Annotated in this window: 52 protein-coding genes (1 of these 52 only partly in view); 28 read left to right on the top strand and 24 right to left on the bottom strand. The window is 67.6% G+C overall.

Features of this window, described 5'->3' with window-relative positions; genetic code table 11:
- The 7 genes from kynU to asnS all read right to left on the bottom strand — a co-directional run.
- On the bottom strand, positions 1-490 hold the beginning of the coding sequence (kynU, locus tag ACVOME_RS12085) for a kynureninase (RefSeq protein ID WP_053515435.1). The gene continues 785 nt to the left of window position 1, outside the view; only the first 490 of its 1,275 coding nucleotides appear in the window; its start codon is at positions 488-490; the stop codon falls past the left edge of the window.
- Positions 491-799: 309 nt separating this feature from the next.
- On the bottom strand, positions 800-1,321 hold the full coding sequence (locus tag ACVOME_RS12080) for a 3-hydroxyanthranilate 3,4-dioxygenase (protein ID WP_128987771.1): 522 nt from the start codon (positions 1,319-1,321) through the stop codon (positions 800-802).
- A 19-nt stretch (positions 1,322-1,340) separates the two neighbouring features.
- Positions 1,341-2,003 carry a carbonate dehydratase gene (gene can / locus ACVOME_RS12075; RefSeq protein ID WP_053515439.1) on the bottom strand — a complete coding sequence of 221 codons (663 nt, stop codon included), beginning with the start codon at positions 2,001-2,003 and terminating at the stop codon, positions 1,341-1,343.
- A gap of 70 nt (positions 2,004-2,073) precedes the next feature.
- Positions 2,074-2,712, bottom strand: coding sequence for an FMN-binding negative transcriptional regulator (locus tag ACVOME_RS12070; RefSeq protein ID WP_262100320.1), 639 nt, complete (start codon positions 2,710-2,712; stop codon positions 2,074-2,076).
- Positions 2,713-2,722: 10 nt separating this feature from the next.
- Positions 2,723-3,037 carry a hypothetical protein gene (locus ACVOME_RS12065; RefSeq protein WP_053515443.1) on the bottom strand — a complete coding sequence of 105 codons (315 nt, stop codon included), beginning with the start codon at positions 3,035-3,037 and terminating at the stop codon, positions 2,723-2,725.
- Between the two features lie 7 nt (positions 3,038-3,044).
- Positions 3,045-3,344, bottom strand: coding sequence for a hypothetical protein (locus ACVOME_RS12060; protein WP_053515445.1), 300 nt, complete (start codon positions 3,342-3,344; stop codon positions 3,045-3,047).
- Positions 3,345-3,376: 32 nt separating this feature from the next.
- A complete protein-coding gene (gene asnS / locus ACVOME_RS12055) occupies positions 3,377-4,771 on the bottom strand; it encodes an asparagine--tRNA ligase (RefSeq protein WP_197601038.1) in 1,395 nt (464 codons plus the stop codon).
- Positions 4,772-4,898: 127 nt separating this feature from the next.
- Here asnS and ACVOME_RS12050 point away from each other — a divergent pair, with 127 nt between their 5' ends.
- The 6 genes from ACVOME_RS12050 (at position 4,899) to zipA (ending at position 11,202) form a co-directional block, all read left to right on the top strand.
- Positions 4,899-5,237, top strand: a complete 339-nt coding sequence (locus ACVOME_RS12050) for a HesB/IscA family protein (RefSeq protein ID WP_053515449.1) — start codon at positions 4,899-4,901, stop codon at positions 5,235-5,237.
- A 205-nt stretch (positions 5,238-5,442) separates the two neighbouring features.
- Positions 5,443-5,880 (top strand): 30S ribosomal protein S6, encoded by a 438-nt coding sequence (gene rpsF, locus ACVOME_RS12045; protein ID WP_053515451.1) that lies wholly within the window; start codon positions 5,443-5,445, stop codon positions 5,878-5,880.
- A gap of 11 nt (positions 5,881-5,891) precedes the next feature.
- Positions 5,892-6,122, top strand: a complete 231-nt coding sequence (gene rpsR, locus ACVOME_RS12040; protein ID WP_002804494.1) for a 30S ribosomal protein S18 — start codon at positions 5,892-5,894, stop codon at positions 6,120-6,122.
- A gap of 104 nt (positions 6,123-6,226) precedes the next feature.
- On the top strand, positions 6,227-6,676 hold the full coding sequence (rplI, locus tag ACVOME_RS12035) for a 50S ribosomal protein L9 (protein ID WP_053515452.1): 450 nt from the start codon (positions 6,227-6,229) through the stop codon (positions 6,674-6,676).
- 235 nt (positions 6,677-6,911) lie between these two features.
- Complete coding sequence (smc, locus tag ACVOME_RS12030; protein WP_481505127.1) at positions 6,912-10,415, top strand: chromosome segregation protein SMC; 3,504 nt, start codon at positions 6,912-6,914, stop codon at positions 10,413-10,415.
- Positions 10,416-10,461: 46 nt separating this feature from the next.
- Complete coding sequence (gene zipA, locus ACVOME_RS12025; protein ID WP_111186144.1) at positions 10,462-11,202, top strand: cell division protein ZipA; 741 nt, start codon at positions 10,462-10,464, stop codon at positions 11,200-11,202.
- Between the two features lie 76 nt (positions 11,203-11,278).
- Here the strand turns inward: zipA and ACVOME_RS12020 are convergent, their stop codons facing one another.
- Positions 11,279-12,409, bottom strand: a complete 1,131-nt coding sequence (locus ACVOME_RS12020) for a pyridoxal phosphate-dependent aminotransferase (RefSeq protein WP_065182900.1) — start codon at positions 12,407-12,409, stop codon at positions 11,279-11,281.
- A 158-nt stretch (positions 12,410-12,567) separates the two neighbouring features.
- Between ACVOME_RS12020 and ligA the strand changes: the two genes are divergently transcribed.
- The 8 genes from ligA (at position 12,568) to ACVOME_RS11980 (ending at position 24,713) form a co-directional block, all read left to right on the top strand.
- Positions 12,568-15,039: an NAD-dependent DNA ligase LigA gene (ligA, locus tag ACVOME_RS12015; RefSeq protein ID WP_481505128.1), complete on the top strand. Its 2,472-nt coding sequence runs from the start codon at positions 12,568-12,570 to the stop codon at positions 15,037-15,039.
- Between the two features lie 52 nt (positions 15,040-15,091).
- Positions 15,092-15,577, top strand: coding sequence for a GNAT family N-acetyltransferase (locus ACVOME_RS12010; RefSeq protein WP_053515463.1), 486 nt, complete (start codon positions 15,092-15,094; stop codon positions 15,575-15,577).
- A complete protein-coding gene (gene epmA / locus ACVOME_RS12005) occupies positions 15,574-16,530 on the top strand; it encodes an EF-P lysine aminoacylase EpmA (RefSeq protein WP_263174980.1) in 957 nt (318 codons plus the stop codon). Before ACVOME_RS12010 ends, epmA begins: the two co-directional genes overlap by 4 nt.
- A 139-nt stretch (positions 16,531-16,669) precedes the next feature.
- The gene (locus ACVOME_RS12000) at positions 16,670-17,398 is read left to right on the top strand and encodes a DUF3011 domain-containing protein (protein ID WP_080375199.1); all 729 of its coding nucleotides are present in this window, start codon (positions 16,670-16,672) and stop codon (positions 17,396-17,398) included.
- A 47-nt stretch (positions 17,399-17,445) separates the two neighbouring features.
- Positions 17,446-18,510: an S-methyl-5-thioribose-1-phosphate isomerase gene (gene mtnA / locus ACVOME_RS11995; RefSeq protein WP_065176042.1), complete on the top strand. Its 1,065-nt coding sequence runs from the start codon at positions 17,446-17,448 to the stop codon at positions 18,508-18,510.
- 247 nt (positions 18,511-18,757) lie between these two features.
- A complete protein-coding gene (gene gyrA / locus ACVOME_RS11990; protein ID WP_481505126.1) occupies positions 18,758-21,472 on the top strand; it encodes a DNA gyrase subunit A in 2,715 nt (904 codons plus the stop codon).
- Positions 21,473-21,604: 132 nt separating this feature from the next.
- Positions 21,605-24,130 (top strand): membrane-bound PQQ-dependent dehydrogenase, glucose/quinate/shikimate family, encoded by a 2,526-nt coding sequence (locus tag ACVOME_RS11985; RefSeq protein ID WP_065176041.1) that lies wholly within the window; start codon positions 21,605-21,607, stop codon positions 24,128-24,130.
- Between the two features lie 112 nt (positions 24,131-24,242).
- Complete coding sequence (locus ACVOME_RS11980; protein WP_459062167.1) at positions 24,243-24,713, top strand: REP-associated tyrosine transposase; 471 nt, start codon at positions 24,243-24,245, stop codon at positions 24,711-24,713.
- 15 nt (positions 24,714-24,728) lie between these two features.
- Here ACVOME_RS11980 and ACVOME_RS11975 read toward each other — a convergent pair whose 3' ends face one another.
- Positions 24,729-25,121 (bottom strand): DUF3037 domain-containing protein, encoded by a 393-nt coding sequence (locus ACVOME_RS11975; protein ID WP_481505125.1) that lies wholly within the window; start codon positions 25,119-25,121, stop codon positions 24,729-24,731.
- Positions 25,099-25,875: a HipA family kinase gene (locus ACVOME_RS11970; RefSeq protein WP_053515477.1), complete on the bottom strand. Its 777-nt coding sequence runs from the start codon at positions 25,873-25,875 to the stop codon at positions 25,099-25,101. The genes ACVOME_RS11975 and ACVOME_RS11970 overlap by 23 nt, the downstream gene beginning before the upstream one ends.
- A gap of 221 nt (positions 25,876-26,096) precedes the next feature.
- On the opposite strand from ACVOME_RS11970, the gene ACVOME_RS11965 reads away from it, so the two are divergent.
- From ACVOME_RS11965 to ACVOME_RS11955, 3 genes are all read left to right on the top strand, one after another.
- Positions 26,097-26,426 (top strand): hypothetical protein, encoded by a 330-nt coding sequence (locus tag ACVOME_RS11965; protein WP_053515479.1) that lies wholly within the window; start codon positions 26,097-26,099, stop codon positions 26,424-26,426.
- A gap of 125 nt (positions 26,427-26,551) precedes the next feature.
- Positions 26,552-29,014 (top strand): prolyl oligopeptidase family serine peptidase, encoded by a 2,463-nt coding sequence (locus ACVOME_RS11960; RefSeq protein ID WP_197571576.1) that lies wholly within the window; start codon positions 26,552-26,554, stop codon positions 29,012-29,014.
- Between the two features lie 102 nt (positions 29,015-29,116).
- The gene (locus ACVOME_RS11955; RefSeq protein WP_481505124.1) at positions 29,117-29,872 is read left to right on the top strand and encodes a hypothetical protein; all 756 of its coding nucleotides are present in this window, start codon (positions 29,117-29,119) and stop codon (positions 29,870-29,872) included.
- 123 nt (positions 29,873-29,995) lie between these two features.
- On the opposite strand, the gene ACVOME_RS11950 is transcribed toward ACVOME_RS11955, so the two are convergent.
- Entirely contained in the window at positions 29,996-30,979 is a 984-nt protein-coding gene (locus ACVOME_RS11950) for a hypothetical protein (RefSeq protein WP_065182916.1), read from the bottom strand.
- A 138-nt stretch (positions 30,980-31,117) separates the two neighbouring features.
- Here ACVOME_RS11950 and ACVOME_RS11945 point away from each other — a divergent pair, with 138 nt between their 5' ends.
- Together ACVOME_RS11945 and ACVOME_RS11940 are read left to right on the top strand one after the other, a co-directional pair.
- Entirely contained in the window at positions 31,118-32,080 is a 963-nt protein-coding gene (locus ACVOME_RS11945; RefSeq protein ID WP_053515484.1) for a DUF2268 domain-containing putative Zn-dependent protease, read from the top strand.
- A gap of 30 nt (positions 32,081-32,110) precedes the next feature.
- The gene (locus ACVOME_RS11940; RefSeq protein ID WP_481505123.1) at positions 32,111-32,902 is read left to right on the top strand and encodes an SGNH/GDSL hydrolase family protein; all 792 of its coding nucleotides are present in this window, start codon (positions 32,111-32,113) and stop codon (positions 32,900-32,902) included.
- Between the two features lie 45 nt (positions 32,903-32,947).
- Here the strand turns inward: ACVOME_RS11940 and ACVOME_RS11935 are convergent, their stop codons facing one another.
- Positions 32,948-33,493 carry a thioesterase family protein gene (locus tag ACVOME_RS11935; RefSeq protein WP_065176034.1) on the bottom strand — a complete coding sequence of 182 codons (546 nt, stop codon included), beginning with the start codon at positions 33,491-33,493 and terminating at the stop codon, positions 32,948-32,950.
- 68 nt (positions 33,494-33,561) lie between these two features.
- On the opposite strand from ACVOME_RS11935, the gene ACVOME_RS11930 reads away from it, so the two are divergent.
- Positions 33,562-34,143: a TetR/AcrR family transcriptional regulator gene (locus ACVOME_RS11930; RefSeq protein WP_053515489.1), complete on the top strand. Its 582-nt coding sequence runs from the start codon at positions 33,562-33,564 to the stop codon at positions 34,141-34,143.
- A 44-nt stretch (positions 34,144-34,187) separates the two neighbouring features.
- A complete protein-coding gene (locus ACVOME_RS11925) occupies positions 34,188-34,568 on the top strand; it encodes a VOC family protein (RefSeq protein WP_065182888.1) in 381 nt (126 codons plus the stop codon).
- Positions 34,569-34,722: 154 nt separating this feature from the next.
- Here ACVOME_RS11925 and ACVOME_RS11920 read toward each other — a convergent pair whose 3' ends face one another.
- The 6 genes from ACVOME_RS11920 to hutI form a co-directional block, all read right to left on the bottom strand.
- Positions 34,723-36,831 carry a TonB-dependent receptor family protein gene (locus ACVOME_RS11920; protein ID WP_481505122.1) on the bottom strand — a complete coding sequence of 703 codons (2,109 nt, stop codon included), beginning with the start codon at positions 36,829-36,831 and terminating at the stop codon, positions 34,723-34,725.
- A gap of 149 nt (positions 36,832-36,980) precedes the next feature.
- Entirely contained in the window at positions 36,981-38,414 is a 1,434-nt protein-coding gene (locus ACVOME_RS11915) for a serine hydrolase domain-containing protein (protein WP_481505121.1), read from the bottom strand.
- A gap of 139 nt (positions 38,415-38,553) precedes the next feature.
- Positions 38,554-40,221, bottom strand: a complete 1,668-nt coding sequence (gene hutU, locus ACVOME_RS11910; RefSeq protein ID WP_481505120.1) for a urocanate hydratase — start codon at positions 40,219-40,221, stop codon at positions 38,554-38,556.
- Complete coding sequence (gene hutG / locus ACVOME_RS11905; protein ID WP_197571568.1) at positions 40,218-41,072, bottom strand: N-formylglutamate deformylase; 855 nt, start codon at positions 41,070-41,072, stop codon at positions 40,218-40,220. Before hutG ends, hutU begins: the two co-directional genes overlap by 4 nt.
- On the bottom strand, positions 41,069-42,610 hold the full coding sequence (hutH, locus tag ACVOME_RS11900; RefSeq protein WP_481505119.1) for a histidine ammonia-lyase: 1,542 nt from the start codon (positions 42,608-42,610) through the stop codon (positions 41,069-41,071). Before hutH ends, hutG begins: the two co-directional genes overlap by 4 nt.
- Complete coding sequence (gene hutI / locus ACVOME_RS11895) at positions 42,607-43,830, bottom strand: imidazolonepropionase (RefSeq protein ID WP_481505118.1); 1,224 nt, start codon at positions 43,828-43,830, stop codon at positions 42,607-42,609. The genes hutH and hutI overlap by 4 nt, the downstream gene beginning before the upstream one ends.
- 67 nt (positions 43,831-43,897) lie before the next feature.
- Between hutI and ACVOME_RS11890 the strand changes: the two genes are divergently transcribed.
- Entirely contained in the window at positions 43,898-45,268 is a 1,371-nt protein-coding gene (locus ACVOME_RS11890) for a formimidoylglutamate deiminase (protein WP_481505117.1), read from the top strand.
- Positions 45,269-45,295: 27 nt separating this feature from the next.
- A complete protein-coding gene (hutC, locus tag ACVOME_RS11885; protein WP_053515504.1) occupies positions 45,296-46,024 on the top strand; it encodes a histidine utilization repressor in 729 nt (242 codons plus the stop codon).
- 24 nt (positions 46,025-46,048) lie between these two features.
- Here hutC and ACVOME_RS11880 read toward each other — a convergent pair whose 3' ends face one another.
- From ACVOME_RS11880 to ACVOME_RS11870, 3 genes are all read right to left on the bottom strand, one after another.
- Positions 46,049-47,053, bottom strand: coding sequence for a restriction endonuclease (locus tag ACVOME_RS11880; RefSeq protein ID WP_053515506.1), 1,005 nt, complete (start codon positions 47,051-47,053; stop codon positions 46,049-46,051).
- A gap of 237 nt (positions 47,054-47,290) precedes the next feature.
- On the bottom strand, positions 47,291-47,782 hold the full coding sequence (locus ACVOME_RS11875; protein ID WP_481505116.1) for a phasin family protein: 492 nt from the start codon (positions 47,780-47,782) through the stop codon (positions 47,291-47,293).
- A gap of 80 nt (positions 47,783-47,862) precedes the next feature.
- Positions 47,863-48,138 carry a polyhydroxyalkanoic acid system family protein gene (locus ACVOME_RS11870; protein ID WP_053515509.1) on the bottom strand — a complete coding sequence of 92 codons (276 nt, stop codon included), beginning with the start codon at positions 48,136-48,138 and terminating at the stop codon, positions 47,863-47,865.
- A 124-nt stretch (positions 48,139-48,262) separates the two neighbouring features.
- On the opposite strand from ACVOME_RS11870, the gene ACVOME_RS11865 reads away from it, so the two are divergent.
- The 4 genes from ACVOME_RS11865 to aroA all read left to right on the top strand — a co-directional run bounded on the left by ACVOME_RS11865 (position 48,263) and on the right by aroA (position 52,955).
- The gene (locus ACVOME_RS11865; RefSeq protein WP_065176024.1) at positions 48,263-49,066 is read left to right on the top strand and encodes an FHA domain-containing protein; all 804 of its coding nucleotides are present in this window, start codon (positions 48,263-48,265) and stop codon (positions 49,064-49,066) included.
- A 162-nt stretch (positions 49,067-49,228) separates the two neighbouring features.
- A complete protein-coding gene (gene serC / locus ACVOME_RS11860) occupies positions 49,229-50,314 on the top strand; it encodes a 3-phosphoserine/phosphohydroxythreonine transaminase (RefSeq protein WP_053515512.1) in 1,086 nt (361 codons plus the stop codon).
- A gap of 52 nt (positions 50,315-50,366) precedes the next feature.
- Positions 50,367-51,563 (top strand): prephenate dehydratase, encoded by a 1,197-nt coding sequence (pheA, locus tag ACVOME_RS11855; RefSeq protein WP_053515513.1) that lies wholly within the window; start codon positions 50,367-50,369, stop codon positions 51,561-51,563.
- Between the two features lie 75 nt (positions 51,564-51,638).
- On the top strand, positions 51,639-52,955 hold the full coding sequence (aroA, locus tag ACVOME_RS11850; protein ID WP_481505115.1) for a 3-phosphoshikimate 1-carboxyvinyltransferase: 1,317 nt from the start codon (positions 51,639-51,641) through the stop codon (positions 52,953-52,955).
- Positions 52,956-53,049: 94 nt separating this feature from the next.
- Here aroA and ACVOME_RS11845 read toward each other — a convergent pair whose 3' ends face one another.
- Both ACVOME_RS11845 and ACVOME_RS11840 read right to left on the bottom strand, forming a co-directional pair.
- Positions 53,050-53,619, bottom strand: a complete 570-nt coding sequence (locus ACVOME_RS11845) for an energy transducer TonB (protein ID WP_053515518.1) — start codon at positions 53,617-53,619, stop codon at positions 53,050-53,052.
- 119 nt (positions 53,620-53,738) lie between these two features.
- Positions 53,739-54,377 (bottom strand): energy transducer TonB, encoded by a 639-nt coding sequence (locus ACVOME_RS11840; RefSeq protein ID WP_180876858.1) that lies wholly within the window; start codon positions 54,375-54,377, stop codon positions 53,739-53,741.
- A 113-nt stretch (positions 54,378-54,490) separates the two neighbouring features.
- On the opposite strand from ACVOME_RS11840, the gene serS reads away from it, so the two are divergent.
- On the top strand, positions 54,491-55,771 hold the full coding sequence (serS, locus tag ACVOME_RS11835; RefSeq protein ID WP_481505114.1) for a serine--tRNA ligase: 1,281 nt from the start codon (positions 54,491-54,493) through the stop codon (positions 55,769-55,771).
- A gap of 103 nt (positions 55,772-55,874) precedes the next feature.
- Here serS and ACVOME_RS11830 read toward each other — a convergent pair whose 3' ends face one another.
- Entirely contained in the window at positions 55,875-56,225 is a 351-nt protein-coding gene (locus ACVOME_RS11830) for a ligand-binding protein SH3 (RefSeq protein ID WP_283219159.1), read from the bottom strand.
- Between the last annotated feature and the right edge of the window lie 157 nt (positions 56,226-56,382).

The raw sequence follows: 56,382 nt of genomic DNA, 5'->3' as shown, positions 1-56,382 counted from the left end.
TGGCTTCGTCCGGCTGCACCTCCACCAGGCAGTCGGCCGGGTCGAAGCCATGGAAACGGATCTGCGCTTCCACCGCGTGACGGTCCGTCGGGAAGGCGCCGGCTTCCATCAGGATCACCGGTCGTTCCCGGGTCGGCCGGTAGAAGCTGACCATCATCAGGTGCAGGTTCACGCTCAGCGTGTTCATCGCCACCACTTCGCTGGGCAGCGCACCGACCACCCGCGCCAGCTGCGTGCTGACCAGACGGTGGTAGGACAGCCATTGGGTGGGGCCGGTGAAGTGGCCTTCCACTGCCAGTTCAGCCCACTGCTTCATCACTTCCTGCACCGCCGCCTGTGCGCCGCGCGGCTGCAGTCCCAGCGAGTTGCCCACGAAGTAGGTCTGCTCGCCACCGCCGTGGCGCGGAATCAGGAATTCACTGCGCAGCGGCCGCAACGGATCCGCGGCGTCGAGAGCGATGGCATGGGTGCGGTTCAGCAGGTCGGACATGGTCGGGCAACAGGCTGCAACGGGGCTGCCAGTGTAGCGCCTGGGGCCTGCGTGATGCCGCGCAGTACGCTCGCGGGGGGGGGGGGCCGCCGGGCCCCCGCGGAAGCGCGCGCGGCCCACCCGCCCGGCCCCCCCCGGCGGGGGCCCGCCACACCACACCCCCACGGGCCCGCCGCGGGCCCCGCCCGCCCACCCCCCCCCCCCCCCCCCGGGGGCCCCCGCCGGGGGGGGCCCAACACCACCCCCCCCCCGGCCCCCCCGGCCCCCCCCCCGGCGGATGCATCAGCAATCGCCATGCCCGGCGATCGATCAGTCCGCCGCCGGTGCCGGCAATGGGTCGATGTGGCCGCATTTGCCGCAGGTACGCAGTTCCAGGCTGGCGTGGTAACGCGCGAAGACCTTGGGCAGGTCGGTTTCGATGTTCTGCAGCGCGAAGAACTCCTCATGCAGCTTGTGGTTGCAGCGCTCGCAATGCCAGATCACACCGTCCATCTCGTGCGGCAGCCGCCTGCGCTCCACGACCAGCCCGACGCCGCCCGGTGGCCGGCGCGGCGAGTGCGGCACCTTCGCCGGCAGCAGGAAGATCTCGCCGGCACGGATCGGGATGTCGCGGACCGCGCCATCCTCCTGGACCTTCAGCACCATCTCGCCTTCGAGCTGGTAGAACCACTCGGGCCCTTCGTCGTAGTGATAATCGGTCCGCGAGTTCGGCCCGCCGACCACCATGACGATGAAGTCGCCGTTGTCGATCATCTTGTTGCCCACCGGCGGTTTCAGCAGGTGACGATGTTCTTCGATCCAGGCGTGCAGGTTGATCGGTGAGGCGAGCATGGTCGGGCTCCGTGGGGGATCAGTCGCGCTTGCCCTTGCGGGGGACATAGGAAAGCGCTTTCTCGTAAGCCGGCTGCAGATCTTCCGGCGAGCCGACATCGATGCCCATTTCGCGCACGCGGCCATCCTTCAGGCTGTAGACCCAGCCATGCACCATCAGCTTCTGGCCGCGTGCCCAGGCGTCCTGCACGATGGTCGAGCGGCACAGGTTGGCGACCTGCTCGATGACATTCAGCTCGCACAGGCGGGCATGACGCAGCTCGTCGGTCTCCAGCGCATCGATGATCGCCGCGTGCTTCTGCATCACGTCGCCGACGTGGCGCAGCCAGTTGTCCGCCAGGCCGACGCGGGTGTTGTGCAGGCAGGCATGCACGCCGCCGCAACCGTAGTGGCCCACGATGAGGATGTGCTTCACCTTCAGCTGGTCTACCGCGTACTGCACCACGCTCAGGCAGTTCAGGTCGGTGTGGGCGACCACGTTGGCGACGTTGCGATGCACGAACACTTCGCCCGGTGCCATGCCGATGATCTGGTTGGCCGGCACGCGCGAATCGGAGCAGCCGATCCACAGGTATTCCGGGTGCTGCTGCTTGGCCAGCTGATGGAAGAACTCGGGATCTTCCTTCTCGATGCGGTCGGCCCAGTCGCGGTTGTTCTGCAGCAGCTTGTGGATGTCTTTCATGTTCGGGTCCCTGACCTCGGTGGGGGCAAGTCGCGGCTGTCCGGCCGCGTCGTCGCGGGAGTCGGTGCGTTCAGCCGCTGCTGGCGGCCTCATCGCGGAACCAGCGCATCCACTGCGCCAGTTCGGTGGAAGGTGGGGCGTGCAGGCGATCCAACGCGTCGATCACCGCCTGCTGGTTGGCATCGGGATGGTTCTGGCTGAGCTTCAGTTTCAGCTGTACCTGTTCGACGTGGAAGTGAAACCCGACGATGGCGCGCAGCTCCGGGCCGTGCTCGGGACGATCAGCCTCGAACCGCCACTGCTGGCCGACGCTGGCTTCAAAGCGGTCGCTGATGTCGCCGACCAGCTGGGCCAGCGCATCGGTGCCGTCGAACGGCTGCAGCTGTCCGCGCAGCTCGGCAGCGGCATAGTTCCAGGTCGGAACGCGTGCCGCCGGTTCCTTGTCCGGATACCAGCTGGCCGAGACGTAGCCATGCGGGCCGTCGACCAGCACCTTGGCGGTGCCTTGGCAACGCGACTGCGGGTTGGCCCGCGCCCAGTGGCCGCGCAGTTCGATGCGCTGGCCATCACGCCGGTACAGCACCGGCACGCGGGTCAGCTCGGGCAGGCCGTCGTCACCGGTGGTGAGCACGGTGACGAACGGATCGCGCGCCAGCAGGCGGTCCAGCCAGATCAGATCGGTCTCGGCGAAGGCGCGCGGAGTGAACATCGGCCTGGGCTCAGGCGCGCCCGCCCAGCGATTGCACCATGCGGCCACGCAGGCCCTCGTCGCTGTCGGCGTGCGGTGGCTGCACCTCGTGCAGGCTGAAGCCGCGCACCAGCGCATCTTCTTCGTCCAGGCCGTCGAATTCGACGAAATCGGCGTCGAACAGCTGCGCGCGGGCAGTGTCCTCGCTGTCGTAGCTGAGGGTGTTGCCATCACTGTCGAGCACTTCGGCCGTGCCGGCCGGGCGCACGCGCAGGCGGGCCCAGATCAGGGTGTTGCCGAGGCTGGCCAGCCACCAGCTGTCGTGCGGGGCGGAGAGATCGTTCATGTATGCGTTACCAGAGCGAAGCCAGCCAGAGCAGGGCGGCCATGCCCAGTCCGGCCAGCAGGGTCAGCAGCGAAACCCAGGCCGGCGTGGCCAAACCGGACAGCGAGCGATCGGGCTGCTGCCGGTAGTCGCGGCGCAGCAGCCAGGCCAGGGCATCGGGCTTGAGGAAGGCGCCGCTGCCGAAGCGCTGTGCCAGCGCCGGATGGCGGTCACGCACGTGCACCAGGGTCAGCGGCCAGAAGATCACGAAGGCACTGAACCCGGCCACTGCGACGCCGACAAAGCAGAGGGCGAAGAACAGGGTCATGGGGGCAGTACCTCCGTGGTCGGTGGTGGGGCTTAGAAGTCCGCGCTGCCGGGAGCGCGCGGGTAAGGAATCGCATCGCGGATGTTGGACAGGCCGCAGACGTACACCACCAGGCGCTCGAAGCCCAGGCCGAAGCCGGCGTGCGGCACCGAGCCGTAGCGACGGAAATCGCGGTACCAGCTGTAATGCTCACGGTCCAGGCCGAACTGGGCCATGCGCGCGTCCAGCACGTCCAGGCGCTCTTCGCGCTGGCTGCCACCGATGATCTCGCCGATGCCCGGCGCCAGCACGTCCATCGCGGCGACCGTCTTGCCGTCGTCGTTCAGGCGCATGTAGAACGCCTTGATGTGCTCGGGGTAGTTGGTCACCACCACCGGGCGGCCGACGTGTTCCTCGGTCAGCCAGCGCTCGTGTTCGGTCTGCAGGTCCAGGCCCCATTCGACCGGGAAGTCGAACTTCCGGCCAGACTTCTGCAGCAGGCTGACTGCATCGGTGTAGTCGACGCGCTCGAACGGCGCGTTGATGAAGTCTTCCAGCTTGGTGATCGCGTTCTTGTCCACGCGTTCGGCGATGAAGGCCAGATCATCGCTGCGCTCGTTCAGCACCGCGCGGAACAGGTACTTGAGGAACTCCTCGGCCAGGCGCGCATCTTCGGCCAGGTCGGCGAAGGCGATCTCCGGCTCGATCATCCAGAACTCCGCCAGATGGCGGGTGGTGTGGCTGTTCTCGGCGCGGAAGGTCGGGCCGAAGGTATACACCTTGCTCAGGGCCAGGCAGTAGGCCTCGACGTTCAGCTGGCCGGACACGGTCAGGAACGTCTCCTTGCCGAAGAAGTCGCGGCTGAAATCGATCGCGCCCTTCTCATCGCGCGGCAGGTTCACCATGTCCAGCGTGGACACGCGGAACATCTGGCCGGCGCCTTCGGCGTCGGAGGTGGTGATGATCGGGGTGCTGATCCAGTTGAAGCCGTTCTCATGGAAGAAGCGGTGCACGGCCTGGGCCAGGCAGTTGCGGATGCGGGTGACCGCGCCGAACAGGTTGGTGCGCGGGCGCAGGTGCGCCACTTCACGCAGGAACTCCGGCGTCATCGGCTTGGGCTGGATCGGGTAGGTGAGCGGGTCTTCGACCCAGCCGACCACTTCGACCGCACTGGCCTGGATCTCGAACGACTGGCCCTTGCCCTGCGATTTCACCAGGATGCCGGTGGCCACCAGCGAGCAGCCGGTGGTGAGGCGCTTGATCTCGTCGAAGTTGACCAGGGTGTCGTTGGCTACGACCTGGATCGGGGCGAAGCAGGAGCCGTCGGTCACATTCACGAAGGCCAGATTCGCTGAACCGCGCACCGTGCGCACCCATCCGCGTACCGTGACTTCGCCGCCTTCCGGGATCTTCCCGGCAAGCGCATGTTCAACGCTGACCACCGTCATGACTTGAATCCTCTGCTGATCGACTCGATCTGTGAACACGGGAGTTTACCGGTTGCAGCGTTCTGCTTGCGAGGCATTTCTGCGGCCCAACCTCCCTATAATGTCCCTGTTCCTCTGGAGTAGTCCCATGGCTGTCAGCCTGACCCCCATTGCCTTCGAGCGCGTGCAGCGCTTCGTCGCCCAGACCCCGGGCGCGCTGGGCCTGCGCTTCGGCGTGACCAAGACCGGCTGCTCCGGCTGGGGCCACGTGACCGACCTGGCCCGTGACGAGCGCGAGGGCGATACGGTGTTCGACCAGGACGGCGTGAAGATCTACGTCGATGCACAGAGCCTGGCCCTGGTCGACGGCACCGTGATCGACTTCGGCAAGCACGGCCTGAGCGAGACCTTCACGTTCAGCAACCCGAACGCGACCGCCGAGTGCGGCTGCGGCGAGAGCTTCACCACCGACGCCGACAAGGCCTGAGGGCCGCTTCCCCGGGGTCGTGCCGGCCGGTCCTCGAGCAGGTCCCGGTGCTGCCGGGTTCAGGTTCGGCCACGGTTGCCCGGTTGCCCCATCTGCGCCATAATGCGCGGCTTCCTGCCTTCCTGGCGGGAACCCTTGCCCCACCGCGGTCTCAACGGCGGGGGGCTGTCCGGCCGCAAGGCCACATCCGAAAGGTAGAAAAAACATGAGTCGTCATTACGAAATCGTGTTCATGGTCCACCCGGACCAGAGCGAGCAGGTCCCGGCCATGATCGAGCGCTACAAGTCGCTGGTCGAGAACGGCAACGGCACCATCCACCGTCTGGAAGACTGGGGCCGCCGCCAGCTGGCGTACCCGATCCAGAACCTGGTGAAGGCGCACTACGTGCTGCTGAACATCGAAGCCGACCAGGCCGTGCTGAACGAGCTGACCGAGAGCTTCCGCTTCAACGACGCCGTGCTGCGCAACCTGGTCATCAAGCGTGACGAGGCTGACACCGAGCAGTCGCTGATCATGAAGAGCAAGGACGAGAAGGGTGACAAGCCGGAGCGCGGTGAGCGCCGTCGTCGTGACGACGAAGAAGGCGAGTCCACCACCACCGCTGACAACGAAGCCGGCGAAGACGCCGCTTCCGCCGCCTAAGGAGCCTTCCCATGTCCAAGTTCTTCCGTCGCCGCAAGTTCTGCAAGTTCACGGCTGAAGGTGTCAAGGAGATCGACTACAAGGATCTCAACACCCTGCGCCAGTACCTGACCGAGAACGGCAAGATCGTGCCGAGCCGCGTCACCGGTACCAAGTCGAAGTACCAGCGTCAGCTGGCGACCGCCGTCAAGCGCGCTCGCTTCCTGGCCCTGATTCCGTACACCGACAACCACGACGTCTGATGCCCGGCGGGGTGGCCGCGTGCCGCCCCGTTGTGCCAGCTATTCGGACAGCCTTTGTTGCGGGGCATCGCCTCGCTAACGAATAACTTATCTGGAGTAAAACCATGCAGCTGATCCTCCTGCAGAAGGTCACCAACCTCGGCAACCTGGGTGACCTGGTCACCGTCAAGCCGGGCTACGGCCGCAACTTCCTCGTGCCGCAGGGCAAGGCCGTGCCGGCCACCGAGAGCAACAAGGCAGAGTTCGAAGCCAAGCGCGCCGAGTACGAAGCCAAGGCCCAGTCCATCCACGCCGAGGCTGAAGCCCGCAAGGCGAAGCTGGAAGGCGCGAGCGTCACCATCGCCGCCAATGCTTCGACCGAAGGCAAGCTGTACGGCTCGGTCGGCCCGCGCGACATCGCCGAGGCCTTCACCGCCGCCGGCCTGCCGCTGGAAAAGAGCGAAGTCATCCTGGGCGAAGGCGCGTTCCGCAACATCGGCGAGTACGACGTGCTGATCCACCTGCACGCCGACGTCGAGACCACCGTCAAGGTCGTCGTCGAAGCCGAAGCCTGATCCCACGCCGCAAGGCCTGGCATCACCGCAGAACGGGCGCCCGCGAGGGTGCCCGTTTTGTTTTGTCGGCCCGCCCGGCGGGCGCGCGGGCCCCGATGTTCCACGCCCATTCGTAGAACACGGCCACATCGGTATACTCAGGGCGTCACACCCGTTCCACGGTCGGCGATCCCAGCAGGATCAATGACTTGGAGGGTAAACGCAGGCCGCTTGCCGGCCCCAGTCCGGAACCCCTATGCGTCTTTCCACGATCAAGCTGTCCGGCTTCAAGTCTTTCGTCGATCCGACCACCCTGCATCTGCCGACCAACATGACCGGCGTGGTGGGGCCCAATGGCTGCGGCAAGTCGAACATCATCGACGCCGTGCGCTGGGTCATGGGCGAAAGTTCGGCCAGCCGCCTGCGCGGCGACTCGCTGACCGACGTGATCTTCTCCGGTTCCAACGCCCGCAAGCCCGTCTCGCAGGCCACGGTCGAGCTGATCTTCGACAACTCCGACCACACCATCTCCGGCGAATACGCCTCGTTCAACGAGATCTCGGTCAAGCGCACGGTCAGCCGCGACGGCACCAGCAACTACTACCTCAACGGCACCAAGTGCCGCCGCCGCGACATCACCGATCTTTTCCTGGGGACCGGCCTGGGCCCGCGCAGCTACTCGATCATCGAACAGGGCATGATCAGCCAGATCATCGAGGCGCGTCCCGAGGATCTGCGCATCTACCTGGAAGAGGCGGCCGGAATCTCCAAGTACAAGGAGCGGCGCAAGGAAACCGAAACCCGCATCCGCCACACCCGCGAGAACCTTGATCGCCTGGGCGACCTGCGTGAGGAGATCAGCAAGCAGCTCGAGCACCTCAAGCGCCAGGCCCGGCAGGCGGAGCAGTACCAGGCGTTGCAGGAAGAGCGCAGGGTCAAGGATGCCGAGTGGAAGGCGCTGGAGTTCCGAGGCCTCGATGGGCGCCTGTCGAAGCTTCGCGAGGGCCTGTCGCAGGAAGAAACCCGGCTTCAGCAGCTGATCGCGGACCAGCGCGACGCCGAGGCCCGCATCGAGACCTCGCGCATGCGCCGCGAGGAAGCGGCCGACGCACTCAATACCGCGCAGGCCGCGGTCTACCAGGTCGGTAGTACCTTGGCCCGACTGGAGCAGCAGATCCAGCACCAGCGCGAGCTGTCGCAGCGCCTGCACAAGGCCCGCGACGAGACGCGGCAGGCATTGGCCGAGCTGGGCCAGCACATCAGTGGCGACGAGGCCAAGCTGATGGTGCTGCGCGAGGCGGTGGACGCCGCGACCCCGCAGCTGGAGGCGCTGCAGGAAGAGAACGAGATCAAGCAGGAAAGCCTGCGCGAGGCCGAAGCCCGCCTGGCCGACTGGCAGCACCGCTGGGAACAGCACACCTCACAGAGTTCCGAGGCCTCGCGCGCCGGCGATGTCGAGCGCACCCGCGTGGACTACCTGGACCGGCAGATCCTCGATGCCGACCGGCGTCGCGAGGCGCTGGCCGCCGAGCGTGCCGGGCTGGACGTGGACGCGCTGGAAGAAGCCTTCGAGCAGCTGCACCTGCAGCACGACACGCAGAAGACCGCACTGGACGAGCTGAGCGAACAGGTCGAGCAGCGCAAGCAGGGCGTGGCCACCGTGCAGGAACAGCAGCGCAACGGTCAGAACGAACTGGCCGAGCTGCGCAAGCAGGTCAATGGCCTGCGCGGTCGCCTGGCATCGCTGGAAACCCTGCAGCAGGCCGCACTCGGCCAGGAGCAGGGCGCCGCGGTTGCCTGGTTGAAGGCGCGCGGGCTGGATTCGGCCGCGCGCGTGGGCGAGCGCCTGGATGTCGATGCCGGTTGGGAAAATGCGGTGGAAAGCGCCCTCGGCCAGCTGATCGAAGGCGTGCTGGTGGACGACCCGGCAGGCCTGGTCGATGCGCTGGGCGAACTGGGCGAAGGCCGCATCGCACTGGTGTCTGACGATGCCAGCGATCTGGACGTCGCCGCGACATCGCTGGCCGCGCGCGTGCGCGGACCGACGGCGATCCGACGCCTGCTGGCGCATTTGCATGGCGCGCGGGATCTGGACGAGGCCCGTGCCCTGCAGGCCCGGCTGCCCGCCGGTGATTCGATCATCACCCAGAGCGGTGAGCGTCTCGGCCAGGGCTGGGTGCGCGTGTCGCGCTCCGGTGCGGCCAAGCAGGGTGCGCTGCTGCGCGAGCGCGAGATCAATGAGCTGCGCGAGCAGATCGAACAGCTGCAGAACCGTGAGGTCGAGCTGGAAGATCAGCTGTCCGGCTTCCGCGAGCAGCTGCTGGCCGCCGAACAGCAACGCGAAGATGCGCAACGGGCGCTGTACCTCGCGCATCGTGCGGTATCCGAGCTGGCGGGTCAGCTTCAGGGCCAGCAGGGAAAGGTGGAGGCCGCACGCACGCGCATCGATCGCATCGAAGGCGAGCTGAGCCAACTGCTGGAGACCCTCGAGGTCAACCGCGAGCAGGCGCGCGAGGCACGTTCGCGGCTGGAGAGTGCCGTCAGCAGCATGGGCGACCTGGAATCGACCCGGCAGGCCCTGGAAAGCGAACGCCGGCAGCTGGCCGAAGCACGCGACCTCGCCCGCGAAGCCGCACGGGCGGTGCGCGAACGCGCGCATTCGCTGGCACTGACCCTGGAATCGCAGCGCGCACAGGTGGCATCGCTGAGCCAGGCGCTGGAGCGCATGAGCACCCAGCGCGGGCAGCTGGATTCGCGCTTGGGCGAACTGCATTCGCAGCTGGACGAGGGTGATTCGCCGGTCGAATCGCTGCAGGCCGAGCACCAGAATGCGCTGGAAGAGCGCGTGCGTGCCGACCGTGTGCTGGCCGAAGCGCGGACTCTGCTTGATGGCATCGACGCCGAGCTGCGCAATTTCGAACAGACGCGCCACCAGCGTGATGAGCAGGCGCTGGCGCAGCGCGAGCGTATTTCCCAGCGGAAGCTGGACCAGCAGGCCCTGGTGCTCAGTGCTGACACCCTGCAGGCTGCGGTGGAGAAGGCCGGCTTCGTGATGGCCGACCTGCTCAACGCATTGCCCGAGGACGCCCGCCTGGGGGACTGGGAGCAGGCCGTGCACCAGATCGACGGTCGCATGCGCCGGCTGGAGCCGGTCAACCTGGCGGCGATCCACGAGTATGGCGAGGCATCGCAGCGGTCGGAGTATCTCGATTCGCAGCATGTGGACCTGACCACGGCGCTGGAGACCCTGGAAGACGCCATCCGCAAGATCGACCGCGAAACCCGCGGCCGATTCAAGGATACGTTCGACCGGGTCAACGCCGGTGTGCAGGCCCTCTATCCGCGCCTGTTCGGCGGTGGCCATGCCTATCTGGAACTGACCGGTGAAGATCTGCTCGACACCGGCGTGACCATCATGGCGCGTCCGCCGGGCAAGCGCGTATCCAGCATCTCGCTGCTGTCCGGCGGCGAGAAGGCGATGACCGCGGTGGCGCTGGTGTTCGCGATCTTCCAGCTCAATCCGGCGCCGTTCTGCCTGCTGGACGAAGTGGACGCACCGCTGGACGAGGCCAACGTGGGCCGCCTGGCCAACATGGTCAAGGAAATGAGCGAGAAGGTGCAGTTCCTGTTCGTCAGCCACAACAAGGCGACGATGGAAGCTGCGCAGCAGCTGTCGGGCGTGACCATGCGCGAGCCGGGCGTCAGCCGCCTGGTCAGCGTGGACCTGGAAGAGGCCGCGCGATTGGCGGGCGCGGCCTGACGTGCCATCCTAGTTACCTGAATGAACTAGCCGGAGAACCTATCGAATGTCCGACACGGCACTGTTGCGCATCGGCATCCTGGCCGCCGGCCTGCTGTTGATCGCCGCGATCTTCCTGTTTGGCCGTCCGAAGAAGAAGCCCCAGGGCCGCCGCGTGGAAGGCACCGAACCGACCAGCAGCGAGCGCCGCGAACCGGTCCTGGGCGAGGACGGCGTACCGTTGGCCGATACCCGCCTCGATCCGGCACTGGGCGAAGAGGGTCAACAGGCCGAACTGGGCCTGGCCGACACCGACGCCGGCGCGGCCAGCGACCTGGGCAAGCGCGCCACCCAGGATTTCGACAAGATCGTCTCGCTGTTCGTGGCCGCACGGGCCGGCGAGCAGCTGCGGGGCGAGGACATCGTCGTGGCGGCCGAGAAAACCGGTCTGGTGTTCGGCCACATGAACGTGTTCCATCGTCTGGTGGAGGGGCATCCGGAACGGGGGCCGATCTTCTCGATGGCCAGCATCATGAAGCCGGGCAGTTTCGACATGGCCAACATCCGTGCCATGGAGACGCCGGCCATCGCCTTCTTCCTGACCCTGCCGGCGCCGCTGACCGCGCTCGATGCCTGGGAGAAGATGCTGCCGACCGTGCAGCGCATGGCCGAGCTGCTCGATGGCGTGGTGCTGGACGACAGCCGCAACGCGCTCGGCCGCCAGCGCATCGCCCACATCCGTGACGAGCTGCGTGCCTATGACCGCCAGCACCAGGCGCCGCCCCTGACCAAGACCCCGCGCTGGTAAGCGCGGTCATCCCGGGTATGCCGACCCACGGTCGGCACCCACCACCACAGCAGATCCATCGCCTGCGTGGATGAAGTCAGGAAGGCACCCCGGCGACCTGGGCGAACGCGGCGCGGAACGCTGCCATCTCCTCCTCGGTGCCAACGGTCACACGGACGCGCTGCGGCCAGATCGGCCAGCTGCGACCGATCACCACACCCTGTGCGGCCATCGCCCTGGCAAAGGCGGCACCGTCGCGCTGGACGTCCACCACGAAACAGTTCGCTTCCGACGGCAGGCAGCTGAAGCCACGCTTGCCCAGCCAGGCGATGGTCGCCTGCCGGATCTTCGCGTTCTGCAGACGGCGCTGCGGAACCAGCTGCGGATCGTGCAGGCTGGCCAGAGCGGCGGCCAGCGCCGGCACCGGCAACGGGTTGTCGCCGAGGCTGCCCAGCTCGCGCAGGCGATCGGGATGGGCCGCTGCCGCGCCCAGGCGCAGTCCGGCCATGCCATACAGCTTGGAGAAGGTGCGCAGCACGATCAGGTCATCGCGCTCCGCCACCTGCGCGATCAGGCTCGGCTGGTCGCTGTACTGCAGGTACGCTTCGTCCACCAGCACCCGGGTTCCGGCGGGCTTGCTGGCCAGCAGCCAGGCGAGCTCGGCGGGCGGGCTGATCGAACCCGTGGGGTTGTTGGGGTTGCACACATACATCAGCCCGGTCGGGCGCGCGTGCGCGGCAGCCACCATCGCGCGCACATCGTGCGCGCCGTCGCTGCGCAGAGGCACTCGGCTGACGTGTGCGCCCCGCGCGGCGGCCACGTCGCCAATCGCCTCGAAGGTCGGATCAGCCACGACCAGGCCCTGCTGCGGGCCGGTCCAGATTGCGGCGGCACGGTTCAGGGGCTCGCTGGAGCCCGGGTACAGGCGCAGGTGATCGGCACTGACGCCGCTGTGTTCGACGAATGCATCACGGACCTGTGCCGCCAGCTCGAAGCGGTAGCGGCCGCAGCGCGCGATGCTGTCGCGAGCGGCCGATTGCGCAGCGGCGGAAGGCCCATACGGGCATTCATTGAAGTTCAGCAGCACCGGCCCATCGGCGCGCGGCGACGCGGGAGCCGCAGCCGGGGCGGTTTGCGCGTATCCCAGGCCCGGCAGGCCACTGCCGGCGACGGCGAGGCCGGCACCGGCCAGCTGCAGGAAGCGACGACGGGAGGCGGGCAGGGTCATGGGCAGGATTCCGGAGGGCGGCCGACGCACGCTAGCGCTGCCGGTGGAGGGCGGCAAGCCCGTCTTTCGTGGAGCGGGGCCCGGCGCTGCCGGGGCGGGGACCTTACAGGGCATGACGGCCGGGCGCGGTAGAATCCCCAGCCGCCCCAGAATCACCGATCACGATGAGCCCCAGCCCCGCCGAACGCGTCGATGAACTCCGCCGGCAGATCGCCCAGGCCAACCGCGCCTATCACGAGCTGGATGCGCCGGAGATCCCCGACGTCGATTACGACCGGCTGGTGCGCGAGCTGGAAGCACTGGAACGTGCGCACCCCGAACTGGCCCGCGCGGACAGCCCGACCCAGCAGGTCGGCGCGCGTCCCTCCGGGCGTTTCGCTGAAGTCCGCCACGCGGTGCCGATGCTGTCGTTGTCCAATGCCTTCAGCGATGAGGAGGTGACCGACTTCGTGCGCCGCATCGACGAACGCCTGCGACGCGGTGCCGCGCGCTTTTCGGCGGAGCCGAAGATGGACGGGCTGGCGATCAGCCTGCGCTACGAGGATGGACATTTCGTTCTGGGTGCGACCCGCGGCGATGGCACGACCGGCGAAGACGTCACGGCCAACCTGCGCGAGATCGGCGACATCCCCCGGCGTCTGCACGGCAAGGGCTGGCCGGACGTGCTGGAAGTGCGCGGTGAGGTCTACATGGCCCGTGCCGACTTTGAAGCCTACAACGATCGCGCGCGACTGCATGGCGGCAAGGTACTGGCCAACCCGCGCAATGCGGCGGCCGGGTCGCTGCGCCAGCTCGACCCGAAGATCAGCGCACAGCGCAAGCTCAGCTTCTTCGCCTACGGCACCGGAGAAGTGCAGGGCGGCGAACTGCCCGATACCCACTCGGGCACGCTCGCGCAGCTGGGTGCCTGGGGCTTCCCGGTCAGCGATCTGTGCAGGGTGGTGGAAGGCGCCGATGGATTGCTGGCCTACTACCGCGATATCGGCGCACGCCGCGATGGCCTGCCCTTCGACATCGATGGCGTGGTCTACAAGCTGGACGACCGCGCTGGCCAGCAGGCGATGGGTTTCGTCTCGCGCGCACCGCGCTGGGCCATCGCGCACAAGTTCCCGGCGCAGGAACAGAGCACCACGCTGGAAGCGATCGAGATCCAGATCGGCCGCACCGGCGCTGCCACTCCGGTCGCGCGCCTGGCGCCGGTCGCCGTGGCCGGCGTGATCGTCTCCAACGCAACCCTGCACAATGCGGACCAGATCGAGCGCCTGGACGTGCGGGTGGGTGACAGCGTGATCGTGCGCCGTGCCGGCGACGTGATTCCCGAAGTGGTCAGCGTCATCCTCGACCGCCGGCCGCCGGGCACCACGCCGTGGCAGATGCCCACGCGCTGCCCGGTCTGTGGCTCGGAGATCGTGCGCGAAGAGGGCGCGGCCGCGTGGCGCTGCTCCGGTGAGTTGTCGTGCCCGGCGCAGCGCAAGGAGGCCATCGCCCATTTCGCTTCACGTCGCGCGATGGATATCGATGGCCTGGGTGACAAGTACATCGAAACCCTGGTGGATGCCGGCATCGTCAAGGGCGTGGCGGACCTGTACCGGCTCACCCGCGACCAGCTGCTGCACCTGAAGCTGGTGCTCGACGCGGAAGATCCGTCCGCGCTGGCCGCCAGCCTGGCGCCGCACCTGCCGGCCGAAGGCAGCGGCACCGTGCTCAATGCCGTGCTCAGGCTCGATGGCAACGATGTGGCCTGGCGCGCGAAGGCACTGGCGCAGCCGGCCAGCTTCGAGTGGAACACGAAGAAGATCGCGACCCGCTGGGCCGACAACCTGATCGCCGCGATCGACACCAGTCGTGCCACCACGCTGGAACGGCTGTTGTTCGCGCTGGGCATCGAACATGTCGGCGAAAGCACGGCCAAGGCGTTGGCGCAGTGGTTCGGTGATCTGGCCTTGATCCGACGGCTGCCCTGGCCACTGTTCAAGCGCGTGCCGGACATCGGTGGCGAAGTGGCACGTTCGCTCGGTCACTTCTTCGAGCAGCAGGGCAACCAGCAGGCCATCGACGATCTGCTGCAGGTCGGCCAGGTGCGCATCAGCGACGTGCATCCGCCCAGTGCGAAGCTGCGTGAGGGGCTGGACCTGGCTCAGCTGCTGGTGGAATCGGAGATCCCCGGCATCACCCGCCTGCGCGCGGAAAAGCTGGTGGCGTTGCTGCCCAGCGCGCAGGCCGTGCTCGATGCCGAGCATGGCCAGTTCGTCAATGCCGGATTGCCCGAGGACACCGCGCGCGGCCTTGCCCAGTGGCTGGAAGCGGACAGCCATGGCGTGATGCTGCTGGCTGCCGAGGAGGCGATGCAGCAGATCCTGGCCAAGGCGCCCGCGCTGACCGAAATCGTCGCCGGTCCGCTCGACGGGCAGACCGTGGTCCTGACCGGCACCCTGGCCCAGCTCACCCGCGATGTGGCCAAGGAGCGACTGGAGGCGCTGGGAGCCAAGGTGTCCGGCAGCGTGTCGAAGAAGACCCACTTCGTGGTGGCGGGTACCGAAGCCGGCTCCAAGCTGGACAAGGCGCTGGCCCTGGGAGTGCCGGTGTGGGACGAAGCGCGTCTGCTGACCTTCCTCGCCAACCACGAATGATGACCCCGCCGGGCGTGACATGCGCCCGGCCCGAAACAGCAAAGGATTCCCGATGCAGACTGCCCCGCTGGACTTCCGCCTGGCCACCCGCGCCGACGAGGAACTGCTGATCTCGCTGATGCGCGCGTTCTACGCCGAGGACAGGATCGAGTTCGACGACGTGCGCGTGCGCCGCGGTGTCGATGCACTGCTGGCCGATCCGCGCAACGGCGAAGTACTGCTGTGGCTGGACGAAGCCGGTCAGGTGGTCGGCTATGCGGTGATCGCGATGGGCTTCAGCCTGGAGCAGGGCGGGCATTTCATGCTGCTTGACGAGCTCTATCTGGGGCCGCGGGCGCGCGGCCGTGGCCGGGGCAAGCAGGCGCTGGCCATCTGCGAACAGCGTGCGCGCGGACGCGGGGTCAGCCGCCTGCGCCTGGAGGTGAACCACCACAACGAACTGGCGCGTCGGCTGTACCTGGCCAGTGGCTACATCGATGACACCCGCGACCTGCTGACCCTGCCGCTGGATCACCCGCGCCCGGAGGGCATCCTGTGAGCGACGCCCTGCGGCGCAAACTGCAGCAGCGTGCCGCGCTGAACGCGCTGGTGCGCCGCTTCTTCGCAGAGCGTGACGTGCTGGAGGTGGAGACACCGATCCTGTCGGTGGCCGGTAATACCGAGCCCAACATCGACAGCTTCCATACCGACTTCAGCGGCCATGTCGACGCCGGCGGCCGCCGTCGCTGGCTGCGTACGTCGCCGGAGTACCCGCTCAAGCGGCTGCTCGCTGCCGGTGTCGGCGACTGCTACGAACTGGGGCGGGTGTTCCGCAACGGCGAGGCCGGCGGGCGCCATAACCCGGAGTTCACCCTGCTGGAGTGGTACCGGGTTGGCTGGGACCATCACCGGCTGGTGCAGGAAACCGCGGAGCTGGTCCGCCTGGCTCTGGGCCTGGTTGGACGCAGCGCCAGCCTGCGTGTGCTGAGCTACCGCGAGCTGTTCCAGCAGCAGGTGGGCGTGGATCCGTTCCAGACCGATGAGGCCGGGCTGCGCGCTGCGCTGGGTGACGTGCATATCGACCCGGTCGGGCTGACCCGCGACGACTGGCTGGATCTGCTGATGACCCATCGCATCCAACCGCATTTCGATGACGCAGTCATGACCGTTGTCCACGACTGGCCGGCGAGCCAGGCAGCACTGGCCCGCATCCGCCCTGGTACGCCGCCGCTGGCCGAGCGGTTCGAGCTGTACCTGGGGGCCGTGGAGCTGGCCAACGGCTATCACGAACTGAACGATGCCGACGAACAACGGGCGCGTTTCCAGCACGACCTGCAGCGCCGCCATGCGCGCGGGCAGGTGCAGCCGGCGCTGGACGAGGCACTGCTGGCGGCGCTGCCCGCGATGCCTGCGTGTGCGGGAGTTGCGGTCGGCATCGATCGCCTGTTGATGGCGATGAACCGCACGCCCCGCATCGCCGACGTGCTGGCCTTCGATTTCGCCGGCGCCTGAGCGCACGCGGCTTTCTGAACCAGACAGACTGAACGGATTGCCGCGTCCGCGCGCTTGATTCAGCAAGCACGATGATGCTCTCATCACTCCCGATGCCAGACACTGGCATGGCAGTTCGTCCAGTCCTATGGGGAAGGCTTTGGTCAAGTGGTTTGCGGTTGTGGCGGCACCGGTCTACTCCATTGCGATGTGGGGAGTGCTGACGCCGTTGCCGGCATCGGCGCAGCAGGCCGGCTATGACGGCGAAGTCGTCACCTGCGAGTCACGCGACATGGCCTGGGTGCACTGCGATATCGATGTCAGCAACGGCGTCGATCTGGTTCGCCAGTTGTCCAGCAACAGCTGTATCCGTGGCAGCGAATGGGGCACCGACCGCAGCGGCGTGTGGGTCACGCTCGGCTGCCGTGCCGAGTTCCGGGCGCGCCCGGCGCAGGGAGTGGCTGCTGCCGAGCCAGGCAGCAAGCGCAAGGTGCGCCGCGTGGTCCGCTGTGAATCCAATGGCCGTCCGCAGAGTTGTCCGGTGCGTCTGGACGGCGCACCGGTGCGCCTGCTGCGGCAGCTGTCGGTGCTGCCATGCCGGGAAGGGCAGGGCTGGGGTTACAAGCGCAACGAGGTGTGGACCAGCCGAGGCTGCCAGGGTGATTTCGAGGTGGCCGATGAGGATGGCCGTTTCGTCGACGTGCCGCGCCGGTTGACCTGCGAATCCAAATCGAAGAAGCGCCGTTTCTGCGGCGCCAGCATCTCCGTCGGTGCCGCGGTGCGACAGCAGCTGTCCAGCACCGAGTGCGTGGAGGGCAGCACCTGGGGCTGGAGCCGCAACGGCATCTGGGTGGACGGCGGTTGCCGCGCCGAATTCTCGGTGAATTGAATCCGGCCGGGTGCCTGCGCGAGGGGGCGTGGCCCTACAATGGGCCCATGAACACTGCCACCGACCTCGATTACGCCCGCTACGACCACATCCGCCCGATCCTGTGGACCGGCGATGCCCTGCAACTGCTGGACCAGCGCAAGCTGCCGTTCGTGGTCGAGCATGTGGTATGCCGGGACAGCGATGAAGTCGCCGCGGCCATCCATGCCCTGACCGTACGTGGCGCCCCGGCCATCGGCATCGCGGCGGCCTGGGGCGTCGTGCTGGCAGCGCGTGAGGTGCAGGCGGCCGATGGCCCGCTCGCCCTGCAGCAGCTTGAGCCGGCGCTGCAGCGGCTGAACGCCTCACGCCCGACCGCCGTCAACCTGGCCTGGGCACTGGCGCGGATGCGTCGTTGCCTGGGCAGCGCCGGTGCGGACTGGAAGACGCTGCTTGAAGCGGAAGCGCGGGCCATCGCCGAGGAAGACCTGGCCGCCAACCGCCACATGGGGGCGCTCGGCGCCGGCCTGATCGATGCCGGCAGCGGCGTGCTGACCCACTGCAATACCGGCTCGCTGGCCACCGCCGGCTTCGGCACCGCGCTGGGCGTGATCCGCGCCGGCATGGCCCAGCACCGGATCGCCCGCGTGTTCGCCGGCGAGACCCGTCCGTGGCTGCAGGGCGCGCGCCTGACCGTCTGGGAACTGCAGCAGGATGGCATCGACGCCACCCTGATCGCCGATTCGGCCGCCTCGCACCTGATGAAGACCGGGGCCGTGCAGTGGGTGATCGTCGGCGCCGACCGCATCTGCGCCAATGGCGATACCGCCAACAAGATCGGCACCTACCAGCTGGCCATCGCCGCGCGCCACCATGGCGTGAAATTCATGGTCGTGGCGCCGTCCTCGACGGTCGACATGGAGACCGTCGACGGCAGCCAGATCGAGATCGAACAGCGCGATCCGGGCGAGCTGTACGGCGTGGGCGGGACGCGCACGGTGGCCGAAGGCATCGCCGCCTGGAACCCGGTGTTCGACGTCACCCCGGGCGAGCTGATCGACGCAATCGTGACCGAGCGCGGCGTGATCCTGAACCCGACCGTGGAGAACATGCGCGCCGCCTTCGGCGGTTGAGACGCACAGGCGGTCTGCGCCGCGGGAGCCGGGCGCATCTTCCGGGTTCGCCGCGGCCAGCCCCGGGCGTGGCCCGATGGGCCCCGTCCTGCCCCTAAGTTCCTGATTTGTGCCGGTAAAACCCCTGTAAACACAGGCGGGGAATGGTCCGATGTGGTAGTATCCACAGGTTGAATCGAGGTTCCGGCATGGTCACCCCCGCAGGTGTCCGCGCCGGACTGGACCGCTACCAGACAACGGAACCCGAATGGCAGAAACCGCCAAGGAAATCATCCAGGTCAACCTGGAAGACGAGATGCGCAAGAGCTACCTCGATTACGCCATGAGCGTGATCGTGGGCCGCGCGCTCCCGGATGCGCGCGATGGCCTCAAGCCGGTGCATCGCCGCGTGCTGTACGCGATGAACGAGCTCAACGCGCACAGCAACAAGCCCTACTTCAAGTCGGCGCGTATCGTCGGTGACGTCATCGGTAAGTACCATCCGCATGGCGATCAGTCGGTGTACGACACGCTGGTGCGCCTGGCCCAGCCGTTCTCGCTGCGTTACATGCTGGTCGATGGCCAGGGTAACTTCGGTTCGATCGACGGTGACTCCGCCGCGGCGATGCGATACACCGAAGCGCGCATGTCGCGCCTCGCGCATGAGCTGATGGCCGACATCGACAAGGAAACCGTCGATTTCCAGCCCAACTACGACGAGAAGGAACTGGAGCCGACGGTCATGCCGACCCGGTTCCCGAACCTGCTGGTCAACGGTTCGGCCGGTATCGCGGTGGGCATGGCGACCAACATCCCGCCGCACAACCTGAGCGAATCGATCAATGCCTGCATCGCGCTGATCGACAACCCGGAAATCGACGTCGACGGCCTGATGGAGTACATCCCGGGCCCGGATTTCCCGACTGCGGGCATCATCAACGGCACCGCCGGCATCGTCGCCGGCTACCGTACCGGCCGTGGCCGCGTGCGCATCCGCGCCAAGGCGGATATCGAAGTGGCCGACAACGGCCGCGAATCGATCATCGTCACTGAAATTCCTTACCAGGTGAACAAGGCGCGTCTGATCGAGAAGATCGCCGAGCTGGTCAAGGAAAAGAAGATCGAAGGCATCAGCGAGCTGCGCGATGAGTCCGACAAGGACGGCATGCGCATCTACATCGAGATCAAGCGCGGTGAATCTGCCGAGGTTGTGCTGAACAACCTGTACCAGCAGACGCAGATGGAATCGGTGTTCGGCATCAACATGGTGGCGCTGGTCGACGGCCGCCCGCAGTTGATGAACCTCAAGCAGATGCTGGAGGCATTCGTCCGCCACCGTCGCGAGGTGGTCACCCGCCGCACCGTGTTCGAGCTGCGCAAGGCGCGTGCCCGTGCCCACGTGCTGGAAGGCCTGACCGTCGCGCTGGCCAACATCGACGAGATGATCGAGCTGATCAAGACCTCGCCCAATCCCAACGAGGCGCGCGAACGCATGCTCGCCCGCCTGTGGGAGCCGGGCCTGGTCGGGGCCATGCTGGGCGCCGCCGGTGCCGAGGCCTCGCGTCCGGAAGACCTGCCCAAGGGCGTGGGGCTGATCGAGGGCGGCTACCAGCTGACCGAGATCCAGGCCACCCAGATCCTGGAAATGCGCCTGCACCGCCTGACCGGGCTGGAGCAGGATCGCCTGACCGACGAGTACAAGCAGCTGCTGGAAGTGATCGCCGGTCTGATCCACATCCTGGAAGATCCCGATCGCCTGCTGCAGGTGATCCGCGAGGAGCTGGTCAGCGTCAAGGCCGAGTTCGGCGACGAGCGTCGCACCGAGATCCGCCACAGCGAAGAAGACCTGGACATCCTCGACCTGATCGCCCCGGAAGACGTGGTGGTCACCCTGTCGCACGCCGGCTACGTCAAACGCCAGCCGGTCAGCGCCTACCGCGCCCAGCGTCGTGGCGGCCGTGGCCGCAGCGCGGCGGCGACCAAGGAAGAGGATTTCATCGAACAGCTGTGGCTGGTCAACACGCACGACACCCTGTTGACCTTCACCAGTTCAGGCAAGGTGTTCTGGCTGCCGGTGTACCAGCTGCCCGAAGCCGGCTCCAACGCACGCGGCCGGCCGATCATCAACTGGATTCCGCTGGAACCGGGTGAGCGCGTACAGGCCGTGTTGCCGGTGCGCGAATACGCCGATGGCCAGTTCGTGTTCTTCGCCACGAAGAACGGCACGGTCAAGAAGACCCCGCTGGGCGAATTCGCCTTCCGTCTGGCCCGCGGCAAGATCGCGATCAACCTTGACGAGGGCGATGCGCTGGTTGGCGTCGGCCTGACCGATGGCGAGCGTGACATCCTGCTGTTCGCCTCCAACGGCAAGACCGTGCGTTTCGGCGAGGACAAGGTCCGCTCGATGGGCCGTACCGCCACCGGCGTGCGCGGCATCAGGATGCCGCCCGGCGAGGAAGTGGTCAGCCTGATCGTGGCCGAGAGTGCCGGTGGTGCCGAGGACGAGAACGAGGACGACAACGGTATCGAGGAAGCGGTCGCCAATGGCGATGCGGTGATCGACGGTGCCGACGACGCCAACCTGCAGTACATCCTCACCGCCACCGAGAATGGTTACGGCAAGCGCACCCCGCTGCCGGACTATCCGCGCAAGGGGCGTGGTACCCAGGGCGTGATCGGCATCCAGACCACCGAGCGCAACGGCAAGCTGGTCGCCGCGGTGCTGATGGGCTCCAGCGATGAAGTGCTGCTGATCTCCGATGGCGGCACGCTGGTGCGCACGCGCGGTTCGGAAATCAGCCGCGTGGGCCGCAACACCCAGGGCGTCACCCTGATCCGCCTGTCCAAGGACGAGAAGCTGCAGGCGGTGGAGCGCATGGATGCCTCGATCGACGAGGACGAGGACGAGGTGGCCGCGGTCGCCCCGGCCCCGGCCGAAGGCGCCCCGGCTGCCACCGGCAGCGAGGATGCCGCGCAGGAGTGATCCGGTCGCGCTGACGAGGTACCCGACGACGCCGGCCCCGTGCGGGCGTCGTCGTATGCGGGAGCATGGAATACGCACGCGCTTCACGGCGGCGGTGGGATAAGGGCAGCATGCTGCTCCCGGAGATCGCCGATGTCCGCCACGCCGCAGTCCGCGCCGGCGCCTGTGCGCCGCCACCCCCTGGTCACGGTCCTGTCGCTGCTTCTGGTCATCCTGGGCCTGGTGATCGGCGGGCTGGGTGCATGGCTGTTCCAGCTGGGTGGCTCGGCCTATTACCTCATCGCCGGCTGTGGCCTGCTGGCCAGCGGCATTCTGCTGTGGCTCAACCGTCGCAGCGGTGCGCTGCTGTACGCGCTGGTGTTCGTCGGCACGCTGCTGTGGACGGGGTGGGAATCGGGCAGCGATTACTGGCGCTGGGTGCCACGGCTGGGGCTGGTCACCGCGCTGGGCATCGTTCTGGCGCTGCTGACGCCGACGTTGCGCGCGCCGCTGTCCAAACGGCTGTCGTGCAGCATCGCCGCCGTGTTGCTGCTGGTGTTCGTCGGCGCGTTTGCCCTGGCGTTCAGTCCGCACGGCAGCGTGGACGGCCATGCGCCGTTCCCGGAAGCAGCCTTCAGCGCAGGCCTGGAGCCGACCCGCGACACCACCGGCCTGCAGCCGGCCGACCAGCCCGCCGAGGGTGACTGGCCCGCCTGGGGCCGCAGCAACGCCGCCACCCGCTTCTCGCCGCTGCAGCAGATCACGCCCGCCAACGTGGCTACCCTGCAACTGGCCTGGCAGTTCCGCACCGGCGACCTGCCGAAGAAGCGCTGGGGTGCCGAGACCACGCCGTTGAAGATCGGCGACCGGCTGTACCTGTGCACGGCACGCAACCGCCTGATCGCCCTCGAGGCCAGCACTGGCAAGGCGCTGTGGCGGTTCGATCCAAAGGTGAAGGACGCCTCCATTCCGTACACCGCCGCCTGCCGTGGGGTGTCCTACTACGAGCAGCCCGCCGTGCCGGTATTCGCCGATGCGGCATTGGCGGATGTGGCTGCCGATCTCGCCTTGCCCCTGCCACCTCCCAGCGTTCGACCGGGCGCGGCGGCGGGCGCGCGGCCTGCCTGCTGGGCGCGCGTCATCGAAGGCACGCTGGACGGACGCATCATCGCAGTGGATGCCGACAGCGGTCGGCCGTGCGTCAATTTCGGCAACAACGGCCAGATCGACATCACCCTCGACATGGGCGAGGTGCCGCCGGGCTATGTCTCGATCACCTCGCCGCCGGCCATCGTGCGCGGCGTGATCGTCACCGGTCACCAGGTGCTGGACGGGCAGCGCCGTGACGCGCCTTCCGGCGTGATCCAGGCCTATGACGCGATCACCGGCAAGCTGCGCTGGGCGTGGGACATGGAGCGGCCCGAGCGCACCGGTCCGCCACCCCGCGAGCAGGTCTATACCCGGGGTACGCCGAACATGTGGACCACCGCCACCGGCGATGAACAACTGGGCCTGGTCTACCTGCCGTTGGGCAATGCCGCCGGCGACTACTGGAGCGGCTCGCGCAGCGAGCAACAGAACCGCTATGCCACCTCGCTGGTGGCACTCGACGTGGCCACCGGCAAGCCGGTCTGGCATTTCCAGGCCGTACGCAAGGATGTCTGGGACTACGACCTCGGTTCGCAGGCCAGCCTGATCGATTTTCCGACCGCGGCAGGCAAGGTGCCCGCGATCCTGCTGCCGACCAAGCAGGGTGACCTGTACATCCTCGACCGGCGCAACGGCCGGCTGCTGACACCTGCCGAAGAGCGCAGGGTTCCGCAGGGCGGCGTGGAACCGGAGCAGCGCTCACCGACGCAGCTGTTCTCGCTCTATCACACCCTGCGGCGCGAGCAGCCGCTGACCGAGCGTGACATGTGGGGCATCACGCCGATCGATCAGCTGGTCTGCCGCATCCAGTTCCGCAGGGCGCACTACCAGGGCTTCTACACGCCGCCCACCAGTGATCGCCATTCCATCGAGTATCCCGGTTACAACGGTGGCTCGGACTGGGGTGGCGTGGCCATCGATACCCGCCGGGGCGTGATCGTGGCCAACTACAACGACATGCCCAACTACAACCGGCTGGTACCGCGTGCCGAGGCCGACCGGCGGGGATGGCTGCCGCGTGAGCAGATCCGCGCCGACCGCGGCGCTGGCGAAGGGGCAGGCGACCCGCAGGTGGGTACGCCGTATGCCATCGACGTCAATGCAGGATGGCGGCTGCCATTGACCGGCCTGTCGTGCAAACAGCCGCCGTATGGCGGCATCCGCGCGATCGATCTGCGCACGGGCACGCTGCTGTGGGACCGGCCGTTCGGAAGCGCGCGCGGCAACGGCCCATTCGGCATCCGCTCCGGCCTGCCGATCGAGATCGGAACGCCCAACAATGGCGGTGCGGTGATCACTGCCAGCGGCCTGGTGTTCATCGCCGCCGCGACCGACGATCTGCTGCGCGCCATCGATCTGAAGACGGGCCGGGAACTGTGGCATGCCAGGCTGCCTGCCGGGGGCCAGGCCACCCCGATGATCTACGAGCAGGGGGGACGCCAGTACGTGGTGATCGTCGCGGCAGGCCATCACTTCATGGAGACCCGTCCCGGCGATTACGTGATGGCGTTTGCCCTGCCCGAACATTGAGCATCGTTCGCGGCGGGGCCTGTCCGCCGATTCCCGGAAGCGGCCATTTCCCACCCGATGACGTGGTGTCCACCGATGCAGTAGCGGTGTGCCGGCGGGCACGCTGTTGCGCATGCCCAGCCTGTCGAACCCTGTCAGCCGCGAGCCCATCATGGGCAATGTCCATCTGCTCACGTTGACCTGCTGCAATCGACAGCGCCTGTTCGAGAACGCGGCGCATGCGGATGTCGCGATGCAGCTGTTGGCTGCGATGGACCGCGAGGGGCTGACCACCTCGCTGGCCTGGCTTGTCATGCCCGACCACGTGCGATGGCTGGCGCAGCTGCGTGGCTATCCACCCGGATACTGCGTACAGCGCTTCAAGGCGCGCAGCAGCTTCCTGATCAACCGCCATCGCGGCCGCAACGGAGCGGTCTGGCAGGCCGGCTATTTCGATCAGGTGATCGACAATGATGCTTCGTTGCCTGTGCGGGCCCGGCAGGTGCTCGCTCACCCGGTCAGTGCGGGGCTGGCCAGGCAGGTGGGCGAGTATCCCCATGGCTGGTGTCGCTGGCCGCTGCAGGACGCCGCGATTGCGCGGTAGTGGCGGGCTGCCGTGTTACTGCGGCACCCGTACCATCCTCGTCATCAAGTGTTCGACCACACCCGCCGGGTTGGCTGTGCGGCCCACATGCGTGCTGGACATCTGCACGATCGAGCTGCGTTTGGCAGTGAGGAAATGGAAGCGTGCGCGTGCCGGAAGCTGCGCTATGGGGCCGGCGGTGGCATCGCCGCGGCAGATGGCCACGATGGCATCCAGCCACGGTTGCAGCGCCTGCTGGTCCAGCGCCGGTGCGAACGCCTGCAGGCGTGCCGGGTCGATCTCGATGGCTGCTTCCAGATGACGCGCATCGGGACAGGACACGATCACCCCGACGTTGATGAATTCCTCGCGCTCCACCCGCGGTACAACGCGGATGACCGCATAGTCATACGTGTGCAGCGTGGGCACGGATGGCCTCCTGCACGAACACCGCACGCACCTTCAGGCGATGCTTGAGATAGTCGATGTAGCCCTGGCGGTAAGCCTGAGGGCTGTCGAACGCCGGCTCGTTGACCAGCCAGCTGTCTGGCACGAGGCCGACGATCCGCTCGATCTCGGCATCGGTCAGGCGAGCCGCCAGCTCGGCATCCACCTCGGCGATGCGGCTGGCGAACGACAGCAGCACGTGGTCGCGGATCAGCACGAACGGCCTTTCGCACGCATCGCCGGCGTTGGCCCAGTCGTGGTGGAAATACATCGCTGCACCGTGGTCGATCAGGTACAGCTGGCGGTGCCACACCATCAGGTTCGGGTTGCGCGTGGTGCGATCGACATTGCTGGTGAATGCATCGAACCAGACGATGCGCGACGCCAGGTCGGCGTCCACCGGCATGGCCGCCGGGTCGTAGTTGATCGCGCCGGGCAGGTAATCCAGGCCCAGGTTCAGGCCCTCGCTGGCGCGGATCAGTTCCTGGATCTCCGGATCCGGTTCGGTACGCGCGAACTCGCTGTCCAGTTCGACGAACAGCAGTTCGGGAATCGGCAGGCCCAGGGTACGGGCCATTTCACCTGCGATCAGTTCGGCGATCAGGGCCTTGGGCCCCTGGCCCGCACCCCGGAACTTGAGTACGGCCATGCCGTCGTCGTCGGTCTCGACCACGGCCGGCAGGGAGCCGCCCTCCCGCAGGGGCGTAATGTAACGAAGAGCATTCACGGTGCGCATGCACGCATTCTAGCGTGGCACACGGTGCTGCATCGCATGCGCCGCAGAGCACACGCCGCGCATGCCGACGCAACGCAGGCAATGCTGAATGCACGCTGCGCAATGTGCCGCGCTTCACACGATCCTCCGGACGGCGCGGGCAACATGCTGTCCATGGCGTTCGCGGAAACGCCGCGCGGATCCTGCTCCACGATGTCTCCACCAGATGCGGAGGTACAGGGATGAGCGACCAACTGAATGCGGCACTGCCGCCTCTGGATGATGCCAAGGCCGAAGAAATGATCGGCAAGGTAGTGCTGGTGGGCGTCACCCGTTACGGCGGTGACGGGCAGGTTCAAGGGCTAGAGCAGTATGCCGGCACGGTGCTGCGCATCAGCGCGTTCGAAGGCGTGGTGCTTGCCGACGAGAACGATGGCCACGAGCGCTACCTGCCGCCCATGCTCGACCAGTACCTGCCAGCCCAGCCGGGCGAGTACTGCATGCGCTCCACCGGGATGATCGTGGTGGACCCGGACTATCTGGCCACCTGGGACCTGCACGCCCGGCAGTAGTGACCCGGCCTGCGCTTTGCCTTATCCGGTGACTAGCCCATCCGGCCCATTGAACGCGGGCCGGGCGGTGCTAGATTCGGCGCATGCCCGCCTCGCGGGCAGCCCGACACTACCAGGGGATAAGGATGCTCATCCGTCGTACCTCTCTGGCGGCTGCCATTGCCGTCGTTGCCGTCACGCTGTTGTCTGCAGGCCCGGCATGGGCCGACTATGCCAAGCCGCCGGAGCATCTGCTGAAGGTGCTGAAGGCACCGCCGCCGCCAATGCCGAACGTGGACCCCAGTGGCCAGCGTCTGTTGCTGACCACCGCGCAGACCTATCCGTCGATCAGCCGGGTGGCGCAGCCCTACCTGAAACTGGCCGGCGTGCGCTTGGAGCCGAAGAACCGCAGCCGTCATGACACGCCCGGAGGCTATGGCATACCGGCCTGCGTGGCCGACTTCACCCTGGTCGAGATCGGCAGCGGCAAGGAGACCAAGGTCAACCTGCCGCAGGGCTGCGCCGGTGGCGCGCTGTGGTCGGCCGACGGCAGCCACTTCGCGTTCCAGAATGCAGTCGAGACCAGCGTGCAGCTGTGGGTGGGCGATGCCGCCACCGGTCAGGTCAAGCAGGTACCGAACGTCCAGCTGAACCCGATTTTCGGCAGCACCGTGCAGTGGCTGGGTGGCAGCCAGGCACTGCTGGTGAAGCTGGTACCGGCCAACCAGGGGCCGGCGCCGTCCAATGGCGGCGTGCCGACCGGACCCGATGCACAGGAGTCGCTCGGCAGCAGTGGCGAGAGCAGCACCTACGAGGCACGCGACACGCTGACCAGCGTGCATGATGAAGCGTTGTTCGCCTACTACGGGGCCTCGCAGCTGGCGGTGGTGGATACCGCGGCGGGCACCGTGCGAACGGTCGGCCAGCCGGCCATCTACAACGATGTCAGTGCGGCGCCAGACGGCGTGCATGTGCTGACCGAGTCGATCAAGCCACCGTTCTCGCATGCGGTTACCTACCAGCGTTTCGCCAACGACGTCGCGGTACTGGATGTCAGCAGTGGGCGCACGACCACCATCGCCCGCCTGCCGTTGGCCGACCGCGTGCCGGTGCACGGCGTGCCGGAGGGGCCGCGCGGTTTCGACTGGCGCTCCACCGATCCGGCGACGCTGGTGTATGCCGAAGCACTGGACAAGGGCGACTGGAAAGTGAGTGTGCCGCACCGTGACCGCGTGCTCATGCTCAAGGCGCCGTTCACCGGCAAGCCGGTGGAGATCGCGCGTACCGCGCAGCGCTTCGAAGGCATTGCCTGGACGGCGGACCCGGCCGTGTCGTTCCAGTTCGAGAATGACGAGAACCGGCACTGGGTGCAGACCCGCATCGTCGATGTGGACAAGCCCCGGCAGGAGGGCCGCCTGTTGTGGGACATGTCCAGCGACGAGCTGTACGGCGATCCGGGCAACCTGGTGTTCAAGCGCCTGCCCAATGGCGCACCGGTGGTGCGGCAGGAAGGGACGTACGTGTTCCTGCGCGGGCAGGGCGCTTCGCCGCAGGGGGATCGCCCGTTCCTGGACCGTCTGGATCTGGCCACACTGAAGAGTGAGCGCCTGTTCCGCAGCGATGCCGATGCCTACGAGCAGTTCCTGGGCTTCAGCAATACGCCCGGCCGCTACCTGACGTGGCACCAGTCGGTGATGGACCCGCCGAACGCCTTCCTGCGCCAGCAGGGCGATGCTGTGGCGGACGCCAAGCAGGGCGAGGCGCAGTACACCTCCACCGCGACGGCCCTGACGAAGCTGGTCGACCCCACGCCTGAAGTGAGGCAGATCAAGAAGCAGCTGGTGACCTACAAGCGCGCCGACGGCGTGGACCTGTCGTTCACCCTGTACACGCCGCCCGGCTACCGGGAAGGCCAGCGCGTGCCGGCCATTCTATACGCCTATCCGGCAGACTTCGCCAATGCCGCGCAGGCCGGGCAGGTCTCCGGTTCGCAGCAGACGTTCACCCGCCTGCAGCCGTACCGCCTGATGCTGCTGGCCGGCTACGCGATCATCGACAATGCCTCGTTCCCGATTGTCGGTGATCCCAGGAACGCCTACGACACCTACCTGGAGCAGTTGGAAGCCGATGCCAAGGCGGCCGTGGACAAGGCCGTCGACATGGGCGTGGTGGATCGCAACCGGATCGGCGTGACCGGCCACAGCCACGGCGGCCTGATGACCGCGAACCTGATCGCGCATACCACTCTGTTCAAGGCGGGCGTGGCGACCAGCGGCTCCTACAACAAGACCTTCACTCCGTTCGGGTTCCAGAACGAGCGGCGTTCGGTCTGGCAGGCACAGGATGTCTACCTGAAGGCATCGCCGTTCTTCTACGCCGACAAGATCAAGCTGCCGTTGCTGCTGGTGCATGGCGAGGACGATGCCAATCCGGGTACCGAGCCGTTCCAGTCGCGCAAGCTGTACCAGGCGATCCGTGGCAACGGCGGCACCACCCGCCTGGTGATGCTGCCGAACGAGCCGCACTGGTATACGGCGCTGGAGTCGAACGAGCAGCTGGTGGCGGAGATGCTCAACTGGTTCGACACCTACGTGAAGAACGCCAAGTGAGGAATGGAAAGGCCGCCCTCGGGCGGCCTTCCTGCATCCTGTGGAGCCGAGCCATGGTCGGCTGCTGTAGTACAGAGCCGGGGAAATCACATGAAGGCATGGATGTTGGCGCTCGCTCCGCTGTTGGTTTCTCCTGTGGCCACGGCGGTCCAGCGGCCGATGAGCGTGCACGTCACGTACGACTGGTCTGGCTGGGGTTCCGTATCTGAGCGCTGGGTCATCCGGCGCGATGCCTACGGCGTGACCACCCGTGTACAGGTGGTTGACGCGCCCGACGTGCAACTGCGGGTGCCGGAGCTGCTGCCGTTCGGCGCGATGTCAGCGTTCGAGGCTGCGCTGCAGGCAGCGCCGTTGACCCGCGACGCCACGGTGGATCTGATCGCTTCGCGGCTGGACCGGTCCACCATGCTGACGCTGGATCCACAGCTGCGCAGCACGCCGCCGGCCAGATGCTCGTTCGCCCAGCAGCAGGCCTGGGCACGCCGGGCGGTGGCCGGGCAAGGTCTGCAGGAGCGCGTTGCAGCGCATTTCCGCGGCCTCTGGACTGACGACCATCCCAGCATGACCGTGGTCGTAAGCCGTCCGGGCCGCCTGGAAACCGTGCTGGTGTCCACATCCCAGTACGCGATGATGCTGCCATGGAAGCGCGTGTCATCGACGAACTTCGACCAGCACGTTCTGGCAGGCGCGCAGGAGCAGTGGCGTCCGGCGTTGAGCGATGCACTGATGGCGCTGCTGCCTGCGGGGGAACCCAGCCGCGAACGTTTCAGGATCAGCTGGTTGCAGAACAGATTACGAGACGACATTGCCCAGGAGGCGCTGCGTTGCGGGGCGCTGCGCAAGGAAACCGCAGATTGATCATCCACGGATGCTCTGCGATCAGCGGTGCAGACTCGACAGCGACAGGTCGATCGCGGTGCGGCCGGACAGGCGCCCCAGCAGGGAAGTTGTCCGTGGAGAGCGCTGCCTGGGCATCCGCGCTCACGCCAGTGGCAGGCGGTCCTGCGCGTGCGAAAGGCGATCATGCAGGTCGCGCACATGCTCGGCCCTGGCATGTACCCGGGTGGTGTCGCCGAAGCTGCGCAGATAGGCGCAGGCAGCGAAGCCGTCACTCTTGCTTTCATACTCCGTAATCCAGGCCAGTCGGTCCGGATTGTCGGCCTGCTCGGCCGACCACGCGGCGGCGGGCGGGCGGATGCGGTACTTCAGGCCGACACGCCATGGTTTCGGTGTCAGCCGGGCCCGGAAGCAGTGCTGCAGCCGGCACATGCGCGCGTACAGCGTGTCGGTGCCCAGTGCGTTGAAGAACGCCTGCAGCGCCTCGTCGCCGGGGGAGAACGTGGCATGCATGGCCAGTATCCGCAGCCCGGCCGGCGTCCGGTACGCGCGCAGATGCCAGTCCGGGTGCTGCCTGCTGAAGTCCGCAACCCGCTGCAGGGCCACGCCCTCGGCGCCACCGGCAGCGGCCAGGCGACGCCTGCGTTGCATCAGCATCGCGGTATTCACCAGAGCCACGGCTGCCACGCCCAGTACCAGCCCCACCAGCCAGTGCCAGAGCAGGGTGCCGATGAGGGCAACGGCAGGCAGCAGGGTTGCCGTGATGACGACGGGCATCACACATCCTGCCGGTGGTTGCGGGTGGTCAATGTCGGCGAACAGGACGTCCGGAGTGTTCAGGCACAGCGCACCGTAGCTGTTGCGGGTGATCACCACGCCGCCATCGCGCTGCACGATCTGCTCGCGGATCGGCACGCCTTCCACGCCGTAGTTGCTGCGGACCTCGCGGCGCGGCAGTGCCTGCCCGGCGAGGATGGCATTGAGCGCTTCGTTGGCCCGGCGCTCGGCGTGTGCCTGAGCGTCGGCAGGGCTTGTGTCGGACCATCCGAAGCGACGCACGACCACCGGCCGGCCGCGGAAACGGGCCTGCAGGCGGGCTTCGGCCCAGTACGCGGGAACGATCATCATCGTGCGGTGCGCCATCATCCATGGCAGATGCCGAGGTGAGTCTGGCACAGGGGCGTAACGGCCGCACCCGCCTGCTGCGGCGAAGGGGACGCAGTGATAGATTGCCTGCCTGGCATTGTCTCCACCAAGGACGGATCGATGTTCGTTTCCCTGCGTGGCCTGCTTGCCCTGGCGCTGGCCGGGACGGCCGGCGTGGCCCATGGTGCAGCGCCCGGGCCCGAGATCCTGATTTCCGACGCCAGCCGCTTCTATGCCCTTTACGACACAACCGATGGCCAGCCCAGCGTCGCCCAGTTGGCGCAGTACCTGGCCGAAGGGACGCCCAGCCTGGGCGAGTTCGCGAGCCGGCGACGGGTCACCGCCGAGCGCATCGCCGACGCCATGCGTCGTGACCCGGCGATGTACGCCAACGGCCGGACCTGCCTGGATGAACTGCCTGCGGTACGCCAGCGGCTGGTGCAGGTGTTCGCCAATCTGCAGGCGATCTATCCGCAGGCGAGGTTTCCACCGGTCGCGATCATGGTCGGGCGCGGCCGCCCGGTCGGGCTGACCCATCCGGGAGGCGTGCTGATCGGGCTGGAAGCCCTTTGCGCGGCTGACTTCATGAACCCCAATGTGCAGGACCGCTTCGTGCATGTGATCGCGCACGAGTACGTGCACATCCAGCAGACCGGTGCGATCGATTTCGAGCAGGGTGATCCGCGTGCGACGGTGCTGCGCCTGTCACTGGCCGAAGGCGTTGCCGAGTTCATCACCGAACTGGTTTCCGGCAACGTCGGCAACGGACGCCACGCGGCATGGACGCGGGGCAGGGAAGTGCACATCGAAAGTGCATTCGCGCTGGACCTGGACAGTACCGATCTGTCGCCCTGGCTGTACAACTACACGCCCGGTTCCGACGCGCCCTACGATCTGGGCTACTGGGTGGGCTACCGCATCGCCAAGGCGTACTACCTGCAGGCCAGGGACAAGCGCGAAGCGGTGCGCGCCCTGATCGAACAGGACGATCCGAAGGCGATCCTGGCGGCCAGTGGCTGGACGCCGGGCATGTGGATGCCGGCGAAGGTGACTGGCGTGGCCGCACGCGCTGCGGCACGCTGAGTGCGGAACAGAACGCTACGGGAGATCGGCATGCGCATTCCTGCTTTGACGGCCGGCGCCATCGCGCTGGCATTGGCGATGACCGGCGGCGTGAGCGCGGCCGATGCACCCGCCATCAACCCGCTGCTGACACGGCCAGTGGAGCAGCTGCGGCCGGACGAAGTCCGTTTCATGCAGCAGCGTCTGGCGGATTGGCCACAGCTGCAGCGCTATCGTGACGCCAACGCAGCACTGCCTGCTGCCCGGCCCGGACAGCCACGCGTGGTGTTCTACGGCGACTCGATCACCGAGGGCTGGGGGGCTGAGGGCAGTGCCGCCTTCTTCCCCGGCAAGGGGTATCTCAATCGTGGCATCGGGGGCCAGACCACGGCGCAGATGCTGGTTCGCTTCCCGCAGGATGTGCTTGCGCTGCATCCCCAGGTGGTGGTGATCCTGGCCGGCACCAACGATATCGCCGGCAATACCGGCCAGGCCACGCAGGCGATGATCGAAGACAACGTGCAGGCGATGGTGGCGCTGGCGAAAGCGCAGGGCATCAGCGTGGTGCTGGCCTCGGTGCTGCCGGTCAGCGAGTACCCCTGGATGCCTGGTATCGAGCCCGCCGCGAAGGTGCTCGCATTGAACCGTGCACTGAAACGCCATGCCGACGAACAACAGCTGGTCTACCTGGATTACCACACGCCGTTGGCCAACGCGCAGGGCGGTCTGGATGCCGACCTGGCCGGCGACGGCGTGCATCCCACCACGAAAGGCTACGCGGTGATGGCACCGCTGGCCGAGGCTGCGATCGATCAGGCGCTGGCGAGGCGCGCCGCTCGGTGATGGTCGGCCGGAACATGCCGCAGGTCGGGACGTGATGGCGGGAACTCAGTCGTCGTCGCGCTTCAGCGCGGCGTCGGCAGCCAGCAGAGCTTCGGCGGCGGCGCTGAGCGCGGGGGAGGGCGGCAACGGCGAACCGATGGCGTCCATCATCTGCTGCATGCCCACGAATGCACGCGCGCGGCGATCATAGATGCCGGTGACCAGCAGGGCGCGCGTGGCGATCTTCTGGCCGTCGCCGACCAGCACGCGCTGCTCCATGATCACGCGCGTGCCGACCCAGCCGGCCAGGCGTGTTTCCAGGGTGAAGCGCTGGAATGGCCGGAGCTCGCGGCGGAACTGGATGGTGCCGGCGCCGACGATCGGCGCCCATTTCTCGCGCAGCGCCACCTTGCCCAGGCCCATGCGCAGGATCAGGTCCAACCGGCCCAGATCGAAGATGTTCCAGTAGCGGCCGTTGGTCATGTGCAGGTTGCTGTCCAGGTCGTTGGGCAGCACCCGGAACTGCAGCCGCGACACGCCGAAAGGCGCCTCCAGCCTGGGCCGGAACAGACTGCACAGCAGCAGATGGAGCAGGCGGAACCAGAGATTCATGATTATTACGAGTGTTATAGAATCGACGGTACGCTAGTCTATGGCGACTGTCTTAGCAAGGCGCAGCCATGAGTCCGCGAACGTCCGACGCTCCCCAGCGCGTGATCGATGCCGCCGCGCAGATGCTGGCTCGGGTCGGGCTGAACGCAACCAGCATCCGTGAAGTGACCAAGCTGGCCGACGCGCCGCTGGGGTCCACCTACCACCACTTTCCCGGCGGCAAGCAGGAGCTGCTGGCGCGCGCCACGCTTATGGCCGGCGACAAGGTGGAAGCGCTGCTGGTGGCGCTGCTGAAGGGCGGCGCAGTGCAGGGCCTGCAGCAGTTCCTGGCGATGTGGCGCGAGCGCCTGCTGCGCTCCGGGTTCCGCGCGGGTTGCCCGGTGCTGGCCGCTGCCGTTGAGGAGCCGATGGACGCGGTGCCGAGCCAGCCCCGCGCGGCAGCTGCCGAGGTGTTCGAGCGCTGGCACGATCATCTCGCCACGGCGCTCATCGCCGAAGGACATGCGCCAGCCGCTGCGGGTGAGCTGGCCAGCCTGGTGATTGCCAGCGTGGAAGGCGCGGTGGCGATGTGCCGCGCGCTGCAGGATATCGCTCCGTTTGACCAGGTCGCCGCGCAGCTGCTCAGGGCTGTTGCGCCACCTGCGCGCTAGAATCAACGCGAACGCGCTGCTGCGTGCCCGACAAGGACGTCCCCATGTTGCACCACCTCTCCCTCGGCGTCCGTGACCTCGATGCCGCAGGCCGCTTTTACGATGCCGCACTCGCCACGCTTGGGTTTCGCCGGGTCTTCGAGGACGAGACCGCGATCGGTTATGGGGTGGTCGATGATGAGGATGCGCTGTGCCTGAAGCTGCGTGATGACGCCGCAGCGCCGGGTCCCGGTTTCCACGTAGCGTTTGCCGCGGACTCGGCAGCGGCCGTGGATGCCTTCCACGCAGCCGCCGTGGCCAACGGGGGCGCTGACAACGGTGCGCCCGGGCCGCGCCCCGATTACGGAGACTTCTACTACGCGGCGTTCGTGGTCGACCCCGATGGCCATCGCATCGAAGCGGTGACCAAGGCGCGGCCGGAGTGACGCAGCCAGGTGTTTCGGCGCCCGCACGCTGACAAGCACAAGCGCACGCAGCAGCTCACGCCAGCGATGGTTCGCGCGGTGGGACGCTGCCGGGTACGTCGTCGAAGTGGCTGAAACGACGACGCCGGATCACACCCGGCGCCGCCCGGGGCGATCAATCGAAACGCCAGCGCACGCCTGCATAGATGCCCCGGCCTTCGCCAGGCGTGGAGCGGGCGACATCCTTGCCGGCGTCGTCGTAGCCCGGCGTGACCGTGGCCGCGTAGTGGCGGTTGCCGAGGTTGCGCATCTCCGCCCACGCCTGCCAGCGGCCACCGGGTGCGTCGTAGCCGATGCGGCTGCCGAAGATCACGTGGCTGTCGGCCCAGTAGCTGTTGGCGTAGTCCACCGCGATGCGCGAGGCGTATTCGGTGTTCAGCGCGGCGTACAGCCCGGAGTCATGATCGAAGCGCAGCTCGGCCTGGTAGCTGTGGCGCGGCAGGCCCGGCAGGCGGTTGCTGCCGAAGCGCGCGTCGTGGCGGTAACGGAAATCACTGAAGGTGTACGCTTGGCGCAACGACAGGCGCCCCGGCGCGGCCTGCCACAGCGTGCTGTCCAAACCGGCTTCGATGCCGCGGTGCACGGTGGGGCTGGCGTTGTTTTCTGCGATGAACAGGTTCGGCACCGGTTGCAACTCCACGCTCAGCAGCTCGTGGTTCACGTGCGCGTAGTAGCCGGTCAGCTCCCAGCGGCCCAGCACGGCATCGCCGCGTGCACCCAGTTCCAGCGTCGTGGCGGTCTGGTTCTGCATCGGTAGCGGCGCGCGCTGGCGGCCGCTGGACGGGCCGTTGCCCGGCCCGAAGTACTGGTTGGAACCCCAGATCATCGACCACGGGTGGGGCGCTTCCACCGAGCGGCTGAGGTTGCCGAACCACTGTGTCTGCGCGCTGTGCTGCCAGGTGAAGCCCAGTCGCGGTGCGTAGTCCCAGTCGTGGTCGCGCAGGCGGCCGCCGCTGCTCGGCCAGGTCACCTGCACATCGCGGCGGGTGTTGATCAGTGCCAGCCCGGTCTGTATGCGCAGGCGGTCATTGAAGGCGAGGGTATTGCTGACGTGCAGTGTGCTGTCGGTGCCGTGGTGGCGGAAGTCACGCGTGCGCGTACCGGCGGCATAGCCGTTGCTGGCAAAGCGCAGCGACTCGCGCACATCGGCATCCAGATCGTGGGTGACGCGCAGACCGATCGTGGTTTGGCTGTCCAGGCCGAACAGCCGGTGGCGGTGGTGGTAGTCCAGCGTGGCGTTGAGGTTGGCGTAGCCCAGCTGCTGGCGGTACAGGCTCTCGTTCAAGTCCATCGGATACGTGTGATAGACCAGCCCGGCCTGCAGCGAAGAATCCTCGTCGATCTGCAGCGTGGTGACATTACCGACCCAGGTACTGCCCGGCTGCGGGCGGCGCGCATCGATGGCCAGGTTGGCCGCGTTCGCCGCATGCGGATCGTTGCGGATCTGATCGCGGGTCAAGCGACCGGGCGTTTCGTGATTGGTTTCGCGGTAGCGAACGAAGAAACGCGTCTGCAGGTCGGGCGTGATCTGCCAGCCGATGTTGGCCATCGCGCCCTTGCCGTCGCCGCGCGCATGGCGCTGATAACCATCGAACTCGGTATCGGTGTAGGCCAGGAAGTAATCGAGATCGCCGTTGACACCGCCCCAGCTGATGCCGCGTTTCTGGTAGCCACGGCTGCCCGCTTCGTAGTGCAGCTGCACGCCGGCCGAATCACGGCCGCTGCGGCTTACATAGTCGATGGCACCGCCCAGCGCCAGCGCGCCGCGCTCGAAGCCGTTGGCGCCGCGCAGCACCTCCACCCGCGACAGCCACAGCGGTTCCAGCAGTTCGTAGGGCGTGCCGCCGGGGCCGGTCAACGGCAGGCCGTCGAGGGACACGGCAATGCCCGAGGCATGCGCGCCCGGCCCACGGTTGATGCCTGAGCCGCGGATCGACACCTTGGTGCCCTCGTTGCCCGGCGACTGCGCACTGATGCCCGGCTGGAAGGCGAGTACATCGGCACTGCTGGCCAGTCGGCTGTCGGCCTTTGCCACGTCGATGACGTTGCTGGCGCCGGGTACGCGCTTCAGCGCTTCGCGTGCCTGTGCGCTGGCATCGGCCGCAGTGACCTGCACGGCATCAAGGGTGGTGGCCTGCGGAGCGGCCTGGGCGGTTGGGGCCAGGCCAAACGAGACGGCCAGGAACAGCAGCGACGGGGTAGGGCAGTACGGCGCGAGCGACATGCGGAAATGCTGTAAACCATGAAAGTGGCGCGAAAGTTAACAGGTCGACGGCGCCACGTCACCCATCACCGGCGTATGGGGCTGGTGCACCTGTAGAGCCGAGCCCATGCTCGGCTGCTTTTTTTACGGAGCCGAGCATCGGCTCGGCTCTACAAAGACGGTTTCGCCAGCGCCTTCGACTTCGCATACAGCCGCTCTGCGACATCCTTCTCACCCAATGCCGCATGACACTCGGCCAGGCTGTCCCACACATTGGCCGAATCCGGATACAGCTCGGTGTTGAGGGCGAATACCTTCAACGCGCTGCGCGCACCGAGGTTCGCGAAGATGGCGTAGCCATCGCTGTTGATCGCACGTTCCAGCTCGCTGCCGGTGACGCCGTGGTCGTCGCGCAGCCAGGCCCGCATTGCCTGTGCAGCCCCTGCGTCATCGTCCAACGCATAGGCAATCAGGCGTTCGGACAGCGCAGCGTGCGGAAACACCTTGGGTGCGGCGACGGCCATCGTGCTCTCCACCAGGGTGCTCGACCAGACGTTGCGGGCGCTGCCGTTGGTGAGGTACACGAACAGCCAGTAGCCGCTGGCCAGGGTGTCCTTGTACGCCAGCCGCGCGCGCACGCGGGTGCCACCATCATGACCGACCTGGGTGTAGCCATCGCTGCGCGTGGTATCCCAGCCGGTGGAGAAGAAATTGCTGCGGCCATCGGTCAGCCTCTGCGGCTGCCAGAGCTTTTCCAGTGTTGCCGTACGCAGCAGCTTGCCGGTGGCCAGCGCCTGCAGGAAACGGTTCATGTCGCCCACGCTGGTCTGCAGATCGGCATGGCCCCAGCCGTAGTCCGGCCACGGGTCTTCGTTGGCCGGTTGCAGCTGCCCATCCTTGCCGATGTACGGCACGGCCGCGCGCTGGGCTGGCACGCTGGCGACACCCCACGAGGTGCTGGCCATCTTCAACGGCTGCAGGATGCGTTCGCGGGCGATCGCCGGGTAGGGCCTGCCGTAATGCGTTTGCAGCAATGCGGTCAGCACCAGATAGTTGGCCTGCGTGTACTGCACGCGGCTGCCGGTGGCGAACTGCATCGGTGCCGAACCAGCGACCTTCAGTGCGGCGGCGAGATCGGGTGCGAGACCGTTGTAGCCGTTGCTCACCCAGCGGTTGTTCACCCGCTCGTAGTACTCGCCGATACCGGAGCTGTGGTTGAGGAAATCACGCACACGGATCGCCTGCCATGCTGCGGGCAAGTCCGGCACGTAGCGGCTGGCGGGTGCATCCAGATCCACCTTGCCCTCATCGACCAGCTGCATCACCAGCGTGCTGGTCAGCAGCTTGGCCATCGACTGCGCGGCGAAGATGGTATCGACGGTGGCCGGTGAATGGGTAGCGGGATCACGTTCACCGCTGGCGCCCTGGTACAGCACCTGGCTGTTGTGTGCGACCAGTACCGCCTGGCCGGCGATGCCATAGCGTTCGCGGTTGGCCTGCAACTGCGCATCCATCCGGGTCGGAAGATCGTTGCGAACATCCCCCGCCAGAGCAGGCAGGGCAACGGTCAAGGCACAGAAGAGCGCGGCAAGGGCGCGGTACATCGCGATGATCCGTCAGTGGCGATGGCGCATCTTGGTCAGCGGCGGGGGCGGGGTCAAGCGCATGGCGCCGGGCCATGCCCGGCATCGCAGGTACCGCTCCGGGAGCGCCGGGCCATGCCCGGCGACACCCGGGTCACGATCAGCTCAGAATGCCCGGCAGGTCCAGCCCCTTTTCCTTCGCGCACTCCAGGGCAATCTCATAGCCGGCATCGGCGTGGCGCATCACGCCGGTGGCCGGGTCGTTCCACAGCACACGACCGATGCGCTTGGCGGCCGCCTCGGTGCCGTCGCAGACGATGACCATGCCGGCGTGCTGCGAGAAGCCCATGCCCACGCCGCCGCCGTGGTGCAGCGATACCCAGGTCGCACCGCTGGCGGTGTTGAGCAGCGCGTTCAGCAGCGGCCAGTCGGAGACTGCGTCGGAACCGTCGGCCATGGCTTCGGTTTCGCGGTTCGGCGAAGCGACGCTGCCGCTGTCCAGGTGGTCGCGGCCGATCACCACCGGCGCCTTCAGCTCACCGTTGGCGACCATTTCGTTGAAGGCCAGCCCCAGCCGATCGCGGTCACCCAGGCCCACCCAGCAGATGCGCGCCGGCAGACCCTGGAACTTGATCTTCTCGGCGGCCATGTCCAGCCAGCGGTGCAGGTGCGGGTTGTCCGGAATCAGTTCCTTCACCTTGGCGTCGGTCTTGGCGATGTCTTCCGGATCGCCACTCAGCGCGGCCCAGCGGAACGGGCCGATGCCGCGGCAGAACAGCGGACGGATGTAGGCCGGGACGAAGCCGGGGAAATCGAAGGCATTGGCCACGCCTTCTTCCAGCGCCATCTGCCGCAGGTTATTGCCGTAATCGACGGTCGGCACGCCCAGTGCGTGGAAGCCGAGCATGGCGCGGATGTGGTTGGCCATCGAGGCACGCGCGGCCTTTTCCACTTCCTTCGGCGCGGAAACCCGCTTCTCGTCCCATTGTTCGACGGTCCAGCCCTGCGGCAGGTAGCCGTTCACCGGGTCGTGCGCGGAGGTCTGGTCGGTCAGCAGGTCCGGCTTCACGCCGCGCTTGAGCAGTTCGGCCAGCACATCGGCAACGTTGCCGAGCAGGCCCACCGATTTCGGCGTGCCCGCCTTGCAGGCTTCATCGATCAGGCGCAGTGCTTCGTCCAGGTTGTCGGTCCAGGTGTCCAGGTAGCCGGTGCGCAGGCGCATGTCGATGCTGCTCCTTCGGCACTCGACCGCCAGGCAGGAGGCACCCGCCATCACTGCCGCCAGCGGCTGCGCGCCGCCCATGCCGCCCAGGCCGCCGGTGAACAACCACTTGCCGGTGAGATCGCCGCCGAAGTGCTGGCGGCCCATTTCCACGAACGTCTCGTAGGTGCCCTGCACGATGCCCTGTGCGCCGATGTAGATCCAGCTGCCGGCGGTCATCTGGCCGTACATGGCCAGGCCCTTCTTATCCAGCTCGTTGAAGTGGTCCCAGTTGGCCCAGCGCGGCACCAGGTTGGAGTTGGCGATCAGCACGCGCGGCGCATCGGCATGCGTGCGGAACACGCCCACCGGCTTGCCCGACTGCACCAGCAGGGTCTGGTCATCGTCCAGGAGCTTGAGCGTTTCGACGATGGCATCGAAGCTCTCCCAGTCGCGCGCGGCGCGGCCGATGCCGCCGTACACCACCAGTTCCTGCGGCCGTTCGGCCACGTCCGGATGCAGGTTGTTCATCAGCATGCGCAGCGGTGCTTCGGTCAGCCAACTCTTGGCGTTGAGCGTGGTGCCGGTCGGTGCGGCAAGGGTGCGGGACGGGTCGTTGCGGGTCATGCGGCGCTCCGGTTCGTAGCAAATTCAAGGCAGGCATTGAGCACCTGCGCCAGGGTGTGGCGCAGCGGTGCGGCGTGGTCGGGGTCGAGCGGGGTGGGCCAGCTGTGCTCGTCCACCTGGTCCGGCAGGGGTTCGTGCATGTAGCCGCGACAGGCCAGCTCCATCTGCAGGCTGTGCACGCCGCCGGCCACGTTGCTGTAGTGTCGGGTGATCCAGCCGCCCTTGAAGCGGCCGTTGCGCACCTGGCTCATGCCGCTGATCTTCAGCAGGTTCTCCACCACGTCGCTCAGTGCGTTGTCGCAGGAGGTATCCGGTGCGCCGGACGGACCGGCGGTGCCGAGATTGAACTGCGGCAGTTCACCGTCGAACAGGTGTGGAATGTGCGAGCGGATCGAGTGCGCGTCATACACCACCACCGTGCCGTGACGTGCGCGCAGCCGCGCGATCTGCGCGGCCAGCGCGTCGTGGTAAGGCGCGAAATAGGTGTCCCGACGGCGCGCGATCTCCGCTTCGTCCGGCTCGCGCCCGGCGTGGTACAGCGGCTGGTTGTCGAAGGTGGTCAGCGGGCACAGGCCGGTGGTGTTCTGGCCCGGGTACAGCGATACCCCGCTGGGATCGCGGTTGAGATCGATCACCGAACGCGAGATCGCCGACCGCACGGTGGTCGCGCCCATGCCGCGTGCGAAGTCGTACAGTTCGTGCACCCACCAGTCGGTATCGCGACGCGCCAGCCACGGCGAGTGATAGTCGCCGATCAGATCGTGCGGCAGTTCGCTGCCGGTATGCGGGAAGCTGACGATCAGCGGAGCATCGCCCTCGTGCACCGTCAGCCAGTCGGGGTGGGCATTCATGCCTGCGGCTCCACGGTCGGCAGGACAGCTTCCAGGCCCCGTGCCAGCGCGCCGCTGCGCACGAGCGAGGTGGCAACCACCATGTCCGGGTGGAAGTAGCGGTCCTCCTGCAGGGTCGGCACCTGCGCGCGCAGGGTGGCGCGTACGTTCTCCAGGGCAGCGCTGGAGCGCAGCGGCGCATGGAAGTCACAGCCCTGTGCGGCGGCCAGCAGCTCGATGCCGATCACATTGGCCGCGTTCTCGGCCATCTGCATCAGCCGGCGCGCACCGTGTGCGGCCATGGACACGTGGTCTTCCTGGTTGGCCGAGGTCGGGATCGAATCCACACTGGCCGGATAGGCCCGCTGCTTGTTCTCGGACACCAGCGCGGCGGCGGTCACCTGCGGAATCATGAAGCCGGAATTCAGGCCGGGGCGCGGGGTCAGGAAAGCCGGCAGGCCGGACAGTGCCGGATCCACCAGCATGGCCAGGCGGCGTTCGCTGATCGAACCGATCTCGCACACCGCCATCGCCAGCATGTCGGCCGCGAAGGCCACCGGCTCGGCGTGGAAGTTGCCGCCGGACAGCGCCTCGCCGGTGTCGGTGAACACCAGCGGATTGTCGGACACGCCGTTGGCTTCGATTTCCAGCGTGGTGGCGGCCTGGCGCAGGATGTCCAGTGCCGCACCCATCACCTGCGGCTGGCAGCGCAGGCAATACGGATCCTGCACCCGCACGTCGTTGTCGCGATGCGATTCACGGATGCCCGAGTCCTGCATCAGCGTGCGCAGCGTGGCGGCCGTGGCGATCTGTCCGCGCTGACCACGAATGGCATGGATGCGCGGATCGAACGGTGTATCCGATCCCTTCGCCGCTTCCACCGACAGTGCGCCGGTGACCAGCGCGGCCTGGAACACGGTCTCGATCTCGAACAGGCCGGCCAGTGCATAGGCGGTGGAGAACTGGGTGCCATTGAGCAGGGCCAGGCCTTCCTTTGCGCCCAGTTCAACCGGCTGCAGGCCGGCCCGCGCCAGTGCGTCACGGGCTGGCAGCCGCTCATCGCCGATGAAGGCTTCGCCCACGCCCAGCATCACGCTGGCCAGGTGCGAAAGCGGTGCGAGGTCACCCGATGCGCCGACCGAGCCCTGCGCCGGCACCACCGGCAACACGCCCTTGACCAGCATCGCCTCCAGCAGCAGGAGCGTCTCCTCGCGCACACCGGAAGCCCCCTGGGCCAGGCTGACCAGCTTCAGCGCCATCATCAGCCGCACCACGCTGGCGGGCATCGGCTCACCCACGCCTGCGGCGTGCGAAAGAACGATGTTCCGCTGCAGCGTGGCCAGGTCTTCGCGCTCGATGCGCACGCTGGCCAGCTTGCCGAAGCCGGTATTGATGCCGTACACCGGCGCACCCTTGGCGACGATGGCCGCCACGGCGGCGGCACTGGCGCGTACCACCGGCAGCGCCGCCGGATCCAGCGCAAGCGGCGCACCGCGATAGACCTGTCGCCACTGGGCGAGGGTGACATGGCCGGGGCGAAGAACCAGGGTGTTGCTCATGTGTTGCTCCAGGAGGCAGGCAGGTCGGGCTGACCGCGCACCACGCGCGCGTGCAGCGGGTTGAATCCAATGCGGTAGACCAGGTCGGCGGGCGCGTCGATGTCCCAGATCGCCAGGTCGCAGTCCATGCCCACGACCAGGCGCCCGATGCGGTCGCCATGGCCCAGCGCACGCGCTGCTTCGCGGGTGAAGCCGGCGATGCACTCGTCCACCGTCAGGCGGAACAGGGTCGCGCCCATGTTCATCGCCAGCAGCGGGCTGGTCAGCGGCGAGGTGCCCGGGTTGCTGTCGGTGGCCAGTGCCAGCGGCACACCCGCTGCACGCAGCGCGGCAATCGGCGGCGGGGTGGTATCGCGGGTGAAATAGAACGCGCCCGGCAGCAGCACGGCAACGGTGCCGGCCGCCGCCATGGCGGCGATGCCGGCGTCATCCAGATGTTCGATGTGATCGGCCGACAGCGCGCCGAAGCCGGCGGCAAGCTCTGCGCCGTGCTGGTTGCTCAACTGCTCGGCATGGATCTTCACCGCCAGTCCGTTCGCGCGTGCGGCGTCGAACACCTGCCGCGCCTGCGCAGGGGAGAATGCGATGTTCTCGCAGAACACGTCCACGGCTTCGGCCAGGCTCTCGGCCGCGATGGCCGGAATCATCACGTCGCAGACCTCGTCGATGTACTCCTGCGCCTGGCGGCCCGGGGGAACCGCATGGGCGCCCAGGAAGGTCGGCACCACATTCACCCGGCATTCCTCGCCCAGCGCGCGTGCGACCTGCAGCTGCTTGCGCTCGTCGTCCAGGGTCAGGCCGTAGCCGGACTTGATCTCGATCGTGGTCACGCCCTCGGCGCGCATCGCCAGCAGGCGAGGACGGCTCTCGGCGGCAAGCTGGGCTGGCGTTGCGGCGCGGGTGGCGCGCACGGTGGAGACAATGCCGCCGCCCGCGCGGGCGATGTCGGCATAGCTCACACCTTGCAGGCGCTGCTCGAATTCGTTGGCGCGGTTGCCGGCGTAGACCAGGTGGGTGTGGCAGTCGATCAGGCCGGGCGAGACCCAGCGGCCTTCGCCGTCGATGCGGGTGGTCGGCTGCAGATGGGCATCGCTGCCGGCCGGGCCGACGTGGACGATGCGGCCGCCCGCGCAGGCCAGCACGCCGTCACGGAGGACACCCAGGCCCTCACCGTCGAGGGTGATCAGATGGACGTTGGACCAGAGGATATCGACATGCATGGCATCCACACTGCGGCTGTGCTTATATGTCTATACAATATAGGTGTCCATTTCGGGTTGTCCAGCCATGTCCGATTCGCGTTCCCCGTCCTGTTTCCATGCCGCCCAAGCCCTGCTGGCCGATGGCTGGGCCCGCGATGTCCGCCTGCAGGTGCAGGACGGCCGCATCACGGCGATCCACATGGGGCAGGGCGCCCAGCACGGCGACACCCGCGTCGACATCCTGGTGCCGGGCCTGCCCAACCTGCACAGCCACGCCTTCCAGCGCGGCATGGCCGGGCTGACCGAGATCGGCGGCGGTGACGGTGACAGCTTCTGGAGCTGGCGTGAGCTGATGTACCGCTTCCTGGCCCATCTGCGCCCGGACGCAGTGCAGGCCATCGCCGCCCAGGCCTACATGGAAATGCTGGAAAGCGGCTTCACCCGCGTCGGCGAATTCCATTACCTGCACCACGACGCCGATGGTCGCGCCTATGCCAACCGCGCTGAGATGAGTGCGCGGATCGCGGCGGCGGCCGACCAGACCGGTATCGGCCTGACCCTGCTGCCGGTGTTCTATGCACATGCCGATTTCGGTGGCGCGCCGCCGAATCCGGCGCAGCGTCGCCTGATCCACGACGTGGACGGTTTCGCGCAGCTGCTGGACGCCGCCAAGCCGGCACTGGCCGCGCTGCCGGACGCGGTGCTCGGCATCGCGCCGCACAGCCTGCGTGCAGTCACCGGCGAGGAATTGAGTGCGTTGCTGCCGCTGACCGACGGCCCGGTGCACATCCATATCGCCGAGCAGATGCGTGAAGTCGAGGCCTGCCTGGCCTGGAGCGGCCAGCGTCCGGTGCAGTGGCTGTACGACCATGCACCGGTGGATGCGCGCTGGTGCCTGGTGCACGCCACCCACATCACCGACGATGAGCGCGCCGCCATCGTGGCCAGCCAGGCCGTGGCCGGCCTGTGCCCGATCACCGAAGCCAATCTGGGCGACGGCCTGTTCCCGATGCAGGCGTTCGCGCGCGAGGGCGGGCGCTTCGGTGTCGGCTCCGATTCCAATGTCCTGATCGATGCGGCCGAAGAACTGCGCCTGCTCGAATACGGCCAGCGCCTGACCCTGCGCGGTCGCAACGTACTGGCCCCGGATGCCACCCGCAGCACCGGCCGCTTCCTGTTCGAAGGCGCACTGCACGGTGGTGCACAGGCGTTGGGCGTGGCCGCAGGTCTGCAGGTCGGGGCCAGTGCCGACCTGCTCGAACTGGACGCCGCACACCCCGCGCTGCAGGCGCGACGGGATGACGCATGGCTTGACAGCTGGGTGTTCGCCGCACGTAATGGCGCGCTGCGATCGGTCTGGCGCCATGGCCGCCAATGCGTGGCCGAAGGCCGCCACCTCCAGCGCGAGGCGATCACCACCGCCTTCGCTACCGCCCTGCACGGCGTGCTGGGCTGATCGCTTCCCGCCATCGAGACCTGTCACGTGAAGGCCAGCAAGTCCGCCACGCTCAACCAGCGCATCCGCAGCGACCTGGAAAGCCGCATTCTCAGCGGAGAGTGGGCGCCGGGTTTCCGCATCCCCTATGAGCACGAACTGATGGAGCAGTACGGCTGCTCGCGGATGACCGTCAACAAGGTGCTGACCGCGCTGGCCGAGAGCGGCATGATCGAGCGTCGCCGCCGGGCCGGTTCGTTCGTCGCCCGGCAGCCACCGCATCTGGAACAGGTGGCGCTGGAGATTCCGGACATCGCGATGGAGGTCGGCTCGCGTGGCCACCAGTACGGGTACCGGCTGCTGCAGCGCGAGCTGCGCCTGGCCGACGCCGGCAATGCCGGTGAAGTGGAGCTGGCCGGCAGTGAAATGCTGCTGGCGATGCGCTGTCTGCATCTGGCCGACGGCCGCCCGCTGGCGTTGGAGCACCGGTTGATCAGCCCGGTGGGTGTACCGGAGGTGCTGGAGGTGGACTTCAGCACCACCGCGCCGGGCAGCTGGCTGCTGCAGAACGTGTCCTGGACCCGGGCGCAGCACCGCATCAGCGCGTGGGGTGCGGACACGGCGTCTGCCCGCCTGCTGGACGTGAAGCCGGGCACCGCCTGCCTGGTGATCGAACGCCTGACCTGGCGGGGCGAACAGCCCATCACCCGCGTGCGCCAGGTGTTCCTCGGCGACGCCTGGGATCTGGTGGCCCGCTTCGCGCCCGGCGCGCGCTAGCGCGCACGCTTCCGCGCGTTCAGATCAATACGTCGCGCACTGCCGCCAGCGCACCGGCTCATCCACGCCGGGGCGGGCATTGAGCTGCACGCGCACCGTGCGCAGCGCGGGGTAGCGCAGGACCTGTGTGCAGACGCGCGGCCACACATCGTCAAGTTCGCCGGTGCGGTTGATCGCCAGGGTCTGCCGGGTCAGCCAGACGCCGCTGGCAATGCCGGGCTGGCCAGCCAGCGCCCGGGCCAGATCCGCCTGGTAGCGGTCAAGGGTCGCCATATCCGGGTTGGGGTCGCTGTGGCCATCGTCTGCCGGCGTGGAAACGGCAGCAGCAGGCGCTGCCGCTGCCGGTGCGGGCGCCTGGGAGACAGCGGCAGGCGCCGCGGCGGCGATGTCGGCGGAGGCAGGGGCGGTCACCGCCTGCGGCGCCGGTGACGCCAGGTGCAGGCCCTGCAGGCCGAGGCCGACCAGCAGGCCGACGGTTACCGAGGCCAACGCGGCAATGGCGATGCGACGCAGGGCCTCGTGGCGTGCAGTGGCGCGCACGCGCGCATCGATGTCGGCCGGCAGATAGGGCTGCAGCAATGGCCACAGGCGCGGGCCGTCCAGCACCTCCACGGCCTGCAGCTCGGCGGCACTACGGCCATCGCGCTGGATCCGGCCTTCGGTGATCAGCACGCCGCCCTTGGCCCCGGCCAGCCGCGCTGCCGCGCCCAGTTCGTTCACCGCAGCGGTACCGATGCGATAGGCCAGGCCATGCTTGCAGGACACCCGCCAGGTATTGGGGCCATCGCTGAGCAGGAAATCGCTGCTGGGCTCGCGGGCATCCTCGGCAGGAACCTCCAGTTCGCGCAGGCCGCGCTGCTCGCGCAGCATCCGCTTGACCAGCGCGGAGAACTCCCGCCAGTGCATGCCGGCCAAGGCCTGCAGGCCCAGTTGCATCTCCTTCTGCCGCCGCTTGATCCACCACAGGTGAACCACGGCCAGGGAACAGATAAGCAGGGCCGACAGCAGGGCCAGAATCCAGGGAAGCATGCAGGGAGAGCGCGGAAGGGGCGAAAACGGAAGCAGACAGTGTAAAGCGCGCACTGCCTGGCAGGGTCAGGACGTTCCCCACAGCAAGCGTGATGGAACGCTCAGATCGGCGTTCCGCAGGCACGAAAAACCCGCCAATCCTGAAGCCGTGAGGGGAGGGAACAAACGGCAGGCGAAGCGATTGGCGGGTTGCTCGCGATTGTCAGGCAAATTTTATTGCATTGCAACAATCCATCGTCAGGGCACGCTGCCCGGCGACTGGTGGCTGCCCGGCGCCGGCGCATCGCTGCCCGAGGCCGCCCGCGTCTCCAGCTTGGCCAGGCGCGCATGCAGGGCGTCCAGGCGTGCCTCCAGCGCGGAGAGCTCGTCGGCGGTGGGCACATGCAGGCGCTTGAGCACGCCCTGCACCTGGTCGTCGAAGGCCTTTTCGACCTTGTTCCAGGTGCCCGAGGCCTTCTCGCGCGCCTCATCCAGCGAGGACTCGACGTTGTCGCGCCATCCCGGGCCCTGCTCGCTGGCGCGCTCACGGCGGCGGGCCTCCCAGGCCTCGCCTTCCTTCACCAGCCCATCGAAGAAACGGCTGCCTTCGGCCTGTGCCCGGCCCAGCGCACCCAGTCCGGCCAGCCAGACCTGCTGGGCCGAATCGCTCAGCTTGCGTGAGAAGCGTCCGGCCTGTTCACCAAAGGTGGCGTCGTCGTCGCGGCGGTCGTCGTTTTCGTAGCGGTTCATCGCACTTCCCGTGGGAGTTGGACCTGCCCCGAGAGTAGCGCGCGCCGCCGTTGCAGGGCCGTGACGGCCGCTGTCGTGGTTCAGCCCAGCTTTTCCTTCAGCACGCGCTGGATTTCGCTTTCGACCATGCCTTTCATTGCCGACAGCAGGAAGCCGAGCTTGGCGGTCACCCGCACGGCGCCCGGCTGCAGCTCGATCGCGCCGTCCACGCCGCTGCCGGAGAAATTCAGCACATCGGCGCTCCACGAGGACTTCAGGCCAAAGCGCTCGGCCAGCTTGGCGGCAACCTGTTCGATCGCCTCGCGCGCCTGTGCGTCGGGCAGGGCATGGGCGTGGCGGACATCGATGGTGGACATGCAGGCTCCTGGCGCAGGGCGGGGTGATCAGAGAGGGCGAGCATTGTGCGCATCGATCGCGTCCGCGCCAAGCGCTCATCCGGGGTTCTTCTTCGATGCCGGCCAACCTGCTAGGCTGCGCCGCGTGCAGAACCTGCTTGTTCACTTCAGTCAACAACAACAGCCCGACCAGCCGCTGCGGCCCGGGGTGCAACGCATCGTGCGCCATGCCAACGGCAGCGTGCGGCTGGGCGAAGCGGGCAACGGCGCGTTGCTGCTGGCGCAGTTCTGCATGGATGATCGCGGCCTCTGGCTCCAGGTCGGCAACGGCATCCGCGGCATCCATGTCAACGGCCGTCCGGTACGGCGCATGGCGCTGCTGCGCGCCGGCGATGCGGTGTACGTCGATGGCGTGGAAATGGTCCTGCGGGGCGAAGCCGAGAGCCTGCTGCAGGCGCCGTCACCGGACGGCGAGGATGCCGGCGACGAGCAGCGCCTGTTGCGGGGCGTCGGTGGCCTGCACCATGGCCGCAGTTTCACCTTGTCGCGCGCCCGCGTGATCGGCCGCGGCACCGAGGCCGACATCGCCATCGACGATCCGGCGTTCGCCGAACAGCACGCGCGCGTGGAAGTGCACGGCGATCGCGTCCTGCTGCGTGACCTGGGCAGCGCCGATGGCACCTGCGTCAACGGCGTGGCCGTGCGCCACTGCTGGCTGCAGCCGGGCGACCAGGTGGTATTCGATGGCCAGCACCGTTTCGTGCTGGAAGTGCCGCGTGATCCGCGCCGGCGGCCGCTGGCGGCCGAGGATGAGTCCAGCCACGAGGCCGAACGGGCGCCTGCCGAGCCCCTTCCTCCGCGCCGGGTCCGCCGCTGGCCGTGGCTGCTGGTCAGCGCACTGCTGCTGGCTGCGCTGCTCAGCCTGCTGCTCTGGTTCGGCGCGCGCTGAGCCTGTCGTCTCCGTGCTTCGGGCAGGCGCCGGCCCAGGTCGGCGACTGCTGGCGCAGTGCCGCGGGCGATGGATTCCGATGAAACCAAATTTCCCTTGCCGCGCAAGGCCGCAAGGCTGGTGCACTGCGGCATACTAGGGATCTTGCCCCACAGGTGTGACATGACGCGCGCGTTCAACTTCAGTGCCGGCCCTGCAACCTTGCCGGAATCGGTCCTGCGCCAGGCGCAGGCGGAAATGCTGGACTGGCACGGTACCGGCGCCTCGATCGTGGAAATGAGCCATCGCGGTGCGGAATTCATGTCCGTCGCCGCCGAGGCCGAGGCGGACCTGCGCCGCCTGCTCGACATTCCCGAGGACTACGCCGTGCTGTTCCTGTCCGGCGGCGCCACCACCCAGCAGGCGTTGATCCCGCTGAACTTCGCAAGCCCCGGCCAGCGTGCCGACTACGTGGTCAGCGGCCACTGGGGCAGGACGGCGGTCAAGCAGGCCGGCCCCTATGTGGACGTCAACATCGCTGGCAGCAGCGAGGACGGGGGCTACCGCGAGCTGCCCGCGCGCAGCAGCTGGCAGCTTTCGCCCGATGCGGCCTATGTGCACATCACCGCCAACGAGACCATCCACGGCGTCGAGTTCCGTGACGTGCCCGATACCGGCGATGTGCCGCTGGTGGCCGATTTCAGTTCGTCCATCGCCAGCGAACCGCTGGATGTGCGCCGCTACGGCGTCATCTACGCGGGCGCGCAGAAGAACCTGGGCCCGGTCGGCATCGCGGTGATGATCATCCGTCGCGACCTGCTGGAGCGCAGTGGCCAGCCGCGCGCGGACATCTTCGACTACCGCTCGCACGTGGCGCGCGACTCGATGCTCAACACCCCGCCCACCTGGAATTGGTACCTGGCGGGGCTGGTGTTCAAGTGGATGCTGGCCGAAGGCGGCGTGGCCGAGTTCGCCCGGCGCAATGCGGCCAAGGCCGCGCTGGTGTACGGCGCCATCGATGCGTCCGGCGGCTTCTATCGCAATGAAGTCGCGCACGCGGCGCGCTCGCGGATGAACATCCCGTTCTTCCTGCCCAACGCCGACCTCGATGCGCGTTTCGTCGCCGAGGCCAAGGCCGCCGGGCTGCTGGCGCTGAAGGGTCACAAGGTGGTCGGCGGCATCCGTGCTTCGCTGTACAACGCCATGCCGCTGGCGGGTGCGGAGGCGCTGGTCGCCTTCATGGCCGACTTCCAGCAGCGCTACGGCTGAGCAATGAACGGCGCGCACCGTCGGGTGCGTGCCCACGCAACAGGGAATTCCGATGGCAAGCAAATCCAGCAAGAAGGCGCCGAAGCAGGCCGCACCGGCCAAGGACAGCGCTGCGTCCAAGGGCACGTCCAAGGCCAGGGCTGCATCGACGCCGGCCCCCACCCAGGCGCCGCTGGCACTGGCCGACGTGCGTTCGAAGATCGACCAGATCGACCGCGACATCCAGCGCCTGATCGCCGAGCGCGCGCAGTTCGCCCACCAGGTCGGCAAGGCCAAGGGCAAGCTTGCCGCCGCCGTCGATTACTACCGCCCCGAGCGTGAAGCACAGGTGCTGCGCATGGTGGTGGACCGCAACGAAGGCCCGCTCAGCGATGAAGTGCTGGTGCACGTCTATCGCGAGATCATGTCGGCCTGCCTGGCCCAGCAGGAGCCATTGAAGATCGGCTACCTCGGCCCGGAAGGCACCTTCAGCCAGCAGGCCGTGCTCAAGCATTTCGGTCGCTCGGCGCTGGGCCTGCCGTTGGCCAGCATCGAAGAAGTCTTCCAGGAAGTGGAAGCGGGCAACGCCGATTTCGGCGTGGTGCCGGTGGAGAACTCGGGGCAGGGCACCATCCAGATCACCCTGGACATGTTCCTGACCTCCAACCTGAAGATCTGCGGCGAAGTGGAACTGCGCGTGCAGCAGTACCTGATGTCGCGCAGCGGCCGCATCGAGGACATCGAACGCGTCTACGGCCACCCGCAGTCGTTCATGCAGACCTCGGCGTGGATGCGCGCCAACCTGCCCAAGGCCGAGAAGATTCCGGTCTCCAGCAACGCCGAAGGCGCACGCCGCGCGCGCAACGCCGACGATGCGGCGGCCATCGGTGGCGAAAGTGCCGGCCACGTGTACGGCCTGAAGAAGGTGGTGACCAAGCCGATCCAGAACGATGCCGACAACACCACCCGTTTCCTGGTGGTGGGCCGCAACATCTTCCCGACCTCCGGCCATGACCGCACCTCGGTGCTGGTCTTCATCCATGACAAGCCGGGTGCGCTGTTCGACGTGCTCAGTCCGTTCGCACGCCACGGCATCAGCATGAACCGCATCGAGTCGCGGCCTTCGCACCACGGCAAGTGGGAGTACGGCTTCTTCATCGACCTGGCCGGCCACATCGACGACGCGCCGATGCAGGCCGCGCTGGCCGAACTGGAAGCACACTCGGCGCAGATCAAGGTCCTCGGCTCCTATCCGGTGGCCGTGCCCTGATGCCTGCCGCGGTGGCCGCGGCCACCGCCCCTTGATGCACCGCCGGCCCGCCGGCGTCTACGGAATGATCGAACGATGAGCAACGCGCAACACTGGATCGCCCGCAAGGGCCAGCCGCTGCAGGGCAGCCTCACCATTCCCGGCGACAAGTCGGTTTCGCACCGTTCGGTGATGTTTGCCGCGCTGGCTGACGGCACCTCTCACATCGAGGGTTTCCTGGAAGGCGAAGACACCCGCGCCACCGCGCGCATCTTCAGCCAGCTGGGCGTGCGCATCGAAACCCCCAGCCCGTCGCAGCGCATCGTCCACGGCGTCGGCATCGATGGCCTGCAGGCGCCCAGCGCAGCGCTGGACTGCGGCAACGCCGGCACCGGCATGCGCCTGCTGGCGGGCCTGCTGGCCGGGCAGTCGTTCGACTGCACCCTGATCGGCGACGAATCGCTGTCCGGCCGGCCGATGCGCCGTGTCACCGGCCCGCTGTCGCAGATGGGGGCGAAGATCGATACCCAGGACGATGGCACGCCGCCGCTGCACGTGCACGGTGGCCAGGCACTGCACGGCATCGCGTTCACCTCGCCGGTGGCCAGCGCGCAGATCAAGTCGGCCGTGCTGCTGGCAGGCCTGTACGCACAGGGCGAAACCAGCGTCGTCGAACCGCACCCCACCCGCGACTACACCGAGCGCATGCTGTCCGCGTTCGGCGTGCAGATCGAGTTCTCGCCGGGCAAGGCGCGCCTGCACGGTGGCCAGCGCCTGCGTGCCACCAACATCGCGGTGCCTGCCGATTTTTCCTCGGCAGCGTTCTTCCTGGTGGCCGCCAGCATCATTCCCGGCTCCGAGCTGCGCCTGAAGCAGGTGGGCCTGAACCCGCGTCGCACCGGCCTGCTGCATGCACTGCGGCTGATGGGGGCGGACATCACCGAAGAAAATCCAGCCGAGCAGGGCGGCGAGCCGGTCGCTGACCTGGTGGTGCGCTACGCGCCGCTGAAGGGCGCGCGCATTCCCGAAGCGCTGGTGCCGGACATGATCGATGAATTCCCGGCCCTGTTCGTCGCCGCCGCCGCCGCCGAAGGCCAGACCGTGGTGAGCGGCGCAGCAGAGCTGCGGGTGAAGGAATCGGATCGCCTGGCAGCGATGGCCACCGGCCTGCGCGCGCTGGGCATGCAGGTGGATGAAACCGAAGACGGCGCGACCCTGCATGGCGGCACGCGTCTGGGCAGCGGCACCATCGAAAGCCACGGCGACCATCGCATCGCCATGGCCTTTGCCATTGCCGGCCAGATCAGCGACGGCGAAGTACGGATCAACGACATCGCCAACGTGGCCACCTCGTTCCCCGACTTCGACGGCCTGGCACGCAGCGCCGGATTCAATCTCTCAGATCGTCGGTAGCGCCGGGCCATGCCCGGCGAGCAGGCATCAGACGTGCAGATAAAATGACGGAGGCCGAAGCCTCCGTCGAACATCACGAACCCCTCGTCCGCGATCAACGCTGCTCGGTACGGAAATCCACGGGGACCCGCACCACACTGGCCACAGCACGGCCATCCTGCATGGCCGGCTGGAACTTCCAGTTCTGCACCGTGCGCAGGACCGCACGATCCAGGTCACGGCTGCGTTCGCCACTGCGCGACACGATCGCGGCATTGGTGACGTTGCCGCGGGTATCCACATCAAGGCTGGCGATCACGCTGCCCTGCACACCGTTACGAAGCGCAGCTGCCGGATAGTCCGGCTTGCTGTTGCTGGCGAGCGGGCGCGCCTCGCGGTTGCGCACCGCCGGCACTGCCTTGCGCTCGCTCGTGGCCGGCGTGGCCTGTCGTGCGGCAGGCGGTGCCGTTTCGGCAACAGGCGTCTGTTCGGTGGCTGGCAGCATGCGCTCGCCGACCGGTGCAGGCGCCACCTCATCCGGTCCGGAATAGCGCAGCCAGAGCAGCGCGGCCGCGAACATCGCCACGATCAGCGCGACCCACAGCCAAGGCGATGTGGCCCGGCGCGGCGTACCGTCCTGCTGCATCTGCGGCGAATGAAGGTCTTCATGGGTGGTGACAGTCATCGCAAACTCCTTACGTCGGTTGACGACGTGCCGAGTGTTGCCCGAGGCCACGAAGAAAAGTGTCAGTGTTGCGTCAACGCAACCGGGAGGGTTCAGTTTGCCTTCCGGTATGCGTTCAGTTACTGCGTCTTGAAGTCGAACGGCACTTCAATGGTGCCCGGCACCGCCTGCCCGTTGCTCTGCGCCGGGGTGAAGCGCCAGCGGCGCACCGCGTCGGTCGCTGCGCGGTCCAGGTCACGCGAGCCGCTGCGTTGGATGACGGTGACGTTGTTCGGATAGCCCGTAGCGTCCACCTCCACCCGCACCACCACACTGCCGGTTTCGCCCGCACGCAGTGCGGCGGCTGGATAGGCCGGCGGCGGCGATTGGCCCGCGATCGGCATGGGCTGGCTGCCGCCACCGGCGGCCGGCACGGTGCCGGGCGCAGCGGGTGCCGGTTCAGCCATTGCAGGCGGCGGGGGCGGAGCGGTTTCCACCAGCTTCGGCGCGTCTTCCGGTGCCGGCGCCGGCTTGGCGTCGGGCATGTCGCTGGACCCGGCTGCCGCCGGCAGGGGTTCCGGCAGAGGCTCCACCTGGGCGGTTTCCTGCGGCGTCTGTGCCGCAGGATCGGCACGGAAGAACTCCTTGTCGCGGCCCGTCAGCCAGACCACCACGAACAGCAGCACCCCCACGCCGAAAGCGATGCCGGCGATCTTCAGGGCGTTGCGCGGAATATGCACAGTGAACGACTTGGCGGACGACGAGCGGGGTGCAGACATGGACCGGACCAGTACGGAATAGCCCGATTCTGCCACGGCCCGAATGAACCGGGCGGCAGAAATCCGCATAACAGGCGATAATCCCGGTCCTGACACCCACCACGACACCTGCCATGCTTGATCCAGCCCTGCTCCGCCACCAGCCCGCCGACCTCGCCGAACGCCTGCGCACCAGCCGCGGCTTCGAGCTCGACGTGTCTGCCCTGGAGTCCCTGGAGGCCGATCGCAAGCGCATCCAGGTGCGGACCCAGGAGCTGCAGAGCCTGCGCAACAGCCGCTCCAAGGCCATCGGCCAGGCCAAGGCCAAGGGCGAGGACGTCTCGGCCATCATGGCCGAGGTCGCCGCCTTCGCCGACGAACTGAAGGCCTCGGAAGTGGCGCTGGACGAGCTGCGCGAGAAGATCGAAGCAATCTCGCTGGGTATTCCGAACATTCCGGCCGACGACGTACCGGCCGGTGCCGACGAGAACGACAACGTCGAGCAGGCGCGCTGGGGTACCCCGCGCCAGTTCGATTTCAAGGTGCTGGACCACGTCGAACTGGGCGCCCGCAACGGCTGGCTGGATGGCGAAACCGCCGCCAAGCTGTCCGGTTCGCGCTTCACCGTGCTGCGCGGCCCGATCGCGCGCCTGCACCGTGCGCTGGCCCAGTTCATGGTCGATCTGCACACGGGCGAACACGGCTACGAGGAAACCAACGTACCGCTGCTGGTCAACGCCGAATCGCTGCGCGGCACCAGCCAGCTGCCGAAGTTCGAGGATGACCTGTTCAAGACGGCCGTCGGCGAGTCCACGCGCTACCTGATCCCCACCTCGGAAGTGCCGCTGACCAACATCGTGCGCGACGAGATCGTCGACGCCGAGCGCCTGCCGCTGCGCATGACCGCGCATTCGATGTGCTTCCGTGCCGAGGCCGGCAGCGGCGGCCGCGACGTGCGCGGCATGATCCGCCAGCATCAGTTCGAGAAGGTCGAGCTGGTCTCGATCAGCCGCCCGGAAGACAGCGAGGCCGAGCACCAGCGCATGACCCGTTGTGCCGAAGTGGTGCTGGAAAAGCTGGGCCTGCCGTACCGCAAGGTGCTGCTGTGCACCGGCGACATGGGCTTCTCGGCAGTGAAGACCTACGACCTGGAAGTCTGGCTGCCGTCGCAGGAAACCTACCGCGAGATTTCCTCGTGCTCGAACTGTGGCGACTTCCAGGCCCGCCGCATGCAGGCGCGCTGGCGCAACCCGGCCACCGGCAAGCCCGAGCTGGTGCACACCCTGAACGGCTCGGGCGTGGCGGTCGGCCGCGCGATGATCGCGGTGATGGAGAACTACCAGAACGCCGACGGCAGCATCACCGTGCCGGAAGCGCTGCGCCCGTACATGGGTGGGCTGGAAACCATCGCCTGACAACCGGCTCAGGTGGGTGCCATGCTTGCATGGCACCGAATCCACGCATGGCGTGGATCTGCAATGCGGCTACATCCACGCCTTGCGTGGATGAGCCCCGCGATCACTCCACAACCCGCACCTTCTCCAACGGCACCCATCCCGCTTCGCCCGCCTCGGGCATGCACCACGCCCAACCATTCAGTGTGCGCAGCCGGCGCAGCCTCTGCCCCGGATTCACATCCAGCTCCCGCGCGCAGTAATCCGCGGTGGCAAGCGCGTCACCCTGCGCATCGCGACCGATCACCGGTGCCGGCACGAATCCAGGCTGCTGCCCCTCGGCCTGGCACAGGAACCCGTCCTCCCAGCCCTCCGGGCCTTCATAGCGCTCGCCTACCACCAGCGCCTGGCCGCGGAGCAGGGTGATCGGGTGTGGGAATTCGCTGCGGTGCGTGGTCGTCACGATGTAGTTCATGGCCCACTGTACCGTCTCCGCCGGGCCCAGCCCGGCGGGCGGGGACCGGGGCACAAAAAAACCGCCCCCCAAATGCGGGGCGCCGGGGGGGGGCGGGGGGGGGGGGGGGGGAGCCCGCCCCCCGGGAACACCCCCCCCCGGAGCGGGCGGGGCGGGA

It is taken from the genome of Stenotrophomonas sp. STEN008 (genome assembly GCF_056760435.1).
Note: the sequence above shows the minus strand (reverse complement) of the source record. Positions and strands in the feature narration are given on the sequence as shown.

Excerpts from the sequence above, each read along its gene's own strand:
- ACVOME_RS12080 (WP_128987771.1), bottom strand. The coding sequence starts at position 1,321 with ATGCTCGCCTCACCGATCAACCTGCACGCCTGGATCGAAGAACATCGT.
- can (WP_053515439.1), bottom strand. The coding sequence starts at position 2,003 with ATGAAAGACATCCACAAGCTGCTGCAGAACAACCGCGACTGGGCCGAC.
- ACVOME_RS12070 (WP_262100320.1), bottom strand. The coding sequence starts at position 2,712 with ATGTTCACTCCGCGCGCCTTCGCCGAGACCGATCTGATCTGGCTGGAC.
- ACVOME_RS12065 (WP_053515443.1), bottom strand. The coding sequence starts at position 3,037 with ATGAACGATCTCTCCGCCCCGCACGACAGCTGGTGGCTGGCCAGCCTC.
- ACVOME_RS12060 (WP_053515445.1), bottom strand. The coding sequence starts at position 3,344 with ATGACCCTGTTCTTCGCCCTCTGCTTTGTCGGCGTCGCAGTGGCCGGG.
- asnS (WP_197601038.1), bottom strand. The coding sequence starts at position 4,771 with ATGACGGTGGTCAGCGTTGAACATGCGCTTGCCGGGAAGATCCCGGAA.
- ACVOME_RS12050 (WP_053515449.1), top strand. The coding sequence starts at position 4,899 with ATGGCTGTCAGCCTGACCCCCATTGCCTTCGAGCGCGTGCAGCGCTTC.
- rpsF (WP_053515451.1), top strand. The coding sequence starts at position 5,443 with ATGAGTCGTCATTACGAAATCGTGTTCATGGTCCACCCGGACCAGAGC.
- rpsR (WP_002804494.1), top strand. The coding sequence starts at position 5,892 with ATGTCCAAGTTCTTCCGTCGCCGCAAGTTCTGCAAGTTCACGGCTGAA.
- rplI (WP_053515452.1), top strand. The coding sequence starts at position 6,227 with ATGCAGCTGATCCTCCTGCAGAAGGTCACCAACCTCGGCAACCTGGGT.
- smc (WP_481505127.1), top strand. The coding sequence starts at position 6,912 with ATGCGTCTTTCCACGATCAAGCTGTCCGGCTTCAAGTCTTTCGTCGAT.
- zipA (WP_111186144.1), top strand. The coding sequence starts at position 10,462 with ATGTCCGACACGGCACTGTTGCGCATCGGCATCCTGGCCGCCGGCCTG.
- ACVOME_RS12020 (WP_065182900.1), bottom strand. The coding sequence starts at position 12,409 with ATGACCCTGCCCGCCTCCCGTCGTCGCTTCCTGCAGCTGGCCGGTGCC.
- ACVOME_RS12010 (WP_053515463.1), top strand. The coding sequence starts at position 15,092 with ATGCAGACTGCCCCGCTGGACTTCCGCCTGGCCACCCGCGCCGACGAG.
- mtnA (WP_065176042.1), top strand. The coding sequence starts at position 17,446 with ATGAACACTGCCACCGACCTCGATTACGCCCGCTACGACCACATCCGC.
- gyrA (WP_481505126.1), top strand. The coding sequence starts at position 18,758 with ATGGCAGAAACCGCCAAGGAAATCATCCAGGTCAACCTGGAAGACGAG.
- ACVOME_RS11985 (WP_065176041.1), top strand. The coding sequence starts at position 21,605 with ATGTCCGCCACGCCGCAGTCCGCGCCGGCGCCTGTGCGCCGCCACCCC.
- ACVOME_RS11980 (WP_459062167.1), top strand. The coding sequence starts at position 24,243 with ATGCCCAGCCTGTCGAACCCTGTCAGCCGCGAGCCCATCATGGGCAAT.
- ACVOME_RS11970 (WP_053515477.1), bottom strand. The coding sequence starts at position 25,875 with ATGCGCACCGTGAATGCTCTTCGTTACATTACGCCCCTGCGGGAGGGC.
- ACVOME_RS11965 (WP_053515479.1), top strand. The coding sequence starts at position 26,097 with ATGAGCGACCAACTGAATGCGGCACTGCCGCCTCTGGATGATGCCAAG.
- ACVOME_RS11960 (WP_197571576.1), top strand. The coding sequence starts at position 26,552 with ATGCTCATCCGTCGTACCTCTCTGGCGGCTGCCATTGCCGTCGTTGCC.
- ACVOME_RS11955 (WP_481505124.1), top strand. The coding sequence starts at position 29,117 with ATGTTGGCGCTCGCTCCGCTGTTGGTTTCTCCTGTGGCCACGGCGGTC.
- ACVOME_RS11950 (WP_065182916.1), bottom strand. The coding sequence starts at position 30,979 with ATGATGATCGTTCCCGCGTACTGGGCCGAAGCCCGCCTGCAGGCCCGT.
- ACVOME_RS11945 (WP_053515484.1), top strand. The coding sequence starts at position 31,118 with ATGTTCGTTTCCCTGCGTGGCCTGCTTGCCCTGGCGCTGGCCGGGACG.
- ACVOME_RS11940 (WP_481505123.1), top strand. The coding sequence starts at position 32,111 with ATGCGCATTCCTGCTTTGACGGCCGGCGCCATCGCGCTGGCATTGGCG.
- ACVOME_RS11935 (WP_065176034.1), bottom strand. The coding sequence starts at position 33,493 with ATGAATCTCTGGTTCCGCCTGCTCCATCTGCTGCTGTGCAGTCTGTTC.
- ACVOME_RS11930 (WP_053515489.1), top strand. The coding sequence starts at position 33,562 with ATGAGTCCGCGAACGTCCGACGCTCCCCAGCGCGTGATCGATGCCGCC.
- ACVOME_RS11925 (WP_065182888.1), top strand. The coding sequence starts at position 34,188 with ATGTTGCACCACCTCTCCCTCGGCGTCCGTGACCTCGATGCCGCAGGC.
- ACVOME_RS11920 (WP_481505122.1), bottom strand. The coding sequence starts at position 36,831 with ATGTCGCTCGCGCCGTACTGCCCTACCCCGTCGCTGCTGTTCCTGGCC.
- ACVOME_RS11915 (WP_481505121.1), bottom strand. The coding sequence starts at position 38,414 with ATGTACCGCGCCCTTGCCGCGCTCTTCTGTGCCTTGACCGTTGCCCTG.
- hutU (WP_481505120.1), bottom strand. The coding sequence starts at position 40,221 with ATGACCCGCAACGACCCGTCCCGCACCCTTGCCGCACCGACCGGCACC.
- hutG (WP_197571568.1), bottom strand. The coding sequence starts at position 41,072 with ATGAATGCCCACCCCGACTGGCTGACGGTGCACGAGGGCGATGCTCCG.
- hutH (WP_481505119.1), bottom strand. The coding sequence starts at position 42,610 with ATGAGCAACACCCTGGTTCTTCGCCCCGGCCATGTCACCCTCGCCCAG.
- hutI (WP_481505118.1), bottom strand. The coding sequence starts at position 43,830 with ATGCATGTCGATATCCTCTGGTCCAACGTCCATCTGATCACCCTCGAC.
- ACVOME_RS11890 (WP_481505117.1), top strand. The coding sequence starts at position 43,898 with ATGTCCGATTCGCGTTCCCCGTCCTGTTTCCATGCCGCCCAAGCCCTG.
- ACVOME_RS11880 (WP_053515506.1), bottom strand. The coding sequence starts at position 47,053 with ATGCTTCCCTGGATTCTGGCCCTGCTGTCGGCCCTGCTTATCTGTTCC.
- ACVOME_RS11875 (WP_481505116.1), bottom strand. The coding sequence starts at position 47,782 with ATGAACCGCTACGAAAACGACGACCGCCGCGACGACGACGCCACCTTT.
- ACVOME_RS11870 (WP_053515509.1), bottom strand. The coding sequence starts at position 48,138 with ATGTCCACCATCGATGTCCGCCACGCCCATGCCCTGCCCGACGCACAG.
- serC (WP_053515512.1), top strand. The coding sequence starts at position 49,229 with ATGACGCGCGCGTTCAACTTCAGTGCCGGCCCTGCAACCTTGCCGGAA.
- pheA (WP_053515513.1), top strand. The coding sequence starts at position 50,367 with ATGGCAAGCAAATCCAGCAAGAAGGCGCCGAAGCAGGCCGCACCGGCC.
- aroA (WP_481505115.1), top strand. The coding sequence starts at position 51,639 with ATGAGCAACGCGCAACACTGGATCGCCCGCAAGGGCCAGCCGCTGCAG.
- ACVOME_RS11845 (WP_053515518.1), bottom strand. The coding sequence starts at position 53,619 with ATGACTGTCACCACCCATGAAGACCTTCATTCGCCGCAGATGCAGCAG.
- ACVOME_RS11840 (WP_180876858.1), bottom strand. The coding sequence starts at position 54,377 with ATGTCTGCACCCCGCTCGTCGTCCGCCAAGTCGTTCACTGTGCATATT.
- serS (WP_481505114.1), top strand. The coding sequence starts at position 54,491 with ATGCTTGATCCAGCCCTGCTCCGCCACCAGCCCGCCGACCTCGCCGAA.
- ACVOME_RS11830 (WP_283219159.1), bottom strand. The coding sequence starts at position 56,225 with ATGAACTACATCGTGACGACCACGCACCGCAGCGAATTCCCACACCCG.